Origin of the sequence: Streptomyces sp. NPDC088732, assembly GCF_044751205.1 — a bacterium.
In the GTDB taxonomy this organism is placed as follows: Bacteria; Actinomycetota; Actinomycetes; order Streptomycetales; family Streptomycetaceae; genus Actinacidiphila.
Genome location: NZ_JBIVLI010000010.1, coordinates 197,035 through 248,118, shown reverse-complemented (window position 1 = coordinate 248,118; position 51,084 = coordinate 197,035). Strand labels below are relative to the sequence as shown.

Below are 51,084 nucleotides of genomic sequence, written 5' to 3'. Positions count from 1 at the left end.
GCCCCCCCACCCCCCGTCCGCCCCGCGCTTTCCGCCCCCCCCCCTCCCCCCCCCTGGGGCTTTCTCGCGGCGGGCCGGGCGGGGCGCCACCCCGGGGGGGCCCCCCCCCGGCCGGGGCCGTCACCACGGCCGTGCGCGTCCGGCACCGGAACTCGCGCGGCCGGTTGTTGAGGGTGGACATGCAGGAACGACCAGGGTGAAGGCGGAGTGATGAGCGAGCAGCACGGCAACGGCGCCGCGGCGAAGGGGACCGGCGGCTCGAGGAACGGTGGCCGCAAAACGGGCCCCGCGCCCGAGACCGGCGGCCCGCGGGAGCCGCAGACCAGCGGGCAGAGCAGCGCCCGGCAGGAGCAGGACCAGGACCAGAGCCGGGGTACCGGGCAGCCGTTCCGGCAGACCCCCGGACGTGACAGCACCCGGCAGACCCGCAGCGGCTGGGGGCGCTACCTCGTCGCGCCGAAGCCCGTTGCCTGGCTGCCCGGCGGCGTGCCGCCGATCGAGGCGTCCGCCCTGTTCGAGCTGCTGGAGGAGGACCCGGACGTCGAGCCGCTGCGCCAGGTCCGGCCCTCGCGGGCCCGCGGGCTCGGGGCCATCGCCGGCCCGCTGCCGATGTGCCCCGCGGTCGCGGTCGTCGCGATGCCCCACGAGCGGGCCCAGGCGCTGGCCGCCAACCCGCAGATCGTGGTGGAGGCCGACCAGCCGCTGTCGTACCCGTCCGCCCCGGCCCCCGCGGCGCTCGCGGCACCGGCCTCCGACCCGTCGGTCGGCGTCACCCTGGACGAGCCCCAGCAGCTGACCGTGCGCGTCACGGGCAGCGACGGCCAGTCCGTCGGCGGCGCCGAGGTGTGGGCCACGGGCATGGCCATGACCTCGTACGCGGTCACCGGGGCCGACGGCCGCGCGCGTCTGACGCTGCCCGCCGACACCCCCGCCACGCTGCGCTCCCTGTTCGTCCGCCCGGCCGGCGGCTACTGGCCGATCCGCACCGGACGTCCGCAGCTGCTGGAGGACGCCGCGCAGTCCACGGAGCTGGCGGTCGAGGTCGTGGCACTGTCGGACACCTTCGAGGGCTTCCCCGACCAGCCGCTGGTCGGCTGGGGCACCCAGGCGATGCGCCTGCACCAGATCCCGCCGACGTACCGCGGGCACGGTATCCGCATCGCCCTGCTGGACTCCGGTGTCGACGCCGACCACCCCGACCTGAAGGACACCGTCTGGCACGGTGCCGACTTCACCCCCGGGGCCGAGGACGGCGGATGGCAGACCGACGCGACCGGGCACGGCACCCGCTGCGCCGGAGTCGTGGCCGCCGCCGACAACCGCTCCGGCATGACGGGCATCGCGGCCGACGCCGAGCTCCACGCCCTCAAGCTCTTCCCGGGCGGCCGGGTCAGCGACCTCCTCGACGCGATCGACCGGTGCGTCACCCACGACATCGACCTGGCCCAGATCAACCTGTCCTACGGCCAGCCCTCCCAGCTCGTGGCGTGGAAGCTGCTGGACGCCCACGCGGCCGGCATCGCCGTCATCGCACCCGCGGGCGACACCAACGCGGCGATCTCGCCCCTGGCCGCGCTGCCCACTGTGCTCGCGGTCGGCGCGCTGGCGCACACCGGCACCTACCCGCCCGGCAGCCCGGTGGCCGCGGTCCAGCCGCCGTGGCCCGGCCCGTTCGCGGCGCCCTTCACGCCGGTCGGGCCCGGGGTCGACCTGATCGGCCCCGGCGCGGCGATCGTCACCACGGTGCCCGGCAACGGGTACTCCGTCGCCGACGGGACCGCGCTGGCCGCCGCGCACCTGACCGGTCTGGCCGCGCTGCTGCTCGCCCACCACGACCAGCTGCGCAGCTCCCCGCACCCCCGGACCGCCGAGCGCGCCGACCACCTCATGGCGCTGCTCCGCACGGCCAGCCGGCCCGTGCCGGGCACCGACGTACTGCGGCAGGGCGCCGGCCTCCCCGACGCGCCGATCGCCCTCGGCCTGCCGACGGTGCCCCCGGTGTATGACGGGCAGGAGTACATGCCGTCAGGGCCGGCGTCGCAGAACTGACACCGGCCGGCAGCGCCGGGGCGAGGGGCCGCGCGCCCTGCGCCCCGGCGCTGTGCTTTTCCCTCAACGGCCGTCCCCCGCCCGCTCGTTGACGGAATACCCGATCGGCATGTGCCCAGGTCAGGTGTACGAACGGGTGGTGCGGGCAAGGTCAGGGGATGCCTGCACGTGAAGCTGTCGCCGCGCTGCTCAAGCGCGGCAGGGACCCCGTCGTCACACTGACGCTGCGCGCCACCGTGGCGGCGACCATCTCCTATGTCATCGCGCTCCGGATCAGCACGGAGGCGGCACCGCTCACCGCGCCCCTCACCGCGCTGCTCGTCGTCCAGGTCACGCTCTACTCGACGCTCACCACCGGGATCCGGCGGGTCAACTCCGTGGTGGTGGGGGTGCTGCTGGCCGTCGGTTTCAGCGCGTTGGTGGGTCTGACCTGGTGGAGCCTCGGCCTCGTCGTCCTGGCGGCGCTGGTGGTGGGCCAGTTCGTCAGGGTCGACGAGTTCGTCAACGAGGTGGCGATCAGCGCCATGCTGGTCCTCGGGGTGTCCCAACTGGCGCACCAGGCCTGGGACCGGGTGCTGGAGACGCTGATCGGGGCGGGCGTGGGCCTGCTGCTCAACTTCCTCTTCGCCCCGCCGGTGTGGGTCGGCACCGCCGGCGAGTCCATCGAGGACCTGGCCCGCCGTATGCGGCACCTGCTGCTGCGCGTCTCGGAGGAACTGGACGTGCCGACCGCCGTCGAGCACGCCGAGGCCCGGCTGCACGAGGCACGCCGGCTGGACCAGGACGTCTCCGAGGTCGACGTGGCCCTGCGCCGGGCCGAGGACAGTCTGCGCCTCAACCCGCGGGTCAAGGAGGGGCTGCTGTCCCGGGTGGTGCTGCGGACCGGTCTGGACACCCTGGAGATCTGCGTGGTCGTGCTGCGCGTCCTGACCCGGTCGCTGACCGACCTGGCCAGACGGCGCGGCGGGAACGAGCCGCTGTTCGCCCGCGACGTGGCGGTGGGCATGGAGCAGCTCTTCGCCCACCTCGGCGGTGCCCTGGTGAGCTTCGCCGTCCTGGTCACCACCCAGGTGAGCCGCAGCGCCGAGGAGGCCGAGGACCGGCTGGCGGCCGAACTCGACGCCGCCCGCGCAAGCCGTGACAACGTCGCGCACCTGTTGCTGGACCGGGTGCGCGAGCATCCGCACTCCTGGCAGTTGCACGGCGCCGTCCTGGCGGAGGTCGACCGGATCCTGGACGAACTCGCTCCCGAACACCGCGCACAGCGCCTGATGGAGGAGCTGGACCGGGCCGCGCGCGCCCGCCGGGAGCGGTTCGCCGCGCTCACCCGCGTCCGCGACGCCCTCCGGGGCGGGCCGGGCACCCCGCGGCCCGCCCCGCGCGGGGAGGGCCTGGTCCTGCGCCGGTTGCAGCGCGGGGTGTGGCCGCGCGAATGAGGCGCACGCCGTCCGCCGGGGCCCGCACGGGCCCCGGCGGACTGCCGCGCGACAGGTGGCGGCGGGGCGCACCTTATAAATTGGACGGGTGGGCCTGCCAGGCACGGACAACGGCCGGATGACGGTGCCGGCGGCGGACATCGACTACGAGGCGCTGTTCGCGGCGACGCCGAGCCCGAATCTGGTCCTGGATCCGCATCTCGTCATCGTGGCCGTCAACCTGGCCTACCTGGAGGCGACCGGGCGGACCCGCGACGACCTGCTCGGCCAGTACCTCTTCGACGCGTTCCCCGACAACCCCGCCGATCCCCAGGCGGACGGGGTGCGGAATCTCAATGCCTCGCTCGAACGCGTCCTGGCCTTCCGCACGTCCGACACCATGGCCCCGCAGAAGTACGACATCCCGGTGGTGTCACGGCCCGGCGCGTTCGAGGAGCGCTGGTGGAGCCCGATCAACACCCCGGTCCTCGCCCCGGACGGCAGCGTGTCCTGGATCATCCACCGGGTGGAGGACGTGACCGCGTTCGTGCAGGCCCGCCGCCACCGCCACCACCCGGAGGGCGGGCGGCTGAGCGCCCGCGAGCAGGTGATGGAGGCCGAGCTGTACGCGCGCGCCCGCGAACTGCAGCTGCTCAACGAGGAGCTGCGGCAGGCGCACGCCCGGGAACGCCAGGTCGCGCTGACCCTCCAGGACGCGATGCTGCACTCCCCCGACCTCGCCCAGCACGGCGATGTCGCCGTGCGCTACCTGCCGGCCGCGGGCTCGCTGAATGTGTGCGGCGACTGGTACGACGTGGTCGACCTGCCCGGCGACCGCTTCGCCGTCGCGGTCGGGGACGTCGTCGGCCACGGGCTGCAGGCGGCGAGCGTCATGGGCATGCTGCGCAGCGCCCTGAGCGCGGCCATGCGCACCGTCCCCGAACCGGCGCAGGCCCTGGAGATCCTCGGGCAGTACGCCCGCAGCGTGGAGGGCGCCCTGGCCACCACCTCCGTGAGCGTGCTCATCATCCGGGCGAGCCGGGAGATCAGGTACAGCAGCGCCGGGCATCCGCCGCCCGTCCTGCTGCGGGCCGACGGGGACTGCGTCCTGCTGGACCGGGCCACCGACCCGCCGCTCGGGGCCCGGCCCGCGCATGCGCCACGGCCCCAGGCGAGCGTGACCTACGCGCCCGGCGACGTGCTCGTGCTCTACACCGACGGCCTCATCGAACGCCGCGGGGAGGACATCGACGTCGGCCTGGCCCGCCTCACCGGCGCCCTCGCCGAGGAGGCCCACCTCGGCGCGGAACCCCTCGCCGACACCGTCCTGCACCGCCTCGGCCTCAGCCACGGCGGCGCCGACGACATCGCCCTGGTCACCGTGCGGCTGTGAGCCGCGTGATCGCGGAAGATCCGGCATTTGCCTTCAAGCGCTTGAGGTCTGTGACGCTGTCCGCATGACGACTTTCGGCATACAGGACGCGTCCCGCCGCAGCGGGCTGAGCGAGCCGACGCTGCGCTACTACGAGGACGTCGGGCTGCTCGGCCCGATCGACCGCGACGACCGGAACGGCCACCGGCGCTACCGGCCCCAGGACCTCGACGTGCTGGAGGCACTGGCCTGCCTGCGCGCGGTCGGCGTCGGCATCGAGGACATGCGCACCTACCAGGCCAATCGGGCGCGCGGGCGCCGGTGACCAGCGCGACCTGCTGCTCCGCCACGCCGAGCGCATCGAGGCGGAGATCGCCGACCAGCACGCGCGGCTCGGCTACGTGCGGGAGAAGGCCGCGCTGTGGGACGCGCGGGAGCGCGGCGACATCGCCGCGGAGACCGAGGCGACCCGGCGTGTGGTGGACGCGGCCGGCCGCCTGGGGGTGCCGCGATGAGCCCGGTCCTGGTCACGGGCGGGTCCGGCTACCTGGGCACGCACCTCGTGGCGGCACTGCTGCGGGCCGGACGCCCCGTACGGGCCGCGGTGCGTTCCATGGACCGCGAGCCCGAGCTGCGTGCGGCCGTGCGCCGGGGCGGGGCGGACGACGCGGGCCTGGAGATCGTCGCCGTGGACCTGACGGCCGACGACGGCTGGAAGGCCGCCGTCGCGGGCTGCGAGGAGATCCATCACGTCGCCTCGCCCTTCCCCGTCGTCCAGCCGGAGAATCCCGACGCCCTGATCGTCCCCGCCCGGGACGGCGCGCTGCGACTCCTGCGTGCCGCGCGGGACGCGGGCGCCCGGCGTACCGTCCTGAGCTCGTCGTTCGCGGCGATCGGCTACACCCCCAAACCGGGGTCCGACTTCACCGAGGACGACTGGACCGATCCCGGCACGCCGGGCCTCGCGCCCTATCCGCGCTCGAAGGCGATCGCCGAACGTGCCGCGTGGGACCTGATGGAACGCGACGGCGGCGACACCGAACTCACCGTGGTGAACCCGACGTTCATCCTCGGACCCACGCTCACAACCGATCTGCGCTCCTCGATGCAGCTGCTCAAGGCGATGCTCGACGGAACGATGGGCATCGCACCGCGCGCCCGCTTCGGCGTCGTCGACGTACGCGACGTGGCCGACCTGCACCTCCGGGCGATGGCGGCCCCCGAAGCCGCGGGCAAGCGGTTCCTGGCCGTCTCCGACGGCCCGACGACGAGCTTCGTCGAAGTGGCCGCCGTCCTGCGCCGCCGGCTCGGCACGCCGGCCGCCCGCGTGCCCACCCAGGAGGCACCGGGGGACGATCTCCCCCGCCCGGTCATCCACAACGACCGCGCCCGCGAGGAACTCGGCTGGCGCCCGCGCCCTTCCGACACGACGATCGCTGATTCCGCCGAGAGCCTGCGCACCCTCGGCCTCTGGACACCGACGACCGACAGCCCCTGACACCGCGGGGCCACGGCGTCACCGCCCTTGACCGCCCCCTCCGGCTTCCGCTCGGTCGACCAGACGCAGCGCGGTCTCGGTCGCGGACCTGAGTGAGGAGTCTCCCTCGCCGCTCCGCAGACGCAAGGCCTTCTCCAGCAACACTCGTGCCTCAGCGGTCCGCCCCTGGTCAAGGCGCTGCTTGCCCAGGTGCTGGAAGCAGAAGCAGAGCATGTCCTGCTGCCCGGCCTCGCTGAGCCGCAGGGCCTGCTGGTAGTGCGGCTCCGCGGCCTCCAGGTCACCGCAGTACCGGTGGGCGTCTCCGAGGTTGAGATGAATGGCGATGGCGAGCTTTCCATCGGCGAGCGCCGATGCCTGTCGCAACAGCCTGATGGCCTCGTTGTGACGGCCCAGCACCAGAAGCCCCACCCCTGCGCGACGCAGCAGCGCGGGCCGGTCACCGGGACCGTCGAGCAGTTGGGCCACCGCCTGGGTCAGCGCTTCGCGGTCGGTGGGAACCATACGGCCGTAGTCGTCCAGTGCGATCAGGTCGTCCATGCATCCCGCCTCGCCTCGGCCGGCCACCCGTCGGTCGTCGGGCGGCTCCGTACGAGAGGCTACGGACCGGAATCAAGAACAAGATCCCCGAGAAGGATGAAGTGCAGGCGGTGGGCAGGTGAAGGGCGGCGGGACCCGTGGCACGCAGGCACCTTTCCGGGTGGGGATCTTTCGGGGCGTAGCGCGAGCAACGGCCGAGGTCGGGATAAAAGATCGTTGACGCGGCAATGCCGCGGCCGTTGTGATGTCCGGACGCAATGGGGTGACTGGGGAGGGAACGTCCATGGGCGGAGAGCACACGGGGACCGGGGATTCCGGGGCGGCTCAGGAGACTGCCGGTGTCGCGGTGAAGGCAGGTTCCGAGGCCACGGCGCCGGCCGCCGCCGGAGGGACCGCGCAGGCCTTCGCCGGGGCCCAGCAGCAGGTTCCCTGGGTACCGCAGCCCGTCGGCGCCCTGGATCCCCAGCGGCCCAAGTCCCGCCGTGTGCTGTTCCTCGCCCTCGGCCTGGTGGTCGGCTTCGGCGTCGGCGCCTTCACCGACGCCGGTCCCTGGGCCGACGACGCCGTCTCCGCCCACTTGCCCTGGGCCTCGACGTACCACCTGGTGCCCCGTGCGGAGTTCCGCGGCATGGCGCAGATGGCCGAGGACGACCCGGAGATCGTGCAGGCCCTGGACAACTGGAACGACGACACCGGCGCGATGAAGCAGCTCATCGAGTCCATCCCGGACGTCACGCCGGTCGTGACCGGCTACCGCGACGCGGAGCAGCAGCGCGACGTGTCCTTCCTCGGCTTCGAGGCACGCGACGACATCGGCCTCGACCCCGACGAGGTTCTCGACACCGCGTTCGGCGAGGAAGAACGCAAGCAGAGCGAGACCGAGCTGGCCGCGATGGCCGGCGGCAAGACGAAGGTGAAGGTCACGTACGGCACGCGGCGGCAGGTCGACAGCGATGTCTTCGACGGCCGCATGCACTGTGCGCTGGTCACCGTGACCGCCAAGGGCACCGCACGGCTCGGTTTCTGCGTGTGGGCCGACCGGAGCACCATCGGCACCGTCACCTCGACGGGGCGCAACGGGGAGATCGACCTCGACTCCCTCACCGCGGACGCGCGGGCGCTGCGACTGGCCACCGAAGTCCCGCGCTGACGGCGGCCGTCTCCGGCACCCGCACGGGGTGCCGGAGGCAGTCCGGCACCGCCGCGACGGTCACATGGCGGCGGTACGGCGCGCGTAGGCGCGTGCCGCGCGGGCGCGGTCGCCGCAGCGGGTGGAACACCACTGGCGGCGGCCGTGGCGAAGCAGGTAGCGGTTGCAGGGGGCGGAGCCGCACGCGGTGAGCCGGTGCGCGTCGGGGCCCGTGAGCAGGTCCGAGGCGTCAGCGGCGAGGACGGCCAGGGCGTGGTCCACGATCGCGGTGGTGGGGTGCGGAGCGGCGCGGTAGGGCCCGCTCTCGTCGTCCCATCGCAGCAACGGCACCGTTGGGATCCGGGTCATGGCGTCGTTGACGGCGCCGACCGCGGCGGGGAGGGCGGGCAGCCCTTCGGTCCAGGAGGCGAACAGCGACCTGATCTGTTCGCGCAATGCGCGCAACTGCGTCGCGCACATCTCCCGCATGCCGGCGTCGACCGGCGCGAGGCCGCGTTCCGCGAGCCACTGGTTCGCCTGCGCGGGAGCCCCCAGAAGATCGACCGTGTGCCCGCCGGGCAGCGCTGTCGCGCTGTTGGCGAGGGCGAGAGCGAGGTGCTCCTCCTCGCCCTGTGCGGGTGGCAGGCCGGGCGGTTCGATCAAGGACTCCTTCACGTGTCTCATGGTACGGCTTGCTTGCATCCGTGAGAGACGACTACCGTGTTATCACGGTTAAACCGTGCCCATCCGTGAGGTGCTCCATGTCTTCCCTTCCCGCAGCGACCAACCCGTTCCCCGTCCGCGTCTTCGGCGGCCCGACCGCCCTCTTCGAGTACGGCGGCCTGCGCTTCCTCGTGGACCCGACCTTCGACGCCCCGGGCGACTACCCCCGCCCCGGCGGCCGGTTCCTGACGAAGACCGCCGCCTCCAGTGGGGTCCCCGCAGATCTCGGCGCTGTCGACGTGGTCCTGCTCTCGCACGACCAGCACCCCGACAACCTCGACACCTCGGGCCGGGCCCTGCTCGCCGACGTCCCGCTCACCCTCACCACCCCCGGTGGCGGACAGCGACTCAAGGAGCGGGCCAAAGGTCTGGCCGACTGGGAATCCATCGAGCTGAACCGGCCCGGCGGCGGCACGGTCACCGTGACCGGCGTCCCCGCCGTCCACGGACCCGGCCCGCGCGAGAAGGTCGAGCCGGTCCTCGGGCAGGTCGTCGGCTTCGTCCTGACCGGGGAGGGCCTGCCGGCCGTCTACGTGAGCGGCGACAACGCGTCCCTCGACGCGGTCAAGGAGATCGCCGGGCGCTTCGCCCCCGTCGACACGGCCCTCCTCTTCGCCGGCGCCCCCCGCTTCCCCGAACTCTTCGACAACCAGCTGATCGTCCTGGACAGCACCCAGGCCGCCGAGGCCGCCGGACTTCTCGCCGCCGGCCGCGTGGTCCCCGTCCACTACGACAGCTGGGCCCACTTCACGGAAGGCCGCGACGAACTGACGGCGGCCTTCACCGCCGCCGGGCTGGCCGACCGCCTGGACTGGGGCCGGCGGGACTGACACCGCGGCCCGGCGGACTCCCCCAACACGACGGAATCCGACGCCCGTTCGCGCGAACGACAGACCCCCGTCCTTCCGACGCGGAAGGACGGGGGTCCGCTCCCCGGGCGGCGCCGTCACGCCCCCCGGGGCACCTCGGCCTCAACCGCTGCCGCGTCCTCGGCCTCGGCCTCCCAGCGCAGCAGGTCGCCGGGCTGGCATTCCAGGACCTCGCAAAGGGAGGCGAGCGTGGCGAAACGCACCGCCTTGGCGCGGCCGTTCTTGAGCACCGCCAGGTTGGCCGGCGTGATCCCCACGCGCTCGGCCAGCTCGCCCACGGACATCTTCCGCTTGGCCAGCATCACGTCGACGTCGACGACGATCGGCATCAGATCACCTCGTCCAACTCGGCCCGCATCTGCGACGCCTCGACGTCGCGTGCGACGGCCTGCGCGAGCAGCGTCCGCATGACGAGCACGAGAAGTGCGACCCCCAGGATGGCCACTCCGATCCCGCCCATGATGAGCGTGACGCCCGGATCCTCCCGCTGGCCCGGCGCATTGATGATCGTGATCGCGAACCACACGAGGGAGGCCGCCACGATCGCGCCGATCACGATGTCCACGTACCGGAAGGCGGCGTGGGAGAAGACGGTTCCGCGGCGCACCATCGTCACCAGTCGCCAGACGCAGACCAGGGCCACCTGGACGGCGATCATGCCCAGGATCGTGACCACGCGGAACGCGGTCAGTGGGAGCGTCCCGTCCTCCGGGTCGCTCCCGCTGATCAACACCCACACCAGCAGGGCCTGTACGAACACAGTGCCGGTGAGCACCAGCACGAGCACGGTGCGCAGCGCGGCCACTGTCAGCTTTCCCATGACTCACCCTTCAATCGAGTTACGATGGGAATCTATCGAATCTCGATAGGTGAGGCAAGTGGCGCTGTGGCGGGGCGACCGACCCCCGCAGCCGGGACCGGGATGCCACGTACGCTCCGCACATGGCTGTATCGCTGCGCATCCCGGAGTATTCGGACGGCCGCCCGCTGGCGGCAGTCGAGGACCTCACGCGAGAACCCGCCTTCTGGCTCGCTCACCTCGTCCTGACCATGGGCGATCCGGGCGACGATCCCGAACGCTACGGGGTGGACCCAACCGCCTACGAGGAGATGGTGGAGCGCCTCGGCGACAGCGGATCGCCCTGGCCTGCCCTACGGGTGCCCTTCGCCGGCGGGCACACGGCCTACGTGGTGTACGCCAACGACGAGGACATGAGCGACGTGGCCTTCTTCGTCCGCCACCCCGAGTGGGGACGGCTCGGCCACCTCGGCCAGTGCGGCGCCGAGGGAGCCGGCCCCGGACTGTCCTGGTCCGAGCTGGTCGCGCTTGCCGCATCCCCGCACCACAGCGGCGAAGGCGTGACCGACCCCTCCCAGCGACTTCTGCTGCTGCTTCCCATGCTCGGCGACGCCGACACACCCGACGAGGCCCGCGACGCCGTGGCGCGTGCGCTGTCACGCTGCGGCATACCGTCCGACGCGGCAGCGGAATTGACCGAAGCGCTCATGGGCGAGGACACGTTCGACGACGAGCCCGGCTGGCGCGTGACCGATTCCGGCCCGGTGGCGATCTGTTCCTCGCCCTACAGCCCCCGCCGGATCCCGCTCGCCCTCGGCATCACGCCGGACCAGGCCGAGGCCCTGGCCGACGCCCTCAGCGGCGGGAACGGGCCCAACCCGGCTGCCGCCACGGAAACAGGTCAGTCGTCGCGGTCCTTCAGTCCGAGTTGAACCACACCAGCACCCCCGGGCCGTCCGGCGTGATCACCGGCACCCAGGCCTCGTCCGCTTCACGGATTCGGCTCTCGTCCAGCCGGAGGGGGTGCGGCTCCTCCGCGGTACCGTCGCATGCCCAGTACACGACAGCCCCGACGATCTCGCCGAGCCTGTCCCGCTCGCCATCCGGCCATGCGTAGTCCCAGGTGCCGGCACCGCGGTAGTCCGTCTCGAACAGCTCGCGCAGCGCGGCCAGTTCATCGGGGCCGAACATCGGCACCAGAAAGCCCTCGACCCGTCCCTGCCGACACGCGGTCCCGCCGTACTGCTGCTGGTAGACGACCCCCGTCTTCGCCTCGACCACCACATACAGCCGGCCACCGGCACTCATGCCGTCGGGATCGAGGGAGACGAAGCGCCGAAAAGTCATGACCCCAGTCTTCCGAGCCGTGAGCCACGATCTCAACGAGATCCAAGGCCGGGACCCGTCCCGCACTCAGAGCTGCGGGAACGGCGACAACAGCGGCGGGATGCCCCCGGCCGGATCCTGCCGTGCGTCACGCATCTCCCCCCAAGGGATCTTCGAGACACCCTTCAAGAGACCTCCCACTGCCACCCCCTCAAAGCAACGCGCCGGAGCGCGCAGCGCCTGCATCTGGAACCTCCCGCACGCTGCGAGCCACGTCTGTAATTCGTAATGATCCGTGAGGCAAGGTGGGGGCATGACGACGTACGAGACGATGCCGTTCCACCTTGAGACCGAGCGGCTGATACTGCGGCCGTGGGCCGAGTCGGACGCCGCCGAGTTCTGCGCCCTGCTCTCCGAACGCGGCAAGGGAACCCCCACGGTTGAACACATCCGGACGTCCATCGCGGGGCTGCTCGCCGCGACGGCGACCACGGGGATCGCCCTGTTGCCCATCCAGCGCCGCGACGAAGGCGACTTCATCGGCTACTGCGGGCTGATCATCGGCCGTTCCACCCTGGAGGAGCCTGAAATCGCGTATGAGCTGTTCCAGCACGCGCATGGGCGCGGCTACGCCACCGAGGCTGCCGGCGCGGTGCTCGATGCCGCCATCGCGACCGGGCGGAAACGGCTCTGGTCGACTGTCGGTACGTGGAACGCACCGTCGCTCCGTGTCCTTGAGAAGCTCGGGTTCGAGCGGGATCACGTTTCCACGGAAGACAACGGTGAAGTGGTCTGGCTCACACGCTCGTTGCCGTGACGGGTGAGCACGCTCCCGATGCCTGATGCTCCGCATGATCGAGTGTGCTCCGGCAGAGCGCCGGCCGGCATACAACTGACGACGGTCAACGGTGGCCGCACCCGTGTCCGCACCAGACCAACCAGCAAGATCACGATCTGCAGACGGAGAATCAGGCCTTGACGATCGCTCCGACCGCGGCCGCCACGTCTCGGGATCCCCCCGCGAGGCCCGCAATCTTCGCAACGGCCTCACCCACCCATTGAGGATCCCCGAGTCTTGCCGCACGGCCGCATTCCACTGTCCGCTTGAGGAACTCATCCACTTTGCGGATCTCCTGCCTGCCGTACCTCCTGGGGGCATGCGTGAAATACGCGACCCAATCCTCGTACGGGTGGCGCAGCGTGGCGGCGACGAAGGCCTCCCCGCCCCCGAGCCGGGAAAATCCCCCCAGGGCCATAGAAAAGTCCGTGAACCTGGCCAGTGCCTTTGAGTTTCCCAGCCGGCCGGGTTGCGCCGAGAGGTGGAGATTCATGAGCCGCCTCCACGGGATGACCTGCACCTCGACCCCCTCGACCCAGTAACCGAACCCCTGGTCATGGAGCTTCAGGTATTTCCCCTTGCGTGCCGCCGAATCGCCGATGATCCACTCGTCTGCGACGAGTTCCAGAGGACCCAAAGTCAGAGCGTTCATCGACCACCGATCCTCTGCCCAGCAACACACCACCTCGCCGCACGATACCCCGAATTGTACGGCCTTTCGACATATGCCCTTCGCGCGAGGGACCCGGGGAGCTCCCGCCTTTCAGATGACGAGGCGGACGACGAGACCGGTCGGCTCGCACCCAAAGCCCCTCCCCACCTCCGCGGTAATGTTCCCGCGTGACTGCCTCGTTCATGCTGATCCCCGGCTTTTGTTTCGTACTCCTGGGCGTCTTGGCCTTGAACGGCCGGGGAAACGCGGAGTATGCAGGAATGCCCATGGTCGCCTGGGGTTGGGTGGCGATGGGTGGTGGCTTCGTCCTGGACGGCGGGCCGACACTCCTCGGGTTCTCGTTCGGAACGAGGGCGACGCTTGCCGGCGTGGGCCTGGTGTTCATCGTGCTCGGTGGGGTGCTTGTGATCTGGGGCAGATCGAGGGCCCGCCGCATCGAGCAAGGCAACTGAGGCGGACATCCGACAGTTGGACCGCCTCCGGGCCGTGCGAGCCGCACCAAGGACGGACGACGCCGACAACCGATGGCTGTTCGGCCACAGGTCACAGCTTTGACCGCCTGAGCGAACCCAGGCCGGCGGGCTCCTTGAGCGCTTCCCGAAGGAGAAGAACCGGTCGATTCGGGGGACAACACCGATTCACTGCCGGTGCGTTGACCTACCGGGCTCGAGTGAGGAACATACGTCCGTGATCAGAAACAGTCCCGCGATGGCGGTCTGCCGTCATGTCGGTTGAGGGTTGGCACGAGGCGCGTCCGCTGCTTCACACGCGCCCGTTTCCTGCGCGTCTGCGCAACTACCTCCTCGCCGTGCCGTGCTTCGCCGTGTTGGCGGTCCCGGAGCACTGGTGGGGGGATGGATCCTGGCCATGGATCATCCTGACTCAAACCGTCATGCTCACAGCGCTTGTTTGCTATGTCGAGGTCCGCGCTTGGCGACTCCGTCGGGCCCTTCGTATGCCCGACGGGGTGGGCGAGCAGTAGCCGCGAGTACCCGGGCAACCGACCGGCAGCGCGTGGCCGCGGACACGCGCCGCGGGTCAGATCCAGGAGTCGAGCCACATACGGGCGTGCCAGGAGGAGTAGGGGATCGTCTGCCCGGTGTAGATCGGGAAGAAGTAGATGAAGTTCCACACGATGAGCAGGACCAGGGTGCCCGTGGCGACCGTTCCCCATACGCGGCGCCTGTCGTCCGATCCCGGTGGGCCCAGGAGCGTGCCCAGCGTCATCGCGACGGCCAGGCACAGGTACGGGACGAAGGCGACGGCGTAGAACGTGAAGATCGTGCGGTCCTGGTAGTTGAACCAGGGCAGGTAGCCGGCCGCCACCGCGCAGAGGACGGCGCCGGACCGCCAGTCGCGGCGCAGGGCCCAGCGGTAGAGGAGGTAGGCCAGCGCGAAGCAGCCCGCCCACCACAGCGCGGGGGTGCCGAGGGCGAGGATCGCCCGGGAGCAGCCCTCGGCGGCGCCGCAGCCGTCCTGGCCGAGTTTCGGGGACTGGTAGTAGAACGAGGTGGGGCGGCCCAGGACGAGCCAGCTCCAGGGGTTGGACTGGTACGGGTGCGGGCTGTGCAGGCCCACGTTGAACTGGTAGACCGCGTACTCGTAGTGCCACAGGCTGCGCAACGGGGCCGGGATCCACGACCAGGTGCCGCCGCGGCCGTCCGCCCAGTGGCGTCCGTAGCCGCCGTCGGTGGCGAACCAGCCCGTCCAGGTCAGCAGGTAGGTCACGACGGCGACGGGCAGCAGCGAGAGCACGGAGGGGACGAAGTCCCTGCGCAGTACGGCGGCATAGGGGCGGCGGGCTCCGGCCAGGCGCCGGGCGCCGACGTCCCAGAGCAGCGTCAGGATCATGAAGAAGGCCAGGTAGTACAGGCCGTTCCATTTGACGGCGGAGGCGAGGCCGAGGAAGACGCCTGCCGCGAGCCGCCAGGGGCGTGCGCCCGTGCCGGTGCGGGCCGCGGCCGTGGCGTCGGGGCCGGCGAAGCCGTCGGCGCCCACCGGCAGGGCGGCGGCCAGCCGGGCTCGCGCGTGGTCGCGGTCGATCAGGAGCGAGCCGAAGGCCGCGAGGACGAAGAGCATGACGAACACGTCGAGCAGCGCGACGCGGCTCATCACGAAGTGCAGGCCGTCGACCGCGAGGAGGCCTCCGGCCAGGCAGCCCAGGGCCGTGGAGCGGAACAGCCGCCGGCCTATTCGGCACAGCATCAGGACCGAGACCGTGCCGGCGAGGGCCGCCATGAAGCGCCAGCCGAACGGGTCCAGGCCGAAGCCCCATTCGCCGAGCGCGATCATCCACTTGCCCATCGGCGGGTGCGCGACGAACGTCCCGGGGTCGGTGAGCGGCAGGTCGGCGGAGTGGCCGAGGATCGCCGGGTCGGCGATCTTGCGGTCGGGCCAGGTGCCCTCGTAGCCGAACCGGAGCATCGACCAGGAGTCCTTGGCGTAGAACGTCTCGTCGAAGACCACGTCGTGCGGCCGGCCGAGGTCCCAGAACCGGAGCACACCGGCGAACACGGCGACGAGCAGCGGCCCGAGCCAGCCGGCCCGTGACGCGCCGAACGGCGGCACGAGCCGCTCCCGGATGTCCGTCCAGGGGCGCGCCTCGTAGCCGAACGGCCGCAGTCCCCGCAGCCAGGAGCCGGGCCACCCGCCTGCGGGACGACCCTCGCCGGCGGGGGTCTGTGTCGCTGTGTGCGTCGTCACTCGGCCATCGTAGGGATCAGGCAGGGCAGCGACGCCGCCGCCCCCGGGCACCCGGGGCGGGAAAGGTCACCAGACCTGGGCGAAACAGCCGATCATCGTCGCCACGGCGACGAGACCCACGAGCACGGCGGCGAAGGTACGGGGCAGGGTCATGGTGACTCCTTCGATGGCGGGGGTTGCGGGCCGCGGTCGGCGGCCCGGTGCCCGTGCTCCGCCGGTCACGGCGGACCAGCGGACGGGCGGCTCACGACCCACCCTCATAACCGGTTGGGCTGGTGACGATGCTGCGTCACGCCCCACTTCCCTGTCAAGCGATCGATGCGGGAGGATGAGGGGGCGATGTACGGTGCTTGCCCGGAGAAGCATCACCTGTCAGAATGGTGACATGGTACACGCCTTCCCGTGCGGGACCCCGGCACTCGATTTCGTCGGCACACTGCGGGCCCGCCGCAACCCGGAACCCCGCGAGATGCTCACGTCGCCGGAGAGCCTCGACGCCTGGTTCCGCGAGTCCGGGATGGTGCACGCCGACACCAAGTGCGGCCAGGACGACCTGGACGCCGCGATGGGCCTGCGCGAGGCCGTGTACGCGCTCGTCCGCGCGGGACTGCTGGGCCAGGACCGCGACGCCGCCGCGGTCGCCCTCGTCAACGACACGGCGCGGACGCCCTCCGCGGTCCCGCAGCTCACGGCGGAGGGACGGCGCGTCGAGGCGACCCCCCGGCAGGCGCTCTCCTCCCTGGCCCGCCAGGTCATCGACATCCTCAGCGGTCCGGAGGGGTCACTGCTCAAGGAGTGCGGCCGCCCCGAGTGCACGCAGGTCTACATCGACCGCTCGCGCGGCTCGCGCCGCGAGTGGTGCGCCATGGAGACCTGCGGCAACAGGGTCAAGGCCGCCGCCTACCGCGCCCGCAAGAAGGCGTCCGGCGACCCGGTCGCGGCCGGCGGCGACCGCTGACACGACCCGGCCTAGGCCGACAGCAGCCCGCTGATGCAGGCGTCCCAGTCGATGCAGCCCGACTCGGTGCCGAGCGGGACGAGGGCGATGGCGGCCGCGAGGAACGCGGCCAGCACGCCCGTCCCCACCCGCAGAACGGCCGTGCCCGACTGCCCGCCCAGCCCGATCAGGGTGTCCCCGTCGGCTCCCGGGCGGACATGGACGTCGCCGGCCCCCGAGGGTCCGCGCAGTCCCGCGAGCAGCAGTTCGCGGGAGACCACCCACACCGCGTCCCCCGTGCCGGACACCCGGCCGAAGCGCATGTGCACCGCATAGGGCTCGTCGGCGCCGTACCGGCACTCGACGGACAACTGGAGCATCGGCCCGGGGCCGGCCCTCAGGCGCATGGGCAGCCGCTCGACGATCGATTCCGTTGCTTCCATGCGGATGCCCTGTCTCCTGTGCGTCTCCCGTGCCGGCACCGGCCGGCGTCCACCACGACGATGGAATGCGTCTGCCCCCGCCGCCCGTGCGGCGCGATGGAGGAACGGCGGGGATCGTGGGGAGGTACGGCGTGTGCTCCCCGGGCCAGGGGGGCGGGCGCACTCGTCCCGAACGGGACGGGACCGGCGGAGGCGGAGGAGGCGGTCATGACCGACGACCCGATGGCGGACGACGTGTACCAGCCGACCGGCGGCAACGAGGAGCAGGAGGACGCGGCGCCCCTCGACATGGAGGACGCGCTCGGCGAACGCGACTACGACGACATCCTGGACGAGGGCTACTCCCCGCCCGAGCGACCGCTCGGCCTGGACAAGGTGGGGGTCACCGCTGCCGAGCAGCGCGCCGGGGAGAGCCTCGACGAGCGCCTTGCCGAGGAGGTCCCCGACGACACGGTCTACCCCGGGGACGACATCGGCGACCTGGCCGGAGGGGACGGCGAACCGGTCGACCCGCAGGCCGGGGCGGAGCGGGCCGGACGCCTCGTGGCACGGGATGCGGGCACGGACGGTGACGACCTGCTCGCCGAGGACGTCGGCGTCGACGGCGGTGCGGCGGGCGCCGAGGAGGCGGCCGTGCACATCGTCCCGGAGGACACGCCCTGGGAGTGAGGAACGAGGGCCGGGCTCAGGCGGTCGGGCCGTCGCCGGGCATGTCGGCGCGGCCGCCGGGGCCCAGCAGACCGGTCGCCGTGAACGGCGTCCGCTCGGCCAGCCGCGGCAGTTCCCGGCGCGAGAACCGTACGACGAAGGACGGCAGCAGCGCGCGCACCGGTTGCGCCGCCCGGAGCCACGGGGGTGCGTAGACCGCCGGGGCGCGGCGTTCCACGGCGTCGGTCAGCCGGGCGGCCACCGACGCGACCGGGTACACCTTCCGCGCGGGAGGCGGCATGTGGGCGCGCAGTTCGCGCAGCACCGCGTACTCGTCCGCGTCGCGGATCATGTCGGTGTCGGTCCAGTTCAGGTAGGCGATGCCGACCGCCACCCCCTCGTGGGCGACCTCGGAGCGCAGCGACTGCGCGAAGGACTCCACGCCCGCCTTGGACGCGCAGTACGCGCTCATCATGGGCGCGGCGCCGATGGAGGCGAGCGAGGCGACCTGGAGGAGGTAGCCCCGCGTGCGCAGCAGGGAGGGCAGGAAGACCCGGGCCGTGGTCGCGCTGCCGATGAGGTTGACCTCGATGACGCGGCGCCAGACGGCGGGGTCGGACTCCACGAACGGGCCGCCCTCGGCGATGCCGGCGTTGGCGACCACTACCGCGGGGTCTCCCATGCGGGCGGCCACCTCACCGGCGACCTGTCGCATGGTGGCATCGTCGGTGATGTCGGCCTCCCAGCACAGGGCCTGGGTGGGCAGTGAGCCGGCGACGGCCGCAAGGGTCTCCTTCTCGCGGCCGAGCAGGGCGACGCGGGCTCCGCGCCGGGCCAGTTCTCGCGCCATGCCTGCCCCGATGCCGCGCGCGGCCCCCGTCACCACGGCCACGCGGTCCCGCAGGACGGACTGCTTCACCGGTACTCCCCCGTCCTCGCCGTCCCCGCCGGGCGCGCCGCCCGCCGGGGTCGCTCGCGCCGTACGGCCCGGGTGGGCGTCGTCGGCCGGTCCCCACCCACGATCCGCCCCCGGGCCGCGCTCCGCATCACGGGCCGTCGCGGCCCCGTGCCGCGGCGAAAGCGGGGTAGACGGGAGATGCGGGCCCCAGAAGACCGTAGAAGGGAGAAGCGCGGTGGCCGACACATCGATGAAAGCCGTGGGCTGGGCGCGGTCCTTCCCGGTGTCCGGCGGGGTGCGGGCGGGCCGGCGCTGGACCCGCGAGCACCTGGACACCCTGGAGTGGACCAAGGACGCCCCGGGAACGGTGGACGACATCCTGCTCACGGTGTCGGAGCTGATCACCAACGCCCATGTGCACGCCCGCAGCGACGCCGAGCTCATCCTGACCTGGGACAGCCGGTGCCTGCACGTGAGCGTCCACGACTCGGGCGGCGAGCTGCCCGCCCGGCGTCAGGCCGGGGCGACGGCGACCGGTGGCCGCGGGCTCGCCCTGGTGGAGGCGGTGGCCGACCACTGGCACACCCACACCCAGCCGGACGGCAAGACGGTGACGGCGTGCTTCACCCCGCCCGGCCGGCCGGAGGGTCCTCGCTCCTGAGGCCGTCCTCCGGCTCGCCGGCGCGGCCGGTCCAGCGGCGGACGACCGCGTCCAGGTAGTCCACCGCGCGGGCGCCGAGGGCGGCGACATCCACCGGGGACCCGACGAACGCGAGGCGGTCGAACTCCGGCTCCAGGCCCCGCGCCGTCTCCGAGGCCACCAGGTCCGCGAAGCGTTCCCGCAGCAGGGCCTCGCGGCGCGGCGGCGCGAGGAAGAGGACGCCGACCGTGCCGTTGGCGGCGTGGGTGACGAGCCAGAGCGCCAGGTCGCCGGGCGGGACGACGGTGCCGGTCTCCTCCGCCAGTTCGCGGGCGGCGTGCCGGCGCAGCGCGTCCAGGTCCAGCGTTCCATGGTCCTCGGGGGGTTCGGCGGATCCGCCGGGCAGCTGGACACGGCTGAGGGTCGCGGTCCAGGGCGCCATCCGGCCGACGAGCAGCCGCCCGTCCTCGTCGGGTTGCAGTACGGCGACGAACAGCGAGGGCAGCCAGCCGGTCGCCCCGGGGAAGCGGCGCAGGACGTGCCGCCGGTACGTCGTCCTCGCCCAGGACAGGACGAGGGAGTCCGGCGCGTCGCGCCCGAGCCCGACGCAGGCCGCCACCGGCCCGTCGAAGAGGGCCGGCGCCGACGCGACGGCCGCGTCCCAGGCCCGGTCCATGGCCGACCGCACGGCCGGCGGCACCTCCGGCGTGCCGACCTCGACCAGGCGGATCCGGCGGGCCTCCCGGAGTGCCACGCCGCGTGCGGGCGGTGGCAGCGGCCCGGTCACGGGCCGGTCGCGGGCGCCCGGACCGGGACCGGCCCCGCGAAGCCGGTGAACGTCATGACGCTCTGGTAGCGGCTGTCGTCGGGGTAGACGAGGTCCTCCTCGAAGCGGGTGACGCGTCCTTGGGCGTCCACCCAGGCCGTGCAGGTGACGCCCTTCGTCCCGGGGACGTCCTCGCGGGGCACGAGCGTCGCGTAGGTGCGGGGGTCCACGCCCTCGAAGGCCGCGGTGGCGATCCAGCCGGAGAGCCGGTACAGCGGGGGGCCACCGGTGTCCGCACGGAGTTGCTGACGGGCGTTGGCGGGCTGGCGGGCGAGCAGTTGGGCGACGGCGTGGACCTGCATGATCTGGTTGCCGGGCGGCGCCTTGGCGAGCGGGTCGTGCCACCAGCCGCGTACGGTACGCCCGTTGCCGTCGACCTCGCGCACCCAGGCGCCGGTGGGCAGCAGCACCTCCTGGGCCTCCTTGTACCGGTCGGGCTCTACGGACGACACGGTGAACTCGCCGGTCGTGCGGGCGCCGAGGTTGAGGGTCCCCTCGATCCGCTGCACCGGTGAGGAGTTCGCGCCGCGCGGTCGTTCCGTGTGGAAGCGGGCCGAGTAGGGGTGGGCGGCGCGCTCGGCCAGCGCCTGCCCCACGGCGGAGTCCGGCAGCGGCGCGACGGTGCGGAGCGGGTCAGGGGCCGCCGCGCCGGACGGCCCGCCGCAGCCGGCCAGGACGAGGATCGCGGCCAGGGCCGCGGGGCCGGTGAGGCGCGGGGCCGACGGTGTCATGGGCGCAGTATGACGGGCGCGGGTGTGCGGGAGGTGAGCCGTCGGCAACGGTTCCGGACACGGCAGAGCGGCTGCCCGTGCGGCGGGACCCAGTCCTCCCTTGCGCGAACGGGCCGCGCTGGCCCGTGCGGCGGGCAGTCCCGCCCTCCCCGCCGCGTCGGCACGGGCCGCGGCCTGCGCGGCCGTCACCTGGACGACCACCCGCAACCGTTCCGGACCCGGCCGGACGGACGCCCGCGCAGCGGGACCCGGCCTTCCGGCATGCGAACGGGCTGCCGCACGCCGGTACGGCGACCGGCTCAGGCCGGGTTCCGCCGGGCGGGTCCGCCCTCCTCGCCGCGGCGGCGGGGGACGTCGGCGTGGGCCGCGGTCACCTGGACGGCGGGGGCGCGCCGTTCCCGGGGGACCGTCGTCGGCGCGCCCAACTTCCGTTCGGCCGAGCGGGCGTCGGCGCAGCGGCGGCGCACCGCCACCAGCGCGACGTCGTCGTCGAGGCGGCCGCCTGCGTAGCCGGTGACGTCGTCCAGCAGGCGCTCGATGACGTTGTCGGGGGCGCCGCTCTTGGACAGCGAGGCGAACCGGTCCAGGGCGGGGTAGAAGACGCCCGCGCGGTCGCGGGCCTCCAACAGCCCGTCGGTGTGGAGGAGCAGGAGGTCGCCGACCTCGAACACGAAGGTGTCGACGCGGTAGTCCTGGCCGGTGTTCGCCACGCCGAGCGGGGGCGCGGGGTGGGTCAGGTCGAGGAGGTCCACGTCGTGGCCGCGCGCGAACATCGGCTGCGGGTGGCCGCAGCTGATGACCCGGACCACGGGGAGGTTGTCGGGGATCTCCAGCACAAGCGCGGTCACGAAGCGCTCGCCGGCCTGGGCGTCCCGTTCGCCGACCTGCCCGAAATGACGTGCGACGCTCGCCTCCAGCGCGATGGCGACCCCCTTGAGGAACATGTCGCGGTGCGCGGCCTCGCGGAAGGCGCCCAGGACCGCGGCGGCGTCGTCGACCGCCGCGAGGCCCTTGCCGCGTACGTCGGCGATCAGCAGGCGCACGGCCCCGTCGACCCGCTCCGCCGCGTACAGGTCGCCGCCGATGCGCGCGTGGGCGGCCGCCGAGCGGTAGGCGGTCGCCATGTCCACGCATCCCACACGGCACGGCAGCGGCCTCAGCAGGGCGCGCTGCGCGGTCTCCGCGACCGAGCGGACGGCTCTGAGGGTCCTGCGGTCGCTGTCCCGCGCGCGCCAGAAGACCAGCACGAGACCGCAGACGACCAGCAGGTCCAGCACGTGGATCGGCAGGATGAGGGAGTGGCCGAGGCCGTCGTGGACGTCCACCGCGACGGCGCCCGCGCAGGCCAGCACGGTCATGTGGATGGTCGCGAGCGCGCTGTACAGGGTGGCGGTGAGGGCGGGCACCGCGACCAGCAACGAGGACAGGTGGACGCTCATGGGGACGAGCAGCCCCATGAGGACGATGACGAGCAGCGCGACCGCGGCGACGACGAGGGGCAGCCGCCGTCGCAGACCGGGACCGAGCGCCCGGAACGCCGGTCGCGTGGGTGCGGCGGGCCGGGCGCTGCCCGTCGCGAGTCGTGCCTGACCCGAACTCCTCATGGGGACCTCCGACCGCGCGGTGAGGGCGGTTCCTTTGGTCAGCACGGCGGAATGTCGGAAATATTTCCTTTGAAGATATTTGCTGGTGAAAGTTCCCACGGATGCGCGACGCCGCGTCCTCCGCCCGGCCCAGTCCGGCGGGCCGCGTACGGCGTCGCTGTCTAGCCTCGCGATGTGATCGCGCCGTGGGACCGCAGACGTTTCCTGGGAGGAGTGTCGGCGGTGGGCGCGGCGGCCGTCGCCGCGGGCTGCTCGGCCTCCGGTACGCCGCCGCACGACCGCGCGACCGGCGGTCTGGACGTCCGCGCCGAGAACGCGCGGCCCGGCGACCGGGACTGGGGACTGCGGTCCCGCGGCGACGACCGGGCGATCGAGGGCTTCGCCGACCGGGTGAGCGTGCTGCCCGGCGAGGAGTTCCGGCTGCTGGTGTCGACCACGGACCGTACGTACCGCGCGGAGGCGTTCCGCATGGGCTGGTACGGGGGCGCGCAGGCCCGCCGGGTCTGGGCGTCCGGCGACCTGGCCGGACGGCGGCAGGAGGTACCGGGACCGCAGGGGACCACCCGTACGGTGTCGGCGGCACGGTGGGGCCCGGGGGTCGCCGTCCGCACCCGCGGCTGGCCCGAGGGGGCCTACCTGGTGCGGCTCACCGCGGGGGAATCGGGGGCGCAGCGCTACGTGCCGCTCACCGTGCGGTCACGGGCGGCGGCAGGGAAGGTGGTGCTGGTCAACGCGGTGCCGACCTGGCAGGCGTACAACACCTGGGGTGGGCGCAGCCTGTACCACGGCCCCGGCGGCGCGGCGGACTACGCGGGCCGCTCCCTGGCCGTCAGCTGCGACCGCCCCTACGACCGCGACGGGGCGCCGCTGTTCCTGACCTACGAGCAGCCCGCCGTCGCGCTCGCCGAGAGCCTGGGGCTGCCGCTCGCGTACGCGACCGGCATGGACGTGGACCACGAGCCGGGACTCCTGGCCGGGGCCCGCGCGGTGGTGTCGCTCGGCCACGACGAGTACTGGACACCCGCCATGCGCGGCCGGGTGACGGCGGCCCGCGACAGCGGGACCAACGTGGCGTTCCTCGGCGCGAACGCCTGCTTCCGGCGCGTCCGCCTGGAGCCGACCGCCCTCGGCGAGCGGCGCCTCGTCGTCTGCTACAAGAGCGACTGGCCGCGCGACCCCCTGAACGGCAAGGACGACGCTGCCGTCACGACGGACTGGCGCGAGCCGCCGCACCCCCGGCCGGAGAACGCGCTCACCGGGACGCTCTACGAGTCCAACGGCACCAGCGCGGCGTACGCCGTCGCCGAACCGGGCCACTGGCTGCTGGAGGGGACCGGTGCCACGGGCGAAACCCGCTTCGCGAACCTCGTCGGCACGGAGTACGACCGCGTCACCGGCGCGCCGCCGACGCCCCGGCCGATCGAGATCATCGCCCACTCGCCGCTGGTCTGCCGGGGCGTGCGCAGCTTCCACGACACCGCGTACTACACGGTCGCGAGCGGAGCGGGCGTGTTCAACGCCGGCACCATGCGCTGGGTCGGCTCGCTGAAGGGGGACGGCGACCACGGCACGTCCCGGGCGGCGACACGCTTCACCCGGCGCGTCACCACGAACCTGCTGCACGCCTTCGCCGAGGGCCCGGCAGGACGGCGGCACCCCGCCCGGGACAACCTCGACCGCTTCCGTCCGTACGCGGGCGACGCCGTGGCGGAGCGGCACGACCTGTGGTGAGCGCGGTCCTGCCGGGGCCCTCAGGCGTCCTGGCGTGACGCGGCGGTGGCCGCCAGGCCGGATTCGAGATCGTCCAGAGCCCGGCGCAGGGCGTCGATCCGCTCCCGCAGCGCGCGCTCGTCCGGCGGCGGGTCGGGCGGGCCGGCGGCGGCCGCCGCCGCCTCGCGCTCCAGTTCGCGTGCCTCCTCCAGCGAGTTGATCACGACGCCGACCAGGAGGTTGACCAGCACGAAGGAGCCGAGGAGGACGAAGGAGCCGAAGTACAGGATCGACCAGCGGGACACCTCCAGCCCGGCGCGCACCGCGTCGCCCAGGCCGTCGAGGGTGATGAGCAGGAAGAGCGTGAGCACGGCCCGCCCGATGGACCCGTAGTGCCCGGGGTCGGCGGCGGCGAAGAACACCCAGCCGACCATGGCGTACACGTACAGCAGAAGGGCACCGACCAGGAGGAAACTGGCGGTGCCCGGAAGGCTCTTCCCGACGGCCACGATGATGATCCGCAACTGCGGCAGGAACCGGGCGGCCCGGAACACCCGCGCCAGCCGCAGCAGGCGCAGCACCGTGGCGTTGTCCCGTGCGACGGGCAGGAACGCCAGCGCCACCACGGCCAGGTCGAACAGGTTCCACGGGTCGCGCAGGAACTCCCGGGGGCGGTCGGCGTGCGCGGCGGCCCTTAACAGGATCTCCGCGGTGAAGACCGCGAGGAAGCCGTGCTCCAGGAGCTTCAGGGGCCCGTGCCAGCGGTCGGCGAGTCCGTCGTAGGTCTCCACGCCGAGGACGGCGGCGTTGGCCAGGATGACCGCGAAGACCGCGACGCCGAACCAGTCGGCGTCGACGACGCGGCGGCAGCGCGCGGCCACCGCGTGGGCCGGCGGAGGAGGACCGGGGGTGTGGTCGGCCATGTGCTGGTACTCGTTCCTCCGTGCCACTGCCCGTACACCAACTGAGCAGGATCTTAGCCTGCGTTGGCGTGCGGGGAGGGAGGTACGCGGACACCGCGCCCGGCTGCCGGTACCGTACCGACTGGACGGTACCCAAACTCGGCGGCCCACCGTCCGCCCGACCCGACCGACCCCAGCGAGGAGCCCGGCATGCCGCGTGCGAAAGCCAACGGGATGGAGATCGAGTACGACACCTTCGGCGGCCCCGGGCGTCCCGCCCTGCTGCTCGTCATGGGGCTCGGCGCGCAGCTGACCACGTGGCGGCCGGAGTTCTGCACCGCCCTGGCGGACCAGGGCTTCTTCGTCGTCCGCTTCGACAACCGCGACAGCGGCCTGTCGACCGGTCCCGACGGGCGGACCGTCCCCGACATCGGCACGGTCCTGCGCGGCGACACCTCGGGCGTGCCCTATCTGCTGGCCGACATGGCGCAGGACACCGCCGACCTGCTGGGCGCCCTCGGCATCCCGGCCGCGCACGTGGTCGGGGCGTCGATGGGCGGCATGATCGCCCAGCAGCTGGTGATCGACCATCCGGAGCGCGTGCTGTCGCTGTGCTCGATCATGTCGACCACGGGCGCCCGGTCCGTGGGGCGCGCCTCGGAGCGGGCCCGCGCCGTCATGCCCGGTCCGGACGCCGCGTCCCTGGACCGCGAAGGCGTGATCGCCGCCGGCGTCCGGCGCTACGAGGTGATCGGCTCGCCCGGTTTCCCCGTCGCGCGGGACGTGCTCCGTGAGCGCGTCACGGCCGCCCACGACCGCGCGCACCGGCCGGAGGGCTACACCCGCCAGTACGCCGCCATCCTCGCCTCGCCCGACCGCACGGCCGCGCTGCGCTCGGTCGCCGTCCCCACCCTGGTCGTCCACGGCGAGGACGACTGCCTCGTCGACCGCAGCGGGGGCGAGGCGACGGCCGCCGCGATCCCCGGCAGCGAACTGCTCCTCGTCCCCGGCATGGGCCACGACCTGCCGGAGGCGGTCTGGCCGTCGGTCGTCGCCGCGATCGCGCGCAACGCCTCCCGGGCGGTGTGACCGCGCGGCCGCCCGCGGGCTGCGGCAAGGGGGTCCGGCAGTACCCCTTTGCCGCCCGGGCGGCAGGAGCGGCGCGGCGTAGCGTGGGGACATGGACGACAGAGCGGACCACCGAGGGGGCGAACTCGGCGAGTTCCTGCGCTCCCGCCGGGCGAAGATCTCCCCGGAGCAGGCGGGCCTGACGCCGGCCCCGACGGCGCGCCGGGTGCCGGGACTGCGCCGCGAGGAGGTCGCCGGGCTGGCGGGGGTCAGCGTCGACTACTACGTACGGCTGGAGCGAGGCCGCGCCGTCAACGTCTCCGAGAGCGTGCTCGACGCGATCGCCCGCGCGCTGCAGCTGACCGGGGACGAGCGCGGCCACCTGTTCCGCGTCGCCAAGCCGGTGCGGAGCCGTCCGCGTCCGGTGCCGGCGCAGCGGGTCCGCCCCGGGCTGTACCGGATCCTCGACACGCTGACGGAGGTCCCCGCCCTGGTCGTGGGGCGCCGCACCGACATACTGGCGACGAACCGGCTGGCCCGGGCCCTCTACACCGACTTCGACGCGCTGCCGCAGCGCGAGCGCAACATGGCGCGGTTCATCTTCCTCCACGACGAGGCGCGGACGCTGTACGAGGACTGGGAGGGCGTCGCCCGCACCACGGTCGCCGCCCTCCACCTCTACGCGGGCGAGCACCCGCACGACGCCCGCCTCACCGAACTCGTCGGCGAACTCTCTCTGCGGGACCGGGACTTCCGCACCTGGTGGGCGGCGCACGACGTGGAGCGCCGCACCTTCGGCAGGAAGCTGTTCCATCACCCGGTGGTGGGCGATCTGACCCTGGACTACGAGGCGCTGGCGGTGACCGGGGACGCCGAACAGGTCCTCGGCATCTACACCGCCGAGCCCGGTTCCGCCTCCGCGCAGGCCCTCGCCCTCCTCGCCTCCTGGAGCGGCGAAGCCGCCCCGCGGCCCCGCTTCACCGGCTCCTGACCGCGGCCCCGCCCGTCCGCGCGCCGGGGCCCGGGGCGCGCCTCCGTCTCGTAGGGTCGGCAGCGACGACCGGGGCCCGGTACCGGCAGGACCGAGGGGGACGATGCCGCAGCACCGCGACGACGAGAGCGCCGACGAGGTGGCCGCCCGCTACGGGCTGGAGCCGCTGCCCTTCGAGGGCGGCCGGTTCCGCCGCACATGGGCCGGGCCGCCCGACGGAACGGGGCGCCCGGCGGGCTCCGCGATCCTGTTCCTGCTCAGTGACGACGAGGACGGCTCCTCCACGCCGCACCGCCTGCCCGCCGACGAGGTGTGGCACTTCTACCGGGGCGACCCGGCCGAACTCCTGCTGCTCGAACCTGACGGCCGCTCGCACGTCGTGCTGCTCGGCGACGACGCCGACCGCCGCGTGCAGGCGACGGTACCGGCCGGCACGTGGATGGCGGCACGGGTCGCGCCCGGCGGGCGCTGGTCGCTGTGCGGGACGACGATGGCGCCCGGTTTCGTCCCCGCGGACTTCGAGGGCGGCGACCCCGAGGCGCTGGCGGCCCGCTATCCGGCGCACGCGGAGCTGATCCGCGTCCTCGGCCGCCCTGTGCGCCCGGCGTCCGACGGCACGCACGGGGAACGGCCATGACGGGCGGCCCCGGCTTCGGCCTCACCGGACAGGTCGCGCTCGTCACCGGGGCCGGCGGCGGCATCGGAACGGGCGTCGCGCGCGGCCTCGCGGACGCGGGGGCGGCGGTCGTCCTGCACGCCCACCACCGGAAGGACGCCGTCAGGAAGCTCGCCGCCGAGATCGCCGCCGCGGGCGGCCGGGCCCACACCGCGAGCGCGGACCTGACCCGGCCGGACGCGCCCCGCGAGCTCGTCGCGGCCGCGGCCGGCTGGGGCGGACGGCTGGACGCGGTCGTCCACTGCGCCGGGGTCCAGCCCGTGCGGGAGCTCGCCGGGATGGACGACGCGGCCTGGCGCGAGGTGGTCGACGTGAACCTCCACGCGGCCTTCGGGGTGGTGCAGGCCGCCGCCGCGCACATGTCCGCGCGGGACGGCGGTTCGATCACCGCCATCGCGTCGGTCGAGGGCAGCCGCCCCGCCCACGGGCATGCCCACTACAGCGCCGCCAAGGCCGCGCTGATCATGTTCGCCCGGGCCGCGGCGGGCGAGTACGGCCCGGCGGGCATCCGCGTGAACACCGTCTCCCCCGGCCTGGTCGACCGCCCGGGCCTGGCCGGCGACTGGCCCGACGGGGTGCGCCGCTGGACCGCGGCCGTACCCCTGGGCCGCCTCGGCACCCCGGCGGACATCGGCGCGGCCTGCGTCTTCCTCGCCTCCCCCGCCGCCTCCTGGATCACCGGCCACGATCTCGTGGTCGACGGCGGGGTCGGTACGCGCCCCGGCTGGTGAACCCGGGGCCGGTCCCGTACGGCGCCGTCAGGCCGTGGCGGCGGGCACCGGTTTCGTGGGCGGCGCGGGGGTCGCGGATGCCGAGGACTGCTCGTCGCGGTAGAAGATGTCGATGTCGACCTCCTCGCCGCCGACGATCAGCGTGTCCCACGGACCGCTGTCGAGGAGGGTGCGCAGGGTCTCGCTCCTGAGCGTCCCCAGGTGCGCGCGCAGCGTCTCGTCGTCGGGCATGCCCGGGATGCGCGGCGCGAGGCGGTCGCGGATCGCGCGGAGCTGCTCCATGAGGCCGTCGATGCCGGCCTCGCGGTCCGGTCCGCCCTCCAGAGCGGCGGACTCGGCGATGCTCTGCGCGATGACCTCCTTGATGGCACGGCTGACGCCGTTCTCGTCCGTGGTGATCATCGCGTTCCAGGCGCGGCTCTTGTGCCGGTACTGGAGCATCGACATGGCCGCCTCGTGGCGGACGAAGTCGGCGTCGCGCAGCGGCCGGCCGCGCCATGTCCCGCTGAGCGTCCGGGCGAGCGAAATGGCCGAGCCGAGGCCGCTGTTGAGGCCGCGCCCGGGCCAGAAGTGGATGGCGTTCGCGGCGTCGCCGAGCAGGAAGCCGTACGTGCCCGGGGTGGAGGAGGTGCCCGGGTGGAGGCGGGCGGTGAAGCGGGGACGCTGCACCATGTCCAGCCGGAAGGCGGTCACCGCGCTCAGGTCGTCCTCGGCGACACCGAAGAGCGCCAGTCCCTCCTTGACCCGCTTCCACAGGGCCGAGCCCCTGATGAGCGCGGGCAGGAAGAGGGTGCTGTGGGTGGAGCAGTGGAAGTCGCCGTCCTCGTCGCGTCCCATCACGCAGGGGCGGGAGGCGATGCACTCCTCGAAGACCTGCCGGACGGGGTCGATGCCGACGACCTCCTTGGCCTCGGCGTCGGTGAGGCGCATGTTGAGGAAGCCCTCGCCGCGCAGCGCGTTGAGCAGGAAGCGGTTCTGCGCCACGGTCAGCAGCACCGTCATCGGGTCGGAGAGGGCGGACTTGACGCGCAGTCCGAGGACGACGTCCTGGATGTGCTCGCCGGCAAGGGAGTAGATCGACTTGTCGGCGGTACCGAACTTCTCGGTGAAGTACTCGCGGGTGCGGGAGCGGCCGCCCTCGCAGATCGCCAGCACGTGGTCCCCCGCGACCGAGGCATGGTGCTCGACCGCGTCGAAACGGGCGGGCACCAGGCGGATGCGCTCCGGCTTCTCGTTGGCGAGGGCGAGCAGGGTGTCCTCGATGTAGGCGATGCGTATGTTGCGGGGGCTGAAGCCGCGGATGGAGTCGGGCCCGGCCGGCCACATCTCGGTGTACGTCCCCTCCGTGAACAGCCGGGCCTGGACCTCCTCGGGCAGGTTGAGGTACTGGCGGCTCTGCACGGTGACAACCTGCTGCCGCCGGACGTTGCCCTGCCCCTCGCTCTTCCACACCACCCGGTCGCCGTCCTGCGTCCAGCGGCCGTCGTAGACGGTGACGGAGACCCGGCGGCCCATCAGGTGCTCCAGCAGCAGGGCGAACGACAGGCCCACCGGGCCGCCGCCCGCCACCGTCACGTTGAGCACCGGGCCGGGCTCCTCCGGCTCGGCCGGCTCCATCAGCGACTGGAGGAGGGAGAGGTCGAGGATCGTCTCCATCGGGTCGGCGGCCTCGAAGCAGAACGTCTCCTCGCCGATGGCGATGAGGTCGCCGGGCTGGAGCACGTGCGAGGTCACGCGTTCCCCATTGACCCGCGTCCCGTTGCTGCTGCCGCGGTCGTACAGGACGAAGCCATGGTTCTCGCGACGCACCTCCGCGTGGAACCGCGAGGCGCTCACACTGGCGATCACCACCGTGTTCCCGGACTTGCGGCCGAAGGTGAGCGGCTTCTCGCCGATGCCGAACCTCTCGCCGGCCAGAGAGCCTTGACGCCCAACAATCTCAGGAGGCATAGGTCACTCATTTCCACGTCGCAGTACCGATGAGAACAACGCGAACACCGGCCGCCGAACCGCTGCGCGCCGCGTCGCGCCACACGCCGACCACCCCTCGTGCACCGGGCCCGCAGGCGCCCGGAACCGCACTGATCATCCCGCACCGCGGAAGTCCTGCCCACCTCCGCGGCGCCGCCACCCGTCAGTTCTGGGCGCCAGTTTCCTCCGAAGTGGCGCCAAATCGACTTATCGAAGCTCCAGTTGTCCGAAAGTCGACAAGCGCGCTGCCCGGAACCCGTCGCCGTGCCACGGCCACAAGGCCTGTGGTACGTGCGGCACGGATGCGCCGGAGGACGGCCGGGCTCCGGGAGCGTCCGGTGGGGCGTCGACACACCGGAAACGAGGGGAAGGACCGCACCGGCAACCGGGGGGGGTGGGTAGCGGCCGGTGCGGTCCTGGGGGACGTCTGCCCCTGTTCCGGCCTTCCACTCCAGGTGCCCCGGGAGACGTGTGCCCTCAGCGCGCGACGGCCGCGTCCAGGAGCGGGGCGAGTTCGGCGGCGACGGTGGTGAGGGCGCGTACGTCCTGTTCCGCGCGGGCGATCACCAGGGCCCCCTCGATGGCGCTGATCATCAAGGTGGCCAGCGGTTCGGCCCGTTCCGCTGGCACGCCCATGTCGCGCAGCGCGGCGGCGACCGGCCCGGTCCAGGTCGCGAAGGCGGCGGCCGCGGCCGCGCGCACGGAGTCGGTGGAGGCGGCGCAGTCCACCGTGGCGGCGGCGACGGGACATCCGGCGTCGAATCCGGACGCACGGTACTCGTCGGTCCACTGGGCGACCATGGCGGCGAACAGGCCGCCGGGCGTCGGCTCGGGCAGGCCGGCGAGGAACCGGGCCACCCGGTTCCCGGCGTACCGGCCCGCCCACGCGACGGCCTCGCCGACGACCTGGTCCTTGCCGCCCGGGAAGTAGTGCTGCAGGGACCCGCGGGGTGCCTGGGCGTGGGCGGCGACGTCGCGCAGGCCCGTCGCCGTGACGCCGCCCCGCCGGATCAGCTGCGCCGCGCTGAAGACCATGCGCTCGCGGGGCCCGCGTACCGATTCCGCCATGACCGACCTCCCGGCTTCGTTCGTGACAATCCCCCCCGGCGCCGCGCCGCGGGGCGGCGCGCGTACGGGGTGGCGGCGGGCGCCGTGCCCCCTATTATGACAGCTGTCATAGCGGCGGGATGGACCGGTCGGAACGGCGGTGCGTGATGGACGTGGGATTCATCGGCCTGGGGATCATGGGCCAGCCCATGGCCCTGAATCTGGCGGGCTCCGGAGTACCGCTGGTCGTCTGGAACCGCACCGCGGAACGCTGCGAGCCGCTGCGCGCGGCCGGCGCCCACGTCGCCGCGAGGCCCGACGAGGTCTTCGCCCGGTGCCGGGTCGTCGTCCTCATGCTGGCCGACGGCCCGGCGACCGACACCGTGCTGGACCGCGGCGGACCCGCCTTCGCGTCCCGGGTCGCCGGTCGTGTCGTCGTCGCCATGGGGACCACCTCGCCCGAGTGGTCCCGCGCCCTGGAGGCCGACGTCCGCGCCGCCGGCGGCACTTATGTGGAGGCGCCGGTCTCCGGATCCCGCAAACCCGCCGAGGCCGGGCAGCTGGTCGGGATGCTCGCCGGAGAGCCCGCCGCCGTCGAGGAGGTACGGCCGCTGCTCGCGCCCCTGTGCCGGGAGACCTTCGTGTGCGGGCCGGTCCCGGGGGCGCTGCTGATGAAGCTGTCGGTCAACCTGTTCCTCATCACCCAGGTCACGGGGCTCACCGAGGCCTTCCACTTCGCGGAGCGGCAGGGCCTGGACACCGGGCAGTTCCTCGACGTCCTCGACGCCGGGCCGATGGCCAGCGCCGTGTCCCGGATGAAGGCGCCGAAGCTGAGGGAGCGGGACTTCGCGGCCCAGGCCGCGGCCTCCGACGTGCTGCACAACAACCGCCTCATCGCCGAGGCCGCACGCAGGGCGGAGCTCGCCTCGCCCCTGCTGGACGTGTGCCACGCCCTCTTCGAGGAGACCGTCGAACAGGGCGACGGGCAGCGGGACATGGTGGCCGTGCTCCGCGCGATCGAGGCCCGTACCACCGCCGCTGTGGAGGAAACGGGTGCGCGGCGGTGACCGGCACCGGCACCACCGCGACCGCGACCGCGACCGCCCGGCGGATGTGGCGGCTGCTCGAAGCCGTCCACTCCGTCACGTACTTCACCCCCGAGGCACGCGCCGCCTCGGAGGAAGCGGGCCTGCGGGGCTTCTGGCGCGGCTACTTCGCCTGCCGCGCGGCACCCCTCGGCGCCGTCGGCCCGGCGCCGATCACCGCCGCCTTCTTCTCCTTCGCCCCGGGGATGGTGGCCCGCGCCCTGCCCGGCGTGTGGCGACTGGCCTCACCGGAGGCGGCGCTGGCGGTGCGCGCGCAGGGCGCCGGCGCAGCGCTGCGCCGGCTGCTCGCCGGGTACGAGGCGGCCGCGGAGGAGGCTGCGGCGCTGCTGCGGCCGGTCAGCGGCGGACTCGACATCGCCGGCCGCGTCCTGGCCGCCGCCAACGCGGCACTGCCGTTGCCGTCCGACCCGCTCCACGAGCTCTGGCACCACGCGACGCTGCTGCGCGAACACCGCGGCGACGGCCATGTCGCCGCTCTCGTGGCGGCGGACCTCGACGGCTGCGAGGCCCTGGTCCTCCGCTCGGGCATCGACCTGCCCCGCGGCGAACTCCAGCCCCACCGCGGCTGGACCGACGACGAGTGGACCGCCGCCCGGGCCCGCCTCACCGCCCGCGGCCTGCTCGGCACCGACGGCGCGGCCACCGACGACGGGCGCGCCGCCCACCGTTCCCTCGAAGCCGCCACCGACGTGACCGCCGCCCGCCCCTGGTCCGCGCTGCCCGCGGACGCCCTCGACCGGCTCCTGGCCGTCCTCTCCCCCGCGGCTCACGCCTGCGCCGCGGCACTCCCCTACCCCAACGCCACGGGCGCCCAGGCACCTTGAGGGTGCGGCCGGGGAACGTGCGCGCCCCGCGGTCCGTTGCCGGTGCGGGAAGGACATCTCACGTGAAGACGCGCAGCCGGGCCGGCGGCGTCCCCGCTCCCGGGACGCCCTGGGACGAGATCACCACCGGCCTCTGGATGGGCGGTCACTTCTGGACCGACGGGCACGGCACCGTTCACCCGGTGGTCGTGACCGGCGAGTTCGACGTGGTCGTCGACCTGGTCCACCTGGCCGGGCACGGGCCCCGCGACCCCCACGTCACGCATGTGGTCGCCGAACTCCCGGACGCGCCCCTGACGGCCGCGCAGATCGCCACGGTCGCGCGCCTCGCCCGCGACGCCGCCACGGCCGTCCGGAACGGCCGCACCGTCCTGGTCCGCTGCCGGGCCGGGTACAACCGCTCGGGGCTGGTCGTGGCGCAGGCACTCACCGAACTCGGCCATGGGGCCGCCCCCTCGATCGCCCTCGTCCGGCGGCACCGCTCGCCGTGGGCGCTGAACAACGCCGTCTTCGAGCAGTACCTGCGGTGCGGTCTCGATGTAGCCGGGCTCCTGGCCGGGCTGGAGGCGCCCCCGTAGCGTCCGTGGTGTCACACCGTGACGACGACCTTCGCCCGGGCGTGCTCCACCTCCAGGTAGCGGATGGCCTCCGGCGCCTCCGCCAGGGGGTAACTGCGGTCGACCACGGGGGATATGACGCCCGACTCGGCGAGTTCGCGGAGCGTCGCGAGGTTCTCCGGACCGGGTTGGGCGACCAGGACGAGGATGCGCCGGCGCCCGAGGCGCGCGACGACCTGCCCGCGCATCAGCAGGCCCATCGGCCCGACGAGGCTGCCGCCCTTGGAGACGCCGCCGCCGGACAGGACGAGCGTGCCGGCGGGGTGGAGCACGCGCAGCAGGGCGGTGAGCGAGCGGTTGCCGACGAGATCGAAGACGAGGTCGTGGCGGCGGCCGTCGCGCGTGAAGTCCTCACGGGTGTAGTCGACGACGTGCCCGGCGCCGCAGGACCGGACGAGGTCCGCGTTGCGGGTGCTGCACACGCCGGTCACCTGCGCCCCGTAGCCGGCCGCCATCTGCACGGCGAACGGCCCCACGCCGCCCGACGCCCCGTTGACGAGCACTTTCTGGCCCGGTCGCACCTTGCCCAGGTCGCGCAGGCCGACGAGCGCGGTGTTCGCCGCCAGGGGCAGGCACGCCGCCTCCTCGAAGGAGAGGTTGGCCGGCTTGGCCGCGACCACGTCCTCCGCGGCGCAGACGTACTCGGCGAAGGCACCGTCCGCCTCGCCGAACACCTCGTCGCCGGGGCGCAGCCGCCGCACGTCCGGGCCGACCGCCTCGACCCGGCCGGCGAAGTCGGTACCGCGGACCTTGACCTTCGGGCCGCCGAAGCCGATCGAGGGGCGTGCCAGGTAGGGGTCGCCGCGCATCAGGTGCCAGTCGCGCGCGTTGACCGAGGCCGCGTGGACGCGGACGAGCACCTGGGCGCCGGCGGGGGTGGGGGTGGGGATCTCCTTGACCTGCAGGACGTCGGTCGAGCCGTACCGGTCCTGGACGACTGCCTTCATCGGGACTCCGTGACGGTGGGTTCGGAAGTGCCGCGTCAGCGAAGACGATAGGGGCAGGGCCCACGCCGGGGCATCAGGGGCGAACCCCTGGATTTCTCCGGGGCGCCCGCGACGGCCGGACGATCACTCCCCTGGTGCCGCGGCCCGCTCCCGTGCCGCAGCGAGGATGCGCTCGGAGAGTTCCGGGTCGGCGGCCGCCACGGCCCGCGACAGGATCACGGCACCGACCATGGTGGACAAGGTCGCGAAGTCGGGTCCGGGGTCCCCCGCCGACTCCGGTGAGTTCGCCCGCCGCAGCCCGGCAAGCAAGTCGGCCATGCCGGTGACGCCGGAGACGAACAGGCGCTGGAGGTCGGGCCCGCTGCGGCCGGCGTCGCAGGCCAGGGCGGCGACGGTGCATCCCTCCTCGGGTGCGTCGCGGTGCCGCGCGGAGAGGTAGTCGTCGACGAAGCGCCGCAGCGGTGCCTCGACGGCCGCGGTCCCGTCGCCGTCGCCGTCTCCCTCCGCGCCGCGCACCGCGCTGACCGCGGCCACGCTCTCCGCGAGACCGCGCTCGCAGACGGCGGCTTCGAGGGCCTGCTTGGAGTCGAAGTAGCCGTAGAAGCCGCCGTGGGTCAGGCCGGCCGCCTTCATCACGTCCGCGATCGTCACGTCGCCGAAGCCGCGCCGTCTGAACTGCTCGGCCGCGTTGGCGACGATCCGCTCGCGGTTCGCGGTCACCTGCTCACGGGACACACGCATGGCCACACCTCCGGAGGACGTCTCGCTTGACACTTTACATGACGGGCATCATGATTAAGTTATTCATGATGGCCATCATGAAAAAATGGCCCAGCGGAGCGCCCGGCGCACACCCTGTCCCGGCGGACGACGACGTCCCGGCGACGGCGCCGCAGGCGCCGCGCAGCCGCTCCCCCCTTGAGAGGACTCCCCCCGTGCACACCCCCGCCTATCCCCCGGACCGGACGGCCCTGGTCGTCATCGACCTCCTCAACGACTTCCTCGCGGAGGACGGCAAGCTCAGCGGCCAGATCGGCCCCATGCTGGACGCGCTGGACCTGCGGCCCCGGCTGGCCCGACTGCTCTCCGGCGCCCGCGCCGCGGGAGTCACCGTCTTCCACGCCCCGCACGGTCTGCACGACGGCGTCTTCGCGGACATCGAGCACGTCCTGCCGCGCTTCCAATTCGCCGTGGACCACCAGGTGTTCTGGGAGGGCGGTCCCGGCGCCGACTTCCACCCGCCGCTGCGGCCGCGGGACGGGGACGTCGTCGTCGGCCGCCACCGCATGTTCGACGCGTTCACCGGGACCGGCCTCGACGAGCAGCTGAGGGCCCACGGCACCGAGAAGGTCGTCCTCGCCGGGCTCACGTCCCAGACCTGCGTGGAGGGCACGGGCCGGCACGCCCTGGAGGCCGGCTACCACGTCACCTTCCTGACCGACGCGGTCGCCGACTTCACCGAGGAGGCCCATCGGGCCGCACTCGAGATCTCGTATCCCGCCTTCGGGCACGAGGCGATCACCGTGGACGAGTTCCTCGCCGCGACCGCCTGATCCCCGGGCCCCACGGCCGCGCCCGCACCACCGATCCGAAAGCACCACCATGGCAATCCTGACCGTCGTCCACCACTCCCCCCACGGCCACACCCGCGCACTCGGCGAGCACATCGCCCGCGGCGCGCGGACCGTCCCCGGCATCGAGACGCACCTCGCCGAGATCACCGGCGAGCAGGTCACCGCCGGCCGCTGGGCCGACGCCCCCACGATGGAACTGCTCAAGGCCTCCGACACGATCGTCTTCGGCGCGCCCACCTACATGGGCAGCCTGTCCGCCGTGTTCAAGTCGTTCCTCGAAGCCGCCTTCCACCCCTTCCTCGGCCAGGAGTGGAAGGACAAGCTCGCCGGCGGCTTCACGCACTCCGCCGCCCAGAACGGCGACAAACTGTTCTCGCTCCAGCAACTCGCGGTGTTCGCCGCCCAGATGAACATGCAGTGGGTCTCGGTCGGCGACACCGCCGGTGACAACTGGACCGGCGGCACCCGCTACGACGTGAACCGCCTCGGCTCCTGGCTCGGCGTAATGGGCCAGACCAACGCCGACGAGGGCCCCGACGCGGTGAGTTCGCACGGCGACCGGGTCACCGCCGAGCGCTACGGGGAGCGCCTGGCCGAACTCACCGCCCGCTGGGTGCACGGCACGCCGTACGCACCCCGGCGCCACACGCCGGAGGACTTCCGCGCGCTCTCCGCCCGCAGCGCGGCCGAGGCCAGGGCCCGCGCCTGACGCGCCCCAACTGCCGCACCACCCACGAGAGGTACGTACCACCCATGATTCTGCACGTCACCGCCACGATGGACGAGTCGGCCGACCCGGCACCGTTCCGCGAGGAGGAGCACCGCGTCCTTGAGGAACTGCGCGCCGAGGGCACCGTGCTCGCGGCCTTCCGCCGCCACGACCGCCGCGGCGCCTTCCTCGTCGCCGAGGCCGCCGACCCCGCCGACGCCCGCGCCCGGCTCGGCCGTCTCCCCTTCGTCGCCCACGGCATCCTGACCCTGGAGTACGCCGAGGTCAGCCCGCTCTGACCAGCGCCGGCCCGGGCGCGGCACGGGAGGGGCGGGACCGCCGCAATTCGGCCCCGCCCCGCCCGTCCGCCGCCCGGGGGCCGGCCCGGACGGTCAGTGGAAGGCGCCGGTGCGCTCCTCTACGCGGCGCAGCGCCTGCTTGAGGTACCCGGCGAAGCGCGGGTAGTTCTCGCTCATCGGGAAGTGCCCGATCTCCTTCATCTCGATGAACTCCGCCCCGCGGATCTGCCGCGCGGTGCGCGCGCCGTCCTCGGGCGTGGTGAGGTAGTCGTACTCGCCGGTCATCATGATCACCGGACAGCGCTCGCCGTCGATCTCCCCCAGCCGGCCGCGCAGGTCGTGGTCGACGGAGTAGAAGTACAGGTCGCCCTTGAACGCCTCCGAGCCCTGGCTGTAGTAGAACCAGGTGGCCCACCGGTCCTTGTCCGGTGACTGAGGGGCCATCAGGTCCCATACGCCGCTGGCGCACACCTGGGCGGCGTTGGCGTGCGGGTGCTGCCACCAGTCGAGGTAGAAACCCGGTGAGTGGTCGGCGCCCTCCACCGGGATGACGGCCTTGAAGCGGTCGGGGTGGCGCAGGGCGAGTTGCAGTGCCACGTTGCCGCCGAAGGAGGACCCCATGAAGATCGGGTCGTCCAGGCCGAGGGCGTCGCAGAAGGCGGTGACGAAGGCGACGTAGTGGTCGGCGGAGAGCTTGTACTCCTCCTTCCACCACTCCTTGTTCAGCGGCGGGTCGGTCTTGCCGTGACGCGCGAGGTCGTAGGCGATGACGCGGTGGTCCGCGGTGATCTCCTCGTCCTCCAGCAGGCCCATCCACTGGTGGTTGTGGCAGCCGGCGGTGTGCTGGCACACCAGCGGCTGGCCCTGGCCGCTCTCCAGGTAGAACACCTTGTACTGGACGTCCTCCACGTCGATCGTGACGTAGTGGCCGGTCACCGGGGATATACGGGACGGAGTGCTCATCGGGGGTCCTCTCGGCAGGCGGCGGGTCAGCCCAGTGGCCCGGTGACGCGGAGCAGTTCGAGCTGCCGGGTCAGGCAGCGCAGGTTCTGCATCAGGACCAGCAGATCGCCCTCCAGGCGCATGTCCCGCTGGAAGGTCGCCGCCCAGATGCCGTGGTACATGGGCTTCGGCACCGGTGTGCAGAACTCCGCCCACGTCCCGGCGCTCGCCCTGATGGCGAAGTCGTACCCCGCCAGGGGCTCCGGGTCGGTGACCAGTTCCTCGACCCGGCCGCGGTGCATGCGCACCAGGAAGCGGTGCCGCTCCATGTCGAGCAGGTAGGTGCACGAGAAGTACGCGCCGTGGGCCTGTACCTCGGCGTCCCCGTCGCTCAGCCGGCGGAACTCCGCCACCGGGCCGCTGTCCGTCACTGTCGTCATCAGTCCGCTCCTCGGTCGCACCCCGTCGCTTCCGCCGGTCGAGGCCACCCCCGCACGGGCCCACCCGGGGGGCCGCATCCGGACGGGCCCGCGATCGGGGGTGTGCCGCGGCGTGGGCCGGCCGCCCCGGATGAGCTGCGCCGGTCCGTCCGCGTCGCCTCCGTGGGAAGAGGAAGTGCCGTCCAGCTTTCTCCGTCGCCGGGCCACGGGGCTCACCGAAAGCGAGAATTCCGCCGCCGGAGCCCTGTGGAATACGCAAAGGCACAGGCCACAGCACATGAACACAGCCGCGGGCGGGGCTTATGGTGGGTAAGCGCCTGTTCGCGGAAAGAGCGGTGAGCCGCCATGACGACTGCATCCCTGCCCGCGCGCCCGGTACGGGAGGACTGGCGGGCCCTCGCCGATCTGTGCGCGTCGGTACGGGCCGAGGTGCCCCGTCTGGCCGGGGGCATCGTCGACGCCATCCGGGAGGAGATCCCGGACTACCACGTCGTGCCGCGTGACGAGCAGGAGGCGGCCGTCGGCGAGCAGTTCACGGGGCTGCTCACGGGCCTGATCACTCGGCGCGGGCCCTCCCCCGAGGAGAGCGGGCACGCCCGTGCCCTGGGCCGCGACCGCGCCCGCGAGGGGCTGCCGCTGCACGCTCTGATCGGCGCCTTCCACGTGGGCTACCGGGAGATCTGGAACGTCCTGCTCACTCGCGCCGACGCGCGCGGCGGGGACCTGAGCCGGCAGCTGGTGCGTCTGGTCGGCACCGTGTGGACCTGGGTCGAGCAGGCCACGGGCGCCGCCGCCGAGGCCTACAACGAGACGATCCGCGCCCAGGAGGCGGCCCAACTCGGCCTGACGTACCGCTTCTTCGAGGCCCTGTACACCTCGTCCCCCATCGAGGTGGACGTGGCCCGGCTCGCGCACTCCCTGGGCTTCGACCCGGCCGGGACCTTCCAGGCGGTGTGCGCACCGTCCGCGGCGTGGGCGGACGAGCAACTCGCCGACCTGCGCGGGCGCGTCGGGCGCCGGACGGGCAACATGCGGTGCGCCAACCGGGGCGCGACCATGGTCGCGGTCGTGCAGTCCATGCCCGTCGACGTCCTGATCGAGGCGATGCGCCGCCACGACCCGGAGCTGCGGATCGGCACCGGACTGGTGCGCTCGGGACTGGCCGGGGCGGCCGCCAGCATCGTCGACGCGCAGGAGGCGCTCGCGCTCGCGACCGCCGACGGCGAGGCCGTGGCCTTCGGCACCGCCTGGCTCGCGGCGACGCTGCTCCCGCAGGCCGGCCGGCTCATGCCGCTGCTCGATGCCGCCGCGGAGCCCGCCGCGTCCCACCCGGACCTCGCCCTGACGGTGCGGGGCTTCGCCGACAACGGCTTCTCGCTCACCGCGACGGGCCGGGCGCTGCACCTGCACCCCAACACGGTGCGGTACCGCCTGGAGCGCTGGCGGGAGCTCACCGGCTGGGACGTGCACACCTGGCCCGGCCTGTCGGCGAGCCTGCTCGGACTCGGCCTGGTGGAGGCCGGGGCCTTCGGGCGAGCCGACCACGGATGACCGTCCTAGATTTGACTCAGTCCATTCTGCGCCGTACGTTCGCCATATCGCCACAAAAGCACCCACCCGCACGTGGCCCCGCCGCCCCGATACCCCCACGGAGCCGATGTGAAGTGTTACGACTGCCTCCAGGAAGCACGCACGGACGCCGACGGAATCGGCATCTGCTCCCGCTGCAACCTGTTCGTCTGCGCGGACCACGCACAGGTGGTCCGGCAGCTCCTCCACCAGCCGAACGGCCTGGGGCGCTCCACGAGCCGCCTTCCGGCGCGCCGGCTCGTCTGCACCACCTGCCGCGCGGCCGAGACGTCCGCCACCAGCGGTGACTTCGCCGGAACGCGCCAGAAGTGACGTCCCCCGCACCGTCACGCCCGGCAATACGCCGAGAGGCGTGACAGCCGCCATGGAGCAGCCGGCCGGCGAACTGCTCAGGGGCAAGGGGCTGCGCAGTACCGCGCAGCGCCGGGCTGTCCTGACGGCGCTGCAGGGTCACCCCCACTCCACGGCCGCGGAACTGGAGGCCCGCACGGGGCTCGCCCGCTCCGGCGCGGGCGGCGGCCTGTCGCGGCAGGGTCTCTACAACGTGCTGGACGACCTGACGCGGGCGCGGCTGATCCGCTGCATCGAGCCCGCCGGTTCGCCCGCGCGGTACGAACTGCGCGTGGGCGACAACCACCACCACCTGGTGTGCCGCGGCTGCGGGCTGATCGAGGACGTCGACTGCGGCGTCGGCGCCGCTCCCTGCCTGGACCCGGTGGACGACAAGGGCTTTGTCATCGACGAGGCCGAGATCGTCTGGTGGGGCCTGTGCGCGTCGTGCCACCACGCTGCCGCCACGACATCCTGACACCCACGGGCCTCAGGGCTCCCGTTCTCGGGCCGACCTGCGCAGCTTGGCGGGGGTGATGCCGGTCGACGTCCGGAACGCCCGGCCGAAGGCCGACTCGGAGGCGTATCCGACGGCTTCGGCCACCGCCCCGACCGGGCGGTCGGTGCCGGTGAGCAGGTCGGCCGCGAGCAGCATGCGCAGCCGTGTGACGAACTCCCCGGCGTTCATGCCCGTTTCGCGGGCGAAGTGCCGGATGAAGGTGGCCCGGGACATCGCGTTGAGGGCCGCGAGCCGCTCGATGCCCCAGTCGCCCGCCGGGTCGCCGAGCACCGCCTCGGTCACGCTCCGTACGACGTCCTGGGCCGAGGCCAGCCACACCGCCGCTCCCAGGCCGGGGGTCCCGCGCAGCGCCATCGTCAGCAGCACGTCGCACAGCGCGTCGAGGATGGCCTCGGTGCCCTGTCCCGCGGCGGCGGCCTCGCCTCTCATGAACGCGCTCAGCGGCCCCAGCGGCCCGTCCGGGACGGTGCCCAGCGGCACATGGACCACCTCCGGCAGCATGCCCATCAGGATCTGCCCGGGGCCGGGCCCCCAGGTGTAGTGGCCGCAGAACAGGTCCACGGTCCCGCTCCCCGCCGCGGGGTCGTTGCCCAGCAGTTCGTACGGGCCCGTGTCCCGGCGCTCGACGTCGGTGGCGTCCCGGGCGCCGCGCACGCGCATGCGGTGCGCCGTCCCGCGCGGGAGCAGCACCATGTCGCCGGCGCGCAGATCGAGTTTCCGGTCCGGCAGTTCGAGGGTGCACTCCCCGCTCAGCAGCAGGTGGAACGGCGATCTGCCGGTCCCCTCCGCGGGGTTGTCCAGTGTGTACCGGCCCGCGATCAGGCAGCGTACGTCGACGCCGCCGCGCAACCGGGCCAGCCTGATGAGGCGGCTGAGAGCGTCCATGAGACTTTCTCGACAGGAAATGCGACTTCTTCAGCTTGGCATCTCGCCACGGACGCGGCAAGGTCGGAGTCATGGACACCATGCACGTCGATCTCCTGGTCATCGGATTCGGTAAGGGCGGCAAGACGCTCGCCGCACGGCTGGGCCGCCTCGGGCGGCGCGTCGCCGTCGTCGAGCAGTCGTCGCAGATGTACGGCGGCACCTGCATCAACGTCGGCTGCGTACCGACGAAGTCGCTCATCTTCCACGCGGAGCGGCGCCGTCCCGGCGACCGGCCCGAGGACACCTTCCGCGAGGCCGTGGCCGGTACGGACTCGCTGACCACGATGCTCAGGGCGGCGAACTTCGAGAACCTCGACACCCTCGACACGGTCACGGTGATCACCGGCCGCGCGCGCTTCCTCGACGCGCAGTCGGTGGAGGTGACCGGGGGCACCGACCGCATGGTCGTCACCGCCGGGACGATCGTGGTGAACACCGGCGCCGAACCGGTCTTCCCCGACGTCCCGGGCCTGCGCGACAGCGCGTACACCCGGACCAGCACCGACCTGATCCGCGGCACGGACCTCCCCTCCCGCCTGGTCGTGCTCGGCGCCGGGTACCTGGGGCTGGAGTTCGCGGGCATGTACCAGGGGTTCGGCTCCGAGGTGACCGTGCTCGAGGCGGGTCCGCGGGTCATGCCCCGCGAGGACGGCGACGTGGCGGACGCGGTCGTGCGGATCCTGGAGGACGAGGGCGTCACCTTCGTCACCGGCGCCCAGGTCACCGGGGTGACCGACGAACACGGCCACGCCACGGTCCACTACCGCGTCGGCGGCGAGGAGCGCACCGCCGCCGCGGACGGTGTGCTCGTCGCCACCGGGCGCAGGCCCGCCACCGCCGGACTCGGCCTGGAGGCGGCGGGGGTCCGCACCACCGCGTCCGGCGCCATCGAGGTCGACGAGCACCTGCGCAGCAGCCAACCGCACATCTACGCCGTAGGGGACGTCAACGGCGGCCCGCAGTTCACCTACATCTCGCTGGACGACAGCCGGATCGTGGCCGACCACATCCTCGGCTCCGGCGAGCGCACCACGGCCGACCGCGTCGCCGTGCCGTACACCGTGTTCACGACCCCCGCGCTGTCCCGGGTGGGCCTCAGCGAACGCCAGGCACGCGACCGCGGCCACGAGGTGCGCATCGCCGCGAAGCCCGTGGCGAAGATCGCCTCGATGCCCCGGGCGAAGATCGTCGGGGAGACCCGCGGGCTGATGAAGTTCGTGATCGACGCGGCCACCGACCAGGTGCTGGGCGCCGCACTGCTCAGCGTCGACTCGCAGGAGCTGATCAACACCGTCGCGCTGGCCATCCGCCACGGTGTCACCGCCGGTGAACTGCGCGACGCCGTCTACACCCACCCCAGCTCCACCGAGGCCTTCAACGAAGTGCTCGCCTCGTCCTGACCGGACCCGCCCCGCGCCCGGCCGCCGGGGCGCGGCCCCGGATGCCCGCGGGCGGGTGCCGGGGATATCGTCCCGGTATGGGAGACCCCCGGCCGCGCCGGACCGGCGCTCCCCGGCGGCGGGCGGCCGCGGCGCCGTCGCCAGGGGCAGGTGGATGATGGCCGGGCACGAGGCGGAACCGGGCGACGCGGCGCAAGCGGCGGCCGAGCTGGACCGGGCACTCACCGAGGTGGTACGGGCGACGGGGTCGCACGCGGCAGCCGTGTTCCTGCTGGTCCGCGAGGAGCAGGCGCTGCGCATGGAGGTGGTGACCGGTCTGTCTTCCGGCGTGGTCAGACCGTGGACCCGGCTGGCACTGGCCGCACCCGTGCCGGTGGCCACGGCCGTCCGCGAGGGGCGCCCGGTGTGGGTGCGCGGCCACGCCGAACTCGCCCGTCGGTTCGCGCGCACGGCGTACGCCCTGCCGTACGAGCTCGCCATGATCGTCATGCCGCTGGCGACGGGCGACGAGAAGTGGGGCGCGCTGCAGATGCTCTGGCCCGGCAACCGGTCCGAGCGGCTCACCCCCCGTGAGGAGTCCGCGATCGGCGCCGCCGCCGACCGGATGAGCCGGGCGCTGGCCCGCGCCGCCGCGAGCGGTGCCCCCCTGCGCCCGGCGCCCGCGCCCCGGGTGCTGCCCCCCGAACCGCCCGCCCGCCGCCCGCCCGCCGAGGCCCAGGCCGCCGCCGAACTCACCGAGCGACTGGGGGTGGGGGTGTTCTCGCTCGACCTGGAGGGGCACATCACCTTCCTCAACAACCGTGCGGCGGAACTGCTGGGCCGGGACAGGAAGGACCTCCTGCACACCCGGCCCTGGGAGGCCCTGCCCTGGCTCGACGACCCGGCGTTCGAGGACCCCTATCTCGGGGCGCTGTTCAGCCGGCTGCCCTCGCGGTTCACCGCCCTGCGTCCGCCGGACCACTGGCTGTCGTTCCTGCTCCGCCCGGACGCGACCGGCGTCAGCGTCCGGGTCAAGCCGGCCGGGGCACCGACGGCGGACCCCGGGCAGCCGGAACTCCCGTCGGCGGTGGCCCCCACGCGCGCCGGCACGCTCTACCACCTGCTGTACATCTCCGCCGGGCTCACCGAGGCGGTCGGCCTCGGCGACGTCACGGCGGCCGTCACCGACCAGATCGTGCCCGTGCTCGGGGCCTCGGGCTTCGGACTGCTGACCGCCGACGAGGGGCGCTTCGAGGTGCTGGCCACCCGGGGCTTCTCCGCCCGCAACACGGCGTACTTCGACCGCCTGTCGATGTCGGCGGCGACCGCGGGGGCGCGGGTGGTCGAGACGGGGGTGCCCGCCTTCTACCCCCACCCGGAGGAGCTGCGCCGCGCCCATCCCCAGGTGGCCCTCTACCGCGAGATGGAGAGCTGGGCCTTCCTGCCGCTGAACGCCTCGGGCCGGACGATCGGCTACTGCGTCCTCGGCTACGCGCAGCCCCGTACCTTCGGCCCCGACGACCGCGCCGCGCTCACCTCGCTCGCGGGCATGATCGCCCAGGCGGTGGAGCGGGCCCGGCTGTACGACGCCAAGAACCGGCTCGCGCACGTGCTGCAGAACGCGCTGCTGCCGCGGTCCCTGCCGGACGTCCCGGGACTGCGCGTGGCGGCGCGCTATCTGCCGGCGACCCGCGGCATGGACATCGGCGGGGACTTCTACGACCTGATCCGGCTCGACGGCTCCGCGGCGGACGCGGTGATCGGCGACGTCCAGGGGCACAGCGTCGGTGCCGCGGCGCTCATGGGCCAGGTCCGCACCGCCGTGCACACCCACGCCAGCACCGGAGCGCCGCCCGGCGAGGTCCTGGCGCGTATCAACCGGCTGTTCGAGGACCTGGAGACCGATCTGTTCACCAGCTGCCTGTACGCGCGGCTCGACCTCCCGCGGCAGCGGGTCACCCTGGCCAGCGCGGGCCACCTGCCGGCGATCGTGCGCCACCCGGGCGGCGGCGCGGACATCGTGGCGGCGCCCGCGGGGATCCTCCTGGGCATCGAGGCCGACGCCGCGTACCCGACCACCGAGATCCCGCTGCCGCCGGGGGCGGTCCTCCTGCTGTACACCGACGGTCTCGTCGAGCGCCCCGGTACGGACCTCGGCACCGCCGTGCACGATCTCGCGCACCGACTGGCCGACTCTCCGGCCGACTCCCTCGACGTACTCGCGGACAGCCTGGTCCGCGAGGCCCAGAACACTGGCCAGGGCCGCGACGACATCGCCCTCCTGCTGGTCGGCCCCGAGAACCGCAGCCAGTGAGCCCGCCCCCGAGGAGGCGGGCCGACCTCGGGGCACGCCGTACGGGGCCGGAACGACATCGCCCTCCTGCTGGTCGGCCCTGCCGTCAGCGCGAACGGCGCCGCGGGCGGCGGCCGACGAGGCGGGCCGGAACCGGTGGCGGCCCGGCAGGCACGGACCCCTCGACGTAACTCGCGGGACAACCCGGCCCCCGGAACCCCGGCGGGCAAGCCCGCCCCGGTCAGCGCGAACGGCGGCGCAGGCGGCGGCCGATGAGGACGGCACCCGCGCCGGCGACGAGGGACACGCCGGCGACGCCGCCGAGGCCGGTGAGCTCACGGCGGGGTACGGCGGACCCGGTGGCCGCCAGGGAGGGGCCGGCGGAACCCGATCCGGAGGCGGTGGCGGTCGCGGCCTGCTGGATCAGGTCGGCGACGGCCTCGGGGTGGGCGATCAGGGAGACGTGGCAGGAGTTGATCTCCACCGTGTGCGAGTGGGCGCGGCGGGCCTGGAAGCGTTCCTGCTCGGGGTTGATGGTCATGTCCTGGCGGCCGACCATCGCCCACGAAGGGATGGTCTTCCAGGCCGCGACCTGGGCCGTCTCGGAGAACGCGGTGGTGGCCGCGGGCCGCTGGGTGATGCCCAGCAGCTCGGCCTGGCTCTCGGGCAGGCAGGCGGCGAAGACCGGGTGCACCTTGTCGCGCTTGAGGTAGAGGTCGGTGCCGCTCTGCCCGTGGCCCTCCTGGTAGGGGACGGACCTGGTCGCGGTGGCGAGGGCGCTGGGGAACCGGGCGGCCAGCGACGCGCCGCTCTCGCCCACGTCGGGCATCAGGGCGTTGATGTACACCAGCGCCTTCACCTGGGAGTGGCCGGCCGCGGCCGAACTGATCACGGCGCCGCCGTAGGAGTGACCGGCCAGGACGACGGGGCCCTTGATGCTGTCGAGCACCGACGAGATGTAGGTCGCGTCGTTGTGCAGGCCGCGCAGCGGGTTGGCGGGCGCCATGACGGTGTAGCCGCGCTGTTCGAGCCGTTCCACGACGCCGTTCCAGCTGGAGCCGTCGGCGAACGCCCCGTGGACGAGGACGACGGTGGGCTTGCCGCTGCTCGTGCCGCCTCCGCCGTGCCCGTCGGCGGCGGCGGGGGCCGCGGCTGCCGCGCACAGGACGGTTGCGCACGCCGCGGCGGTGAGGTGTGAGCGCCGGGCGCGCCGTCGCGAGTCGAGGACCGGAGATGCCGTCATGCCGTTCTCGCTTCCCTGGAGGCCTGTGCCACACCAGCGTTCAGGCAGCGGCGGGGCCGGGCCCGGCCCCGCGGTCCATCCGGGTGAAAACGGCGGGGCATCAGGGTGAGAGCGGCGCGCCGGGAGGCCCGGGGAAGGGGCGGCTGAGCTCCATGTGCCCGAGCAGGTCCCGCCGCAGGCGCCGTACCTCGGTCCAGGAGGCGTCGAGCAGCGCGTCGCGCCACCGCTCGAACTCGCCGGGCCGGGACGCCCGCAGCCGGGCGCACCGCACCGCCTGGAGGACGGTGGCGTCGCCGGTGACCAGGAAGTAGACGCGGACCAGCGGGTCGTGGGGGCGTCGCAGCCGGAGCCCGATCAGCCACAGCGCGCCGTGCTCGCCGGACCGCCTGTGCGACGCGGTCTCACTGCCGGCCATCCACCTCACTCCCCGACGGCGGATCACACCCGAAAAGGTCCACGGTGCCTCCGCACGGTCCGGAGCGGGCGTCCGCATCCGGCCGAGGTCCCCTCGGATCCGGTCACGGGCCCCGGCGGCGACGGCGGGGGTCAGGGCCGGTAGACGGCACCCGGGACGGGGACGGCCGGCGCGAGCAGCTGCGGGACGGTGACGAAGGTGAACCCGCGGCGCTCGAGCTCGTCGATGATGCCGGGCACGGCGGGCACGGTCCCGCGGTACCCGGGGGAGCCCGCCGCGGGGACGAGGTCGTGGAGCAGGATGATGCCGTCGCGTCGCGCCTGGTCCAGGACGCGCTGGGTGATCAGGGCGGAGTCGTTGGTCGCGAAGTCCTTGGCGGTGACGCTCCACAGGACCTCGGAGAGCCCCATCTCGCGGGCGATCCCCTGGACGGTGTCGTTGGTGCGGCCCTGCGGCGGGCGCACCAGGGTGGGGCGGCGGCCGGTGAGCCGCTCGATGGCGTCGGCGGGCCGGCGGAGCTCCTCGCGTATGCCGTCGGGGCCGAGGTCCGTGAGGATCTTGTGGTCCCATGTGTGGCTGGCCACCTCGTGGCCCTCGGCGGCCATCCGCTCGACCGTCTCCGGGTAGCGCTCGATGTGCTTCTTCCCCAGGAGGAAGAAGGTGGCGTGCACCTTCTTCTCCTTCAGGATGTCGAGCAGCCGCCCGCTGTCGGGGCTCGGCCCGGCGTCGAAGGTCAGGGCGATGCACTTGGCCTTGCGGCAGTCGACGCTCCCGAACTTCCCGGCGCCGTGGCTTCCCGCCGCGTCGCGCGCCTCGCTCGGGGAGGTGGTGTCCACCCGTGTGCAGCCGGTCAACGTCAGCGTGAGGGCGACGGCGGCGGCGGACAGGGCGGTCGCGGTGCGGCGCGCCGTCGCCGCGGCGGACTGCGGACGCGAGGACGACCGTCCGCGGAGGCTGGAGAAGTGCATGCCGGGGAATATACACACCCCGTATACACGGAATTCATAGTGGGGTGGCGGGACGGTTCCCGCGGGCCGGGACCGCCCTGTCTACACGAGGTGTATACCTCGTATGTACAGTGACGGCCATGTCCATCGGTCACGCCCTCCTGGGCCTCCTCGAATCCGGCCCGCGCCACGGTTACGACCTCAAGCGCGCGTTCGACGAACGCTTCGGCCACGACCGCCCGTTGCACTACGGGCAGGTGTACTCGACGATGTCACGGCTGCTCAGGAACGGCCTGGTCGAAGTGGACGCCATAGAGCCCGGCGAGGGCCCCGAGCGCAAGCGGTACGCCATCACCGACGCCGGGGTCACCGACGTCCAGCGCTGGCTGGGGACTCCCGAGAAGCCCGAGCCCTACCTGCAGTCGACGCTCTACACCAAGGTCGTCCTCGCACTGCTCACCCGACGCGACGCCGCGGGCGTGCTCGACGTGCAGCGCTCCGAGCACCTGCGGCTCATGCGGACGCTCACCGAACGCAAGCGCACCGGGGACCTCGCCGACCAGCTCATCTGCGACCACGCCCTGTTCCACCTGGAGGCCGACCTGCGCTGGCTGGAACTGACCGCCGCCCGCCTGGACCGGCTCGCCCAGGAGGTCCGCGCGTGACGGCCCCTCAACCCCTGCTCACCGCAACGGACCTGCACAAGAGCTACGGCAGCACGCCGGCCCTCGCCGGGACGGACTTCGCCCTGCGCCCCGGCGAGGTCGTCGCGGTGCTCGGCCCGTCGGGCTCCGGCAAGTCCACGCTGCTGCACTGCCTCGCCGGCATCGTGCCGCCGGACTCCGGCACGATCACGTACGACGGGCGCGAGGTGTCCGCGATGAACGACACCGCGCGCAGCGCGCTGCGCCGGGCCGACTTCGGCTTCGTCTTCCAGTTCGGGCAGTTGGTGCCCGAACTGACCTGCGCCGAGAACGTGGCACTGCCCCTCCGGCTGGGCGGCACCCCGCGCAAGGAGGCGGCGCGCACGGCCATGGAATGGCTGCGCCGGCTGGAGGTCGACGACGTGGCCGGACGGCGGCCCGGCGCGATATCCGGCGGACAGGGACAACGCGTGGCGGTCGCCCGCGCGTTGGTCACCACCCCGCGCGTGCTGTTCGCCGACGAGCCGACCGGCGCCCTGGACTCCCTCAACGGCGAACGCGTGATGGAGGCGCTCACCGGGGCCGCCCGCGACACGGGCGCCGCGGTCGTGCTGGTCACCCATGAGGCGCGGGTCGCCGCCTGGTCCGACCGCGAGGTCGTCGTGCGCGACGGCCGGGCCCGCGCCGCGGAGCGTGCCGCATGAGCGGCACGGGCCGTGTGCGGGGCCTGATCCGCGACCTGGCGATGGGGATGCGGTTCTCCGTGACCGGCGGACGCGAGGGCTGGGCCCGCACCGTGCTCACCGCCGTCGGGGTGGGCCTCGGGGTGACCCTGCTGCTGCTCACCACCGCCGTGCCCAACGCGCTGGGCCACCGCCACGACCGCGAACGCGCCCGCAACGACATGACGTCCCGTTCGCTCGCCCGTGACCCGGCCGCCGACACGATGCTGATCGCCGTCACCGACACCAGCTGGCGCGGCGAGGACATCCGAGGCCGACTCGTCCAGCCCGAGGGGCCGCGCGCCCCCCTGCCGCCGGGTGTGGACCAACTGCCCGGCCGCGGCACGATGCTGCTCTCCCCCGCGCTGCGCCGCCTCCTGGACTCGCCCGGCGGCGCCCTGCTGCGGGAGCGGCTGCCGTACCGCGTCAGCGGGACCATCGGCGAGGACGGGCTGGTCGGACCGGGCGAACTCGCCTACTACGCGGGCGTGTCGGGGCTGCGCCCCGGCGCCGCCCTCGGCCGGGTCGAGCGCATCCACGCCTTCGGTTCCCGCGACCCCGGTCTCGGCCCCGACCCGGTGCTGGTGCTCCTCGTGCTGATCGTCTCCGTGGTCCTGCTGGTCCCGGTCGGGGTGTTCATCGCGTCCGCCGTGCGCTTCGGCGGGGAGCGGCGCGACCGCCGGCTCGCCGCCCTGCGCCTGGTCGGCGCCGACACGCACACGACGCGGCGGGTCGCCGCGGGCGAGGCGCTGGCCGGGGCGACGGGCGGACTCGCCGTCGGCGGCGCGCTGTTCGCGCTCGGCCGCTCGGTGGCCGACCGGTTCACGGTCTTCGGCGTCGATGTCTTCTCCGGCGACCTCGA

At 73.3% G+C, this 51,084-nt stretch carries 56 protein-coding genes (1 of these 56 only partly in view); 32 read left to right on the top strand and 24 right to left on the bottom strand.

What is annotated here, in order from left to right:
* Nucleotides 1-210: 210 nt before the first annotated feature.
* From ACIP9H_RS19265 to ACIP9H_RS19245, 5 genes are all read left to right on the top strand, one after another.
* On the top strand, nucleotides 211-2,049 hold the full coding sequence (locus ACIP9H_RS19265; RefSeq protein WP_401587208.1) for a S8 family serine peptidase: 1,839 nt from the start codon (nucleotides 211-213) through the stop codon (nucleotides 2,047-2,049).
* 158 nt (nucleotides 2,050-2,207) lie between these two features.
* Complete coding sequence (locus tag ACIP9H_RS19260) at nucleotides 2,208-3,485, top strand: aromatic acid exporter family protein (RefSeq protein WP_401587206.1); 1,278 nt, start codon at nucleotides 2,208-2,210, stop codon at nucleotides 3,483-3,485.
* Nucleotides 3,486-3,603: 118 nt separating this feature from the next.
* A complete protein-coding gene (locus ACIP9H_RS19255) occupies nucleotides 3,604-4,857 on the top strand; it encodes a PP2C family protein-serine/threonine phosphatase (RefSeq protein WP_401587341.1) in 1,254 nt (417 codons plus the stop codon).
* Between the two features lie 64 nt (nucleotides 4,858-4,921).
* The gene (locus ACIP9H_RS19250; RefSeq protein ID WP_401959881.1) at nucleotides 4,922-5,161 is read left to right on the top strand and encodes a MerR family transcriptional regulator; all 240 of its coding nucleotides are present in this window, start codon (nucleotides 4,922-4,924) and stop codon (nucleotides 5,159-5,161) included.
* Between the two features lie 186 nt (nucleotides 5,162-5,347).
* Entirely contained in the window at nucleotides 5,348-6,334 is a 987-nt protein-coding gene (locus ACIP9H_RS19245; RefSeq protein ID WP_401587200.1) for an NAD-dependent epimerase/dehydratase family protein, read from the top strand.
* 18 nt (nucleotides 6,335-6,352) lie between these two features.
* Here ACIP9H_RS19245 and ACIP9H_RS19240 read toward each other — a convergent pair whose 3' ends face one another.
* The gene (locus ACIP9H_RS19240) at nucleotides 6,353-6,871 is read right to left on the bottom strand and encodes a tetratricopeptide repeat protein (protein ID WP_401959879.1); all 519 of its coding nucleotides are present in this window, start codon (nucleotides 6,869-6,871) and stop codon (nucleotides 6,353-6,355) included.
* 283 nt (nucleotides 6,872-7,154) lie between these two features.
* Here ACIP9H_RS19240 and ACIP9H_RS19235 point away from each other — a divergent pair, with 283 nt between their 5' ends.
* Nucleotides 7,155-8,021, top strand: a complete 867-nt coding sequence (locus ACIP9H_RS19235) for a hypothetical protein (RefSeq protein WP_401959877.1) — start codon at nucleotides 7,155-7,157, stop codon at nucleotides 8,019-8,021.
* 60 nt (nucleotides 8,022-8,081) lie between these two features.
* On the opposite strand, the gene ACIP9H_RS19230 is transcribed toward ACIP9H_RS19235, so the two are convergent.
* Entirely contained in the window at nucleotides 8,082-8,684 is a 603-nt protein-coding gene (locus ACIP9H_RS19230; protein WP_401587195.1) for a CGNR zinc finger domain-containing protein, read from the bottom strand.
* Nucleotides 8,685-8,761: 77 nt separating this feature from the next.
* Here ACIP9H_RS19230 and ACIP9H_RS19225 point away from each other — a divergent pair, with 77 nt between their 5' ends.
* Nucleotides 8,762-9,553, top strand: a complete 792-nt coding sequence (locus ACIP9H_RS19225; RefSeq protein WP_401587193.1) for an MBL fold metallo-hydrolase — start codon at nucleotides 8,762-8,764, stop codon at nucleotides 9,551-9,553.
* A 116-nt stretch (nucleotides 9,554-9,669) separates the two neighbouring features.
* Here the strand turns inward: ACIP9H_RS19225 and ACIP9H_RS19220 are convergent, their stop codons facing one another.
* Nucleotides 9,670-9,921 carry a helix-turn-helix domain-containing protein gene (locus ACIP9H_RS19220; protein ID WP_401587190.1) on the bottom strand — a complete coding sequence of 84 codons (252 nt, stop codon included), beginning with the start codon at nucleotides 9,919-9,921 and terminating at the stop codon, nucleotides 9,670-9,672.
* Nucleotides 9,921-10,412, bottom strand: a complete 492-nt coding sequence (locus ACIP9H_RS19215) for a DUF2975 domain-containing protein (RefSeq protein WP_401587187.1) — start codon at nucleotides 10,410-10,412, stop codon at nucleotides 9,921-9,923. The genes ACIP9H_RS19220 and ACIP9H_RS19215 overlap by 1 nt, the downstream gene beginning before the upstream one ends.
* A gap of 122 nt (nucleotides 10,413-10,534) precedes the next feature.
* On the opposite strand from ACIP9H_RS19215, the gene ACIP9H_RS19210 reads away from it, so the two are divergent.
* Entirely contained in the window at nucleotides 10,535-11,323 is a 789-nt protein-coding gene (locus tag ACIP9H_RS19210; RefSeq protein WP_401587184.1) for a hypothetical protein, read from the top strand.
* Here the strand turns inward: ACIP9H_RS19210 and ACIP9H_RS19205 are convergent.
* The gene (locus tag ACIP9H_RS19205) at nucleotides 11,310-11,738 is read right to left on the bottom strand and encodes a DUF6210 family protein (RefSeq protein WP_401587181.1); all 429 of its coding nucleotides are present in this window, start codon (nucleotides 11,736-11,738) and stop codon (nucleotides 11,310-11,312) included. The two genes, ACIP9H_RS19210 and ACIP9H_RS19205, sit on opposite strands and share 14 nt — an antisense overlap.
* A 292-nt stretch (nucleotides 11,739-12,030) precedes the next feature.
* On the opposite strand from ACIP9H_RS19205, the gene ACIP9H_RS19200 reads away from it, so the two are divergent.
* Nucleotides 12,031-12,534: a GNAT family N-acetyltransferase gene (locus tag ACIP9H_RS19200; RefSeq protein WP_401587179.1), complete on the top strand. Its 504-nt coding sequence runs from the start codon at nucleotides 12,031-12,033 to the stop codon at nucleotides 12,532-12,534.
* Nucleotides 12,535-12,685: 151 nt separating this feature from the next.
* Here ACIP9H_RS19200 and ACIP9H_RS19195 read toward each other — a convergent pair whose 3' ends face one another.
* Nucleotides 12,686-13,207 carry a hypothetical protein gene (locus ACIP9H_RS19195; protein WP_401959875.1) on the bottom strand — a complete coding sequence of 174 codons (522 nt, stop codon included), beginning with the start codon at nucleotides 13,205-13,207 and terminating at the stop codon, nucleotides 12,686-12,688.
* Between the two features lie 188 nt (nucleotides 13,208-13,395).
* On the opposite strand from ACIP9H_RS19195, the gene ACIP9H_RS19190 reads away from it, so the two are divergent.
* Nucleotides 13,396-13,680, top strand: a complete 285-nt coding sequence (locus tag ACIP9H_RS19190) for a hypothetical protein (RefSeq protein ID WP_401587174.1) — start codon at nucleotides 13,396-13,398, stop codon at nucleotides 13,678-13,680.
* Between the two features lie 586 nt (nucleotides 13,681-14,266).
* Here ACIP9H_RS19190 and ACIP9H_RS19185 read toward each other — a convergent pair.
* Both ACIP9H_RS19185 and ACIP9H_RS19180 read right to left on the bottom strand, forming a co-directional pair.
* Nucleotides 14,267-15,931, bottom strand: a complete 1,665-nt coding sequence (locus ACIP9H_RS19185) for a dolichyl-phosphate-mannose--protein mannosyltransferase (protein WP_401959873.1) — start codon at nucleotides 15,929-15,931, stop codon at nucleotides 14,267-14,269.
* A 66-nt stretch (nucleotides 15,932-15,997) separates the two neighbouring features.
* Nucleotides 15,998-16,153 carry a hypothetical protein gene (locus ACIP9H_RS19180; protein ID WP_401587169.1) on the bottom strand — a complete coding sequence of 52 codons (156 nt, stop codon included), beginning with the start codon at nucleotides 16,151-16,153 and terminating at the stop codon, nucleotides 15,998-16,000.
* 163 nt (nucleotides 16,154-16,316) lie between these two features.
* Here ACIP9H_RS19180 and ACIP9H_RS19175 point away from each other — a divergent pair, with 163 nt between their 5' ends.
* Entirely contained in the window at nucleotides 16,317-16,889 is a 573-nt protein-coding gene (locus tag ACIP9H_RS19175; RefSeq protein WP_401959871.1) for a CGNR zinc finger domain-containing protein, read from the top strand.
* A gap of 11 nt (nucleotides 16,890-16,900) precedes the next feature.
* Here the strand turns inward: ACIP9H_RS19175 and ACIP9H_RS19170 are convergent, their stop codons facing one another.
* Nucleotides 16,901-17,311, bottom strand: coding sequence for an SsgA family sporulation/cell division regulator (locus tag ACIP9H_RS19170; RefSeq protein ID WP_401587163.1), 411 nt, complete (start codon nucleotides 17,309-17,311; stop codon nucleotides 16,901-16,903).
* A 207-nt stretch (nucleotides 17,312-17,518) separates the two neighbouring features.
* Here ACIP9H_RS19170 and ACIP9H_RS19165 point away from each other — a divergent pair, with 207 nt between their 5' ends.
* On the top strand, nucleotides 17,519-17,980 hold the full coding sequence (locus ACIP9H_RS19165) for a DUF5709 domain-containing protein (protein WP_401587160.1): 462 nt from the start codon (nucleotides 17,519-17,521) through the stop codon (nucleotides 17,978-17,980).
* Nucleotides 17,981-17,996: 16 nt separating this feature from the next.
* Here the strand turns inward: ACIP9H_RS19165 and ACIP9H_RS19160 are convergent, their stop codons facing one another.
* Nucleotides 17,997-18,878 carry an SDR family oxidoreductase gene (locus tag ACIP9H_RS19160; protein ID WP_401587157.1) on the bottom strand — a complete coding sequence of 294 codons (882 nt, stop codon included), beginning with the start codon at nucleotides 18,876-18,878 and terminating at the stop codon, nucleotides 17,997-17,999.
* 214 nt (nucleotides 18,879-19,092) lie between these two features.
* Between ACIP9H_RS19160 and ACIP9H_RS19155 the strand changes: the two genes are divergently transcribed.
* Nucleotides 19,093-19,518, top strand: a complete 426-nt coding sequence (locus ACIP9H_RS19155; RefSeq protein WP_401587155.1) for an ATP-binding protein — start codon at nucleotides 19,093-19,095, stop codon at nucleotides 19,516-19,518.
* Here ACIP9H_RS19155 and ACIP9H_RS19150 read toward each other — a convergent pair.
* From ACIP9H_RS19150 to ACIP9H_RS19140, 3 genes are all read right to left on the bottom strand, one after another.
* The gene (locus tag ACIP9H_RS19150; RefSeq protein ID WP_401587152.1) at nucleotides 19,481-20,251 is read right to left on the bottom strand and encodes an NUDIX hydrolase; all 771 of its coding nucleotides are present in this window, start codon (nucleotides 20,249-20,251) and stop codon (nucleotides 19,481-19,483) included. The genes ACIP9H_RS19155 and ACIP9H_RS19150 overlap by 38 nt on opposite strands.
* Nucleotides 20,252-20,280: 29 nt before the next feature.
* A complete protein-coding gene (locus tag ACIP9H_RS19145) occupies nucleotides 20,281-21,054 on the bottom strand; it encodes a hypothetical protein (protein ID WP_401959869.1) in 774 nt (257 codons plus the stop codon).
* 299 nt (nucleotides 21,055-21,353) lie between these two features.
* A complete protein-coding gene (locus tag ACIP9H_RS19140) occupies nucleotides 21,354-22,658 on the bottom strand; it encodes a PP2C family protein-serine/threonine phosphatase (protein WP_401959868.1) in 1,305 nt (434 codons plus the stop codon).
* 174 nt (nucleotides 22,659-22,832) lie between these two features.
* On the opposite strand from ACIP9H_RS19140, the gene ACIP9H_RS19135 reads away from it, so the two are divergent.
* A complete protein-coding gene (locus ACIP9H_RS19135; protein WP_401587145.1) occupies nucleotides 22,833-24,389 on the top strand; it encodes a N,N-dimethylformamidase beta subunit family domain-containing protein in 1,557 nt (518 codons plus the stop codon).
* 20 nt (nucleotides 24,390-24,409) lie between these two features.
* On the opposite strand, the gene ACIP9H_RS19130 is transcribed toward ACIP9H_RS19135, so the two are convergent.
* Nucleotides 24,410-25,291 carry an ion transporter gene (locus ACIP9H_RS19130; protein WP_401587338.1) on the bottom strand — a complete coding sequence of 294 codons (882 nt, stop codon included), beginning with the start codon at nucleotides 25,289-25,291 and terminating at the stop codon, nucleotides 24,410-24,412.
* Between the two features lie 189 nt (nucleotides 25,292-25,480).
* Between ACIP9H_RS19130 and ACIP9H_RS19125 the strand changes: the two genes are divergently transcribed.
* The 4 genes from ACIP9H_RS19125 to ACIP9H_RS19110 all read left to right on the top strand — a co-directional run bounded on the left by ACIP9H_RS19125 (nucleotide 25,481) and on the right by ACIP9H_RS19110 (nucleotide 28,736).
* On the top strand, nucleotides 25,481-26,359 hold the full coding sequence (locus ACIP9H_RS19125) for an alpha/beta fold hydrolase (RefSeq protein ID WP_401587142.1): 879 nt from the start codon (nucleotides 25,481-25,483) through the stop codon (nucleotides 26,357-26,359).
* A gap of 91 nt (nucleotides 26,360-26,450) precedes the next feature.
* Nucleotides 26,451-27,329: a helix-turn-helix transcriptional regulator gene (locus ACIP9H_RS19120; protein WP_401959865.1), complete on the top strand. Its 879-nt coding sequence runs from the start codon at nucleotides 26,451-26,453 to the stop codon at nucleotides 27,327-27,329.
* Nucleotides 27,330-27,432: 103 nt separating this feature from the next.
* The gene (locus ACIP9H_RS19115) at nucleotides 27,433-27,966 is read left to right on the top strand and encodes a cupin domain-containing protein (RefSeq protein ID WP_401959864.1); all 534 of its coding nucleotides are present in this window, start codon (nucleotides 27,433-27,435) and stop codon (nucleotides 27,964-27,966) included.
* The gene (locus ACIP9H_RS19110) at nucleotides 27,963-28,736 is read left to right on the top strand and encodes an SDR family NAD(P)-dependent oxidoreductase (RefSeq protein WP_401959862.1); all 774 of its coding nucleotides are present in this window, start codon (nucleotides 27,963-27,965) and stop codon (nucleotides 28,734-28,736) included. Before ACIP9H_RS19115 ends, ACIP9H_RS19110 begins: the two co-directional genes overlap by 4 nt.
* 27 nt (nucleotides 28,737-28,763) lie before the next feature.
* Here the strand turns inward: ACIP9H_RS19110 and ACIP9H_RS19105 are convergent, their stop codons facing one another.
* Both ACIP9H_RS19105 and ACIP9H_RS19100 read right to left on the bottom strand, forming a co-directional pair.
* Nucleotides 28,764-30,686: an FHA domain-containing protein gene (locus ACIP9H_RS19105; RefSeq protein ID WP_401587132.1), complete on the bottom strand. Its 1,923-nt coding sequence runs from the start codon at nucleotides 30,684-30,686 to the stop codon at nucleotides 28,764-28,766.
* 498 nt (nucleotides 30,687-31,184) lie between these two features.
* Nucleotides 31,185-31,775 carry a TetR/AcrR family transcriptional regulator gene (locus ACIP9H_RS19100; RefSeq protein ID WP_401587129.1) on the bottom strand — a complete coding sequence of 197 codons (591 nt, stop codon included), beginning with the start codon at nucleotides 31,773-31,775 and terminating at the stop codon, nucleotides 31,185-31,187.
* A 146-nt stretch (nucleotides 31,776-31,921) separates the two neighbouring features.
* Here ACIP9H_RS19100 and ACIP9H_RS19095 point away from each other — a divergent pair, with 146 nt between their 5' ends.
* The 3 genes from ACIP9H_RS19095 to ACIP9H_RS19085 all read left to right on the top strand — a co-directional run bounded on the left by ACIP9H_RS19095 (nucleotide 31,922) and on the right by ACIP9H_RS19085 (nucleotide 34,262).
* Nucleotides 31,922-32,821 carry an NAD(P)-dependent oxidoreductase gene (locus ACIP9H_RS19095; protein ID WP_401587126.1) on the top strand — a complete coding sequence of 300 codons (900 nt, stop codon included), beginning with the start codon at nucleotides 31,922-31,924 and terminating at the stop codon, nucleotides 32,819-32,821.
* On the top strand, nucleotides 32,818-33,684 hold the full coding sequence (locus ACIP9H_RS19090; RefSeq protein ID WP_401587124.1) for a hypothetical protein: 867 nt from the start codon (nucleotides 32,818-32,820) through the stop codon (nucleotides 33,682-33,684). The genes ACIP9H_RS19095 and ACIP9H_RS19090 overlap by 4 nt, the downstream gene beginning before the upstream one ends.
* A 62-nt stretch (nucleotides 33,685-33,746) precedes the next feature.
* Entirely contained in the window at nucleotides 33,747-34,262 is a 516-nt protein-coding gene (locus ACIP9H_RS19085; protein ID WP_401587121.1) for a protein phosphatase, read from the top strand.
* Nucleotides 34,263-34,273: 11 nt separating this feature from the next.
* Here ACIP9H_RS19085 and ACIP9H_RS19080 read toward each other — a convergent pair whose 3' ends face one another.
* Both ACIP9H_RS19080 and ACIP9H_RS19075 read right to left on the bottom strand, forming a co-directional pair.
* The gene (locus ACIP9H_RS19080) at nucleotides 34,274-35,248 is read right to left on the bottom strand and encodes an NAD(P)-dependent alcohol dehydrogenase (protein WP_401587119.1); all 975 of its coding nucleotides are present in this window, start codon (nucleotides 35,246-35,248) and stop codon (nucleotides 34,274-34,276) included.
* A gap of 123 nt (nucleotides 35,249-35,371) precedes the next feature.
* The gene (locus ACIP9H_RS19075) at nucleotides 35,372-35,989 is read right to left on the bottom strand and encodes a TetR/AcrR family transcriptional regulator (RefSeq protein WP_401959860.1); all 618 of its coding nucleotides are present in this window, start codon (nucleotides 35,987-35,989) and stop codon (nucleotides 35,372-35,374) included.
* A 194-nt stretch (nucleotides 35,990-36,183) separates the two neighbouring features.
* On the opposite strand from ACIP9H_RS19075, the gene ACIP9H_RS19070 reads away from it, so the two are divergent.
* Genes ACIP9H_RS19070 through ACIP9H_RS19060 form a run of 3 tightly spaced genes read left to right on the top strand, consistent with a single transcriptional unit; the run spans nucleotide 36,184 to nucleotide 37,830 of the window.
* Complete coding sequence (locus ACIP9H_RS19070; RefSeq protein ID WP_401587113.1) at nucleotides 36,184-36,801, top strand: cysteine hydrolase family protein; 618 nt, start codon at nucleotides 36,184-36,186, stop codon at nucleotides 36,799-36,801.
* Between the two features lie 49 nt (nucleotides 36,802-36,850).
* A complete protein-coding gene (locus ACIP9H_RS19065) occupies nucleotides 36,851-37,531 on the top strand; it encodes a flavodoxin family protein (RefSeq protein WP_401587110.1) in 681 nt (226 codons plus the stop codon).
* A gap of 44 nt (nucleotides 37,532-37,575) precedes the next feature.
* Nucleotides 37,576-37,830, top strand: coding sequence for a YciI family protein (locus tag ACIP9H_RS19060; RefSeq protein ID WP_401587108.1), 255 nt, complete (start codon nucleotides 37,576-37,578; stop codon nucleotides 37,828-37,830).
* Nucleotides 37,831-37,923: 93 nt separating this feature from the next.
* On the opposite strand, the gene ACIP9H_RS19055 is transcribed toward ACIP9H_RS19060, so the two are convergent.
* Both ACIP9H_RS19055 and ACIP9H_RS19050 read right to left on the bottom strand, forming a co-directional pair.
* The gene (locus ACIP9H_RS19055) at nucleotides 37,924-38,793 is read right to left on the bottom strand and encodes an alpha/beta fold hydrolase (RefSeq protein ID WP_401587105.1); all 870 of its coding nucleotides are present in this window, start codon (nucleotides 38,791-38,793) and stop codon (nucleotides 37,924-37,926) included.
* 26 nt (nucleotides 38,794-38,819) lie between these two features.
* The gene (locus ACIP9H_RS19050) at nucleotides 38,820-39,212 is read right to left on the bottom strand and encodes a hypothetical protein (RefSeq protein WP_401959858.1); all 393 of its coding nucleotides are present in this window, start codon (nucleotides 39,210-39,212) and stop codon (nucleotides 38,820-38,822) included.
* 345 nt (nucleotides 39,213-39,557) lie between these two features.
* Here ACIP9H_RS19050 and ACIP9H_RS19045 point away from each other — a divergent pair, with 345 nt between their 5' ends.
* From ACIP9H_RS19045 to ACIP9H_RS19035, 3 genes are all read left to right on the top strand, one after another.
* A complete protein-coding gene (locus tag ACIP9H_RS19045) occupies nucleotides 39,558-40,763 on the top strand; it encodes a PucR family transcriptional regulator (protein ID WP_401587100.1) in 1,206 nt (401 codons plus the stop codon).
* Nucleotides 40,764-40,871: 108 nt separating this feature from the next.
* A complete protein-coding gene (locus tag ACIP9H_RS19040) occupies nucleotides 40,872-41,114 on the top strand; it encodes a DUF2180 family protein (protein ID WP_360903275.1) in 243 nt (80 codons plus the stop codon).
* Nucleotides 41,115-41,166: 52 nt separating this feature from the next.
* Nucleotides 41,167-41,610, top strand: coding sequence for a Fur family transcriptional regulator (locus ACIP9H_RS19035; RefSeq protein WP_401587335.1), 444 nt, complete (start codon nucleotides 41,167-41,169; stop codon nucleotides 41,608-41,610).
* A 12-nt stretch (nucleotides 41,611-41,622) separates the two neighbouring features.
* Here the strand turns inward: ACIP9H_RS19035 and ACIP9H_RS19030 are convergent, their stop codons facing one another.
* Complete coding sequence (locus ACIP9H_RS19030; protein ID WP_401587098.1) at nucleotides 41,623-42,537, bottom strand: AraC family transcriptional regulator; 915 nt, start codon at nucleotides 42,535-42,537, stop codon at nucleotides 41,623-41,625.
* Between the two features lie 71 nt (nucleotides 42,538-42,608).
* Between ACIP9H_RS19030 and ACIP9H_RS19025 the strand changes: the two genes are divergently transcribed.
* Nucleotides 42,609-43,979, top strand: a complete 1,371-nt coding sequence (locus tag ACIP9H_RS19025; RefSeq protein WP_401959856.1) for an FAD-dependent oxidoreductase — start codon at nucleotides 42,609-42,611, stop codon at nucleotides 43,977-43,979.
* A gap of 154 nt (nucleotides 43,980-44,133) precedes the next feature.
* Nucleotides 44,134-46,272, top strand: a complete 2,139-nt coding sequence (locus tag ACIP9H_RS19020; protein ID WP_401959855.1) for a SpoIIE family protein phosphatase — start codon at nucleotides 44,134-44,136, stop codon at nucleotides 46,270-46,272.
* Nucleotides 46,273-46,492: 220 nt separating this feature from the next.
* Here ACIP9H_RS19020 and ACIP9H_RS19015 read toward each other — a convergent pair whose 3' ends face one another.
* The 3 genes from ACIP9H_RS19015 to ACIP9H_RS19005 form a co-directional block, all read right to left on the bottom strand.
* Entirely contained in the window at nucleotides 46,493-47,494 is a 1,002-nt protein-coding gene (locus ACIP9H_RS19015) for an alpha/beta fold hydrolase (protein ID WP_401959853.1), read from the bottom strand.
* 100 nt (nucleotides 47,495-47,594) lie between these two features.
* Nucleotides 47,595-47,909 carry a hypothetical protein gene (locus tag ACIP9H_RS19010; protein ID WP_401587088.1) on the bottom strand — a complete coding sequence of 105 codons (315 nt, stop codon included), beginning with the start codon at nucleotides 47,907-47,909 and terminating at the stop codon, nucleotides 47,595-47,597.
* A gap of 131 nt (nucleotides 47,910-48,040) precedes the next feature.
* Entirely contained in the window at nucleotides 48,041-48,877 is an 837-nt protein-coding gene (locus tag ACIP9H_RS19005) for a polysaccharide deacetylase family protein (protein WP_401959852.1), read from the bottom strand.
* A gap of 119 nt (nucleotides 48,878-48,996) precedes the next feature.
* On the opposite strand from ACIP9H_RS19005, the gene ACIP9H_RS19000 reads away from it, so the two are divergent.
* The 3 genes in view from ACIP9H_RS19000 to ACIP9H_RS18990 are tightly spaced (each overlapping or abutting the next) and all read left to right on the top strand, a layout consistent with a single transcriptional unit that may run on beyond the window.
* Entirely contained in the window at nucleotides 48,997-49,521 is a 525-nt protein-coding gene (locus ACIP9H_RS19000; RefSeq protein WP_401587082.1) for a PadR family transcriptional regulator, read from the top strand.
* The gene (locus ACIP9H_RS18995; RefSeq protein ID WP_401587080.1) at nucleotides 49,518-50,204 is read left to right on the top strand and encodes an ABC transporter ATP-binding protein; all 687 of its coding nucleotides are present in this window, start codon (nucleotides 49,518-49,520) and stop codon (nucleotides 50,202-50,204) included. The genes ACIP9H_RS19000 and ACIP9H_RS18995 overlap by 4 nt, the downstream gene beginning before the upstream one ends.
* Nucleotides 50,201-51,084: the beginning of an FtsX-like permease family protein gene (locus ACIP9H_RS18990; RefSeq protein ID WP_401959851.1), read on the top strand. It continues 1,459 nt past the right edge of the window; 884 of the gene's 2,343 nt are visible here — the first part of the coding sequence; its start codon is at nucleotides 50,201-50,203; the stop codon falls past the right edge of the window. The genes ACIP9H_RS18995 and ACIP9H_RS18990 overlap by 4 nt, the downstream gene beginning before the upstream one ends.

What these genes read in the sequence shown, in the direction of transcription:
- ACIP9H_RS19265 (WP_401587208.1), top strand. Translation starts at nt 211, where the DNA reads ATGAGCGAGCAGCACGGCAACGGCGCCGCGGCGAAGGGGACCGGCGGC.
- ACIP9H_RS19260 (WP_401587206.1), top strand. Translation starts at nt 2,208, where the DNA reads ATGCCTGCACGTGAAGCTGTCGCCGCGCTGCTCAAGCGCGGCAGGGAC.
- ACIP9H_RS19255 (WP_401587341.1), top strand. Translation starts at nt 3,604, where the DNA reads ATGACGGTGCCGGCGGCGGACATCGACTACGAGGCGCTGTTCGCGGCG.
- ACIP9H_RS19250 (WP_401959881.1), top strand. Translation starts at nt 4,922, where the DNA reads ATGACGACTTTCGGCATACAGGACGCGTCCCGCCGCAGCGGGCTGAGC.
- ACIP9H_RS19245 (WP_401587200.1), top strand. Translation starts at nt 5,348, where the DNA reads ATGAGCCCGGTCCTGGTCACGGGCGGGTCCGGCTACCTGGGCACGCAC.
- ACIP9H_RS19240 (WP_401959879.1), bottom strand. Translation starts at nt 6,871, where the DNA reads ATGGACGACCTGATCGCACTGGACGACTACGGCCGTATGGTTCCCACC.
- ACIP9H_RS19235 (WP_401959877.1), top strand. Translation starts at nt 7,155, where the DNA reads ATGGGCGGAGAGCACACGGGGACCGGGGATTCCGGGGCGGCTCAGGAG.
- ACIP9H_RS19230 (WP_401587195.1), bottom strand. Translation starts at nt 8,684, where the DNA reads ATGAGACACGTGAAGGAGTCCTTGATCGAACCGCCCGGCCTGCCACCC.
- ACIP9H_RS19225 (WP_401587193.1), top strand. Translation starts at nt 8,762, where the DNA reads ATGTCTTCCCTTCCCGCAGCGACCAACCCGTTCCCCGTCCGCGTCTTC.
- ACIP9H_RS19220 (WP_401587190.1), bottom strand. Translation starts at nt 9,921, where the DNA reads ATGCCGATCGTCGTCGACGTCGACGTGATGCTGGCCAAGCGGAAGATG.
- ACIP9H_RS19215 (WP_401587187.1), bottom strand. Translation starts at nt 10,412, where the DNA reads ATGGGAAAGCTGACAGTGGCCGCGCTGCGCACCGTGCTCGTGCTGGTG.
- ACIP9H_RS19210 (WP_401587184.1), top strand. Translation starts at nt 10,535, where the DNA reads ATGGCTGTATCGCTGCGCATCCCGGAGTATTCGGACGGCCGCCCGCTG.
- ACIP9H_RS19205 (WP_401587181.1), bottom strand. Translation starts at nt 11,738, where the DNA reads ATGACTTTTCGGCGCTTCGTCTCCCTCGATCCCGACGGCATGAGTGCC.
- ACIP9H_RS19200 (WP_401587179.1), top strand. Translation starts at nt 12,031, where the DNA reads ATGACGACGTACGAGACGATGCCGTTCCACCTTGAGACCGAGCGGCTG.
- ACIP9H_RS19195 (WP_401959875.1), bottom strand. Translation starts at nt 13,207, where the DNA reads ATGAACGCTCTGACTTTGGGTCCTCTGGAACTCGTCGCAGACGAGTGG.
- ACIP9H_RS19175 (WP_401959871.1), top strand. Translation starts at nt 16,317, where the DNA reads ATGGTACACGCCTTCCCGTGCGGGACCCCGGCACTCGATTTCGTCGGC.
- ACIP9H_RS19170 (WP_401587163.1), bottom strand. Translation starts at nt 17,311, where the DNA reads ATGGAAGCAACGGAATCGATCGTCGAGCGGCTGCCCATGCGCCTGAGG.
- ACIP9H_RS19165 (WP_401587160.1), top strand. Translation starts at nt 17,519, where the DNA reads ATGACCGACGACCCGATGGCGGACGACGTGTACCAGCCGACCGGCGGC.
- ACIP9H_RS19145 (WP_401959869.1), bottom strand. Translation starts at nt 21,054, where the DNA reads ATGACACCGTCGGCCCCGCGCCTCACCGGCCCCGCGGCCCTGGCCGCG.
- ACIP9H_RS19140 (WP_401959868.1), bottom strand. Translation starts at nt 22,658, where the DNA reads ATGAGGAGTTCGGGTCAGGCACGACTCGCGACGGGCAGCGCCCGGCCC.
- ACIP9H_RS19130 (WP_401587338.1), bottom strand. Translation starts at nt 25,291, where the DNA reads ATGGCCGACCACACCCCCGGTCCTCCTCCGCCGGCCCACGCGGTGGCC.
- ACIP9H_RS19125 (WP_401587142.1), top strand. Translation starts at nt 25,481, where the DNA reads ATGCCGCGTGCGAAAGCCAACGGGATGGAGATCGAGTACGACACCTTC.
- ACIP9H_RS19120 (WP_401959865.1), top strand. Translation starts at nt 26,451, where the DNA reads ATGGACGACAGAGCGGACCACCGAGGGGGCGAACTCGGCGAGTTCCTG.
- ACIP9H_RS19115 (WP_401959864.1), top strand. Translation starts at nt 27,433, where the DNA reads ATGCCGCAGCACCGCGACGACGAGAGCGCCGACGAGGTGGCCGCCCGC.
- ACIP9H_RS19110 (WP_401959862.1), top strand. Translation starts at nt 27,963, where the DNA reads ATGACGGGCGGCCCCGGCTTCGGCCTCACCGGACAGGTCGCGCTCGTC.
- ACIP9H_RS19105 (WP_401587132.1), bottom strand. Translation starts at nt 30,686, where the DNA reads ATGCCTCCTGAGATTGTTGGGCGTCAAGGCTCTCTGGCCGGCGAGAGG.
- ACIP9H_RS19100 (WP_401587129.1), bottom strand. Translation starts at nt 31,775, where the DNA reads ATGGCGGAATCGGTACGCGGGCCCCGCGAGCGCATGGTCTTCAGCGCG.
- ACIP9H_RS19095 (WP_401587126.1), top strand. Translation starts at nt 31,922, where the DNA reads ATGGACGTGGGATTCATCGGCCTGGGGATCATGGGCCAGCCCATGGCC.
- ACIP9H_RS19080 (WP_401587119.1), bottom strand. Translation starts at nt 35,248, where the DNA reads ATGAAGGCAGTCGTCCAGGACCGGTACGGCTCGACCGACGTCCTGCAG.
- ACIP9H_RS19075 (WP_401959860.1), bottom strand. Translation starts at nt 35,989, where the DNA reads ATGCGTGTGTCCCGTGAGCAGGTGACCGCGAACCGCGAGCGGATCGTC.
- ACIP9H_RS19065 (WP_401587110.1), top strand. Translation starts at nt 36,851, where the DNA reads ATGGCAATCCTGACCGTCGTCCACCACTCCCCCCACGGCCACACCCGC.
- ACIP9H_RS19060 (WP_401587108.1), top strand. Translation starts at nt 37,576, where the DNA reads ATGATTCTGCACGTCACCGCCACGATGGACGAGTCGGCCGACCCGGCA.
- ACIP9H_RS19055 (WP_401587105.1), bottom strand. Translation starts at nt 38,793, where the DNA reads ATGAGCACTCCGTCCCGTATATCCCCGGTGACCGGCCACTACGTCACG.
- ACIP9H_RS19050 (WP_401959858.1), bottom strand. Translation starts at nt 39,212, where the DNA reads ATGACGACAGTGACGGACAGCGGCCCGGTGGCGGAGTTCCGCCGGCTG.
- ACIP9H_RS19045 (WP_401587100.1), top strand. Translation starts at nt 39,558, where the DNA reads ATGACGACTGCATCCCTGCCCGCGCGCCCGGTACGGGAGGACTGGCGG.
- ACIP9H_RS19035 (WP_401587335.1), top strand. Translation starts at nt 41,167, where the DNA reads ATGGAGCAGCCGGCCGGCGAACTGCTCAGGGGCAAGGGGCTGCGCAGT.
- ACIP9H_RS19030 (WP_401587098.1), bottom strand. Translation starts at nt 42,537, where the DNA reads ATGGACGCTCTCAGCCGCCTCATCAGGCTGGCCCGGTTGCGCGGCGGC.
- ACIP9H_RS19025 (WP_401959856.1), top strand. Translation starts at nt 42,609, where the DNA reads ATGGACACCATGCACGTCGATCTCCTGGTCATCGGATTCGGTAAGGGC.
- ACIP9H_RS19020 (WP_401959855.1), top strand. Translation starts at nt 44,134, where the DNA reads ATGATGGCCGGGCACGAGGCGGAACCGGGCGACGCGGCGCAAGCGGCG.
- ACIP9H_RS19015 (WP_401959853.1), bottom strand. Translation starts at nt 47,494, where the DNA reads ATGACGGCATCTCCGGTCCTCGACTCGCGACGGCGCGCCCGGCGCTCA.
- ACIP9H_RS19010 (WP_401587088.1), bottom strand. Translation starts at nt 47,909, where the DNA reads ATGGCCGGCAGTGAGACCGCGTCGCACAGGCGGTCCGGCGAGCACGGC.
- ACIP9H_RS19005 (WP_401959852.1), bottom strand. Translation starts at nt 48,877, where the DNA reads ATGCACTTCTCCAGCCTCCGCGGACGGTCGTCCTCGCGTCCGCAGTCC.
- ACIP9H_RS19000 (WP_401587082.1), top strand. Translation starts at nt 48,997, where the DNA reads ATGTCCATCGGTCACGCCCTCCTGGGCCTCCTCGAATCCGGCCCGCGC.